40 protein-coding genes and 1 pseudogene are annotated in these 51,544 nt (G+C 48.4%); 34 read left to right on the forward strand and 7 right to left on the reverse strand.

Annotation, left to right across the window (positions count from 1 at the left end):
- The 12 genes from BUF15_RS22295 to BUF15_RS22350 form a co-directional block, all read left to right on the forward strand.
- Positions 1–219: transposase (locus tag BUF15_RS22295; RefSeq protein ID WP_200802455.1), on the forward strand; the 219-nt coding region annotated here is incomplete at its 5' end.
- A 218-nt stretch (positions 220–437) separates the two neighbouring features.
- The gene (locus BUF15_RS22300; RefSeq protein WP_073615934.1) at positions 438–731 is read left to right on the forward strand and encodes an antibiotic biosynthesis monooxygenase family protein; all 294 of its coding nucleotides are present in this window, start codon (positions 438–440) and stop codon (positions 729–731) included.
- A gap of 487 nt (positions 732–1,218) precedes the next feature.
- Positions 1,219–2,736, forward strand: coding sequence for a TIGR02285 family protein (locus BUF15_RS22305; RefSeq protein WP_073615937.1), 1,518 nt, complete (start codon positions 1,219–1,221; stop codon positions 2,734–2,736).
- Between the two features lie 25 nt (positions 2,737–2,761).
- On the forward strand, positions 2,762–5,026 hold the full coding sequence (locus BUF15_RS22310) for an ATP-binding protein (protein WP_073615939.1): 2,265 nt from the start codon (positions 2,762–2,764) through the stop codon (positions 5,024–5,026).
- A 471-nt stretch (positions 5,027–5,497) separates the two neighbouring features.
- Complete coding sequence (locus tag BUF15_RS22315) at positions 5,498–6,802, forward strand: thymidine phosphorylase (protein WP_073615941.1); 1,305 nt, start codon at positions 5,498–5,500, stop codon at positions 6,800–6,802.
- Positions 6,803–6,818: 16 nt separating this feature from the next.
- Complete coding sequence (gene deoC, locus BUF15_RS22320; RefSeq protein WP_073615943.1) at positions 6,819–7,490, forward strand: deoxyribose-phosphate aldolase; 672 nt, start codon at positions 6,819–6,821, stop codon at positions 7,488–7,490.
- Positions 7,487–8,698 (forward strand): phosphopentomutase, encoded by a 1,212-nt coding sequence (locus BUF15_RS22325; RefSeq protein WP_073615945.1) that lies wholly within the window; start codon positions 7,487–7,489, stop codon positions 8,696–8,698. The genes deoC and BUF15_RS22325 overlap by 4 nt, the downstream gene beginning before the upstream one ends.
- Entirely contained in the window at positions 8,695–9,702 is a 1,008-nt protein-coding gene (locus BUF15_RS22330) for a BMP family lipoprotein (RefSeq protein ID WP_073615947.1), read from the forward strand. The genes BUF15_RS22325 and BUF15_RS22330 overlap by 4 nt, the downstream gene beginning before the upstream one ends.
- 122 nt (positions 9,703–9,824) lie before the next feature.
- Positions 9,825–11,321: an ABC transporter ATP-binding protein gene (locus BUF15_RS22335; RefSeq protein WP_073616011.1), complete on the forward strand. Its 1,497-nt coding sequence runs from the start codon at positions 9,825–9,827 to the stop codon at positions 11,319–11,321.
- 3 nt (positions 11,322–11,324) lie between these two features.
- Positions 11,325–12,434, forward strand: a complete 1,110-nt coding sequence (locus BUF15_RS22340; protein WP_073615949.1) for an ABC transporter permease — start codon at positions 11,325–11,327, stop codon at positions 12,432–12,434.
- Positions 12,435–12,438: 4 nt separating this feature from the next.
- Positions 12,439–13,395, forward strand: coding sequence for an ABC transporter permease (locus BUF15_RS22345; protein ID WP_073615951.1), 957 nt, complete (start codon positions 12,439–12,441; stop codon positions 13,393–13,395).
- Positions 13,392–14,222 carry a purine-nucleoside phosphorylase gene (locus tag BUF15_RS22350; RefSeq protein WP_073615953.1) on the forward strand — a complete coding sequence of 277 codons (831 nt, stop codon included), beginning with the start codon at positions 13,392–13,394 and terminating at the stop codon, positions 14,220–14,222. The genes BUF15_RS22345 and BUF15_RS22350 overlap by 4 nt, the downstream gene beginning before the upstream one ends.
- Before the next feature lie 193 nt (positions 14,223–14,415).
- Here the strand turns inward: BUF15_RS22350 and BUF15_RS22355 are convergent, their stop codons facing one another.
- Positions 14,416–15,210, reverse strand: coding sequence for an IclR family transcriptional regulator (locus tag BUF15_RS22355; protein WP_073615955.1), 795 nt, complete (start codon positions 15,208–15,210; stop codon positions 14,416–14,418).
- A 667-nt stretch (positions 15,211–15,877) separates the two neighbouring features.
- Between BUF15_RS22355 and BUF15_RS22360 the strand changes: the two genes are divergently transcribed.
- The 4 genes from BUF15_RS22360 to BUF15_RS22375 all read left to right on the forward strand — a co-directional run bounded on the left by BUF15_RS22360 (position 15,878) and on the right by BUF15_RS22375 (position 20,514).
- The gene (locus tag BUF15_RS22360; protein WP_073615957.1) at positions 15,878–16,930 is read left to right on the forward strand and encodes a TRAP transporter substrate-binding protein; all 1,053 of its coding nucleotides are present in this window, start codon (positions 15,878–15,880) and stop codon (positions 16,928–16,930) included.
- A gap of 123 nt (positions 16,931–17,053) precedes the next feature.
- A complete protein-coding gene (locus BUF15_RS22365) occupies positions 17,054–17,458 on the forward strand; it encodes a TRAP transporter small permease (RefSeq protein ID WP_159441355.1) in 405 nt (134 codons plus the stop codon).
- A gap of 2 nt (positions 17,459–17,460) precedes the next feature.
- Positions 17,461–18,762, forward strand: a complete 1,302-nt coding sequence (locus tag BUF15_RS22370) for a TRAP transporter large permease (protein WP_073615961.1) — start codon at positions 17,461–17,463, stop codon at positions 18,760–18,762.
- Positions 18,763–18,849: 87 nt separating this feature from the next.
- Positions 18,850–20,514 carry an AMP-binding protein gene (locus tag BUF15_RS22375; RefSeq protein WP_073615963.1) on the forward strand — a complete coding sequence of 555 codons (1,665 nt, stop codon included), beginning with the start codon at positions 18,850–18,852 and terminating at the stop codon, positions 20,512–20,514.
- Positions 20,515–20,671: 157 nt separating this feature from the next.
- Here the strand turns inward: BUF15_RS22375 and nhaR are convergent, their stop codons facing one another.
- The gene (nhaR, locus tag BUF15_RS22380; protein WP_073615965.1) at positions 20,672–21,592 is read right to left on the reverse strand and encodes a transcriptional activator NhaR; all 921 of its coding nucleotides are present in this window, start codon (positions 21,590–21,592) and stop codon (positions 20,672–20,674) included.
- Between the two features lie 263 nt (positions 21,593–21,855).
- On the opposite strand from nhaR, the gene purE reads away from it, so the two are divergent.
- From purE to BUF15_RS22395, 3 genes are all read left to right on the forward strand, one after another.
- A complete protein-coding gene (purE, locus tag BUF15_RS22385; protein WP_073615967.1) occupies positions 21,856–22,398 on the forward strand; it encodes a 5-(carboxyamino)imidazole ribonucleotide mutase in 543 nt (180 codons plus the stop codon).
- A gap of 110 nt (positions 22,399–22,508) precedes the next feature.
- Positions 22,509–23,105, forward strand: coding sequence for a carbonic anhydrase (locus tag BUF15_RS22390; protein WP_073615977.1), 597 nt, complete (start codon positions 22,509–22,511; stop codon positions 23,103–23,105).
- A gap of 410 nt (positions 23,106–23,515) precedes the next feature.
- Positions 23,516–24,163, forward strand: coding sequence for a DapH/DapD/GlmU-related protein (locus BUF15_RS22395; protein ID WP_143170837.1), 648 nt, complete (start codon positions 23,516–23,518; stop codon positions 24,161–24,163).
- 337 nt (positions 24,164–24,500) lie between these two features.
- Here BUF15_RS22395 and BUF15_RS22400 read toward each other — a convergent pair whose 3' ends face one another.
- From BUF15_RS22400 to BUF15_RS22410, 3 genes are all read right to left on the reverse strand, one after another.
- Positions 24,501–25,346 (reverse strand): EamA family transporter, encoded by an 846-nt coding sequence (locus tag BUF15_RS22400; protein ID WP_073615981.1) that lies wholly within the window; start codon positions 25,344–25,346, stop codon positions 24,501–24,503.
- Between the two features lie 493 nt (positions 25,347–25,839).
- The gene (locus tag BUF15_RS22405; RefSeq protein WP_084554384.1) at positions 25,840–27,345 is read right to left on the reverse strand and encodes a Na+/H+ antiporter NhaC family protein; all 1,506 of its coding nucleotides are present in this window, start codon (positions 27,343–27,345) and stop codon (positions 25,840–25,842) included.
- Between the two features lie 153 nt (positions 27,346–27,498).
- Complete coding sequence (locus BUF15_RS22410; protein ID WP_073615983.1) at positions 27,499–28,899, reverse strand: transaminase; 1,401 nt, start codon at positions 28,897–28,899, stop codon at positions 27,499–27,501.
- 158 nt (positions 28,900–29,057) lie between these two features.
- Here BUF15_RS22410 and BUF15_RS22415 point away from each other — a divergent pair, with 158 nt between their 5' ends.
- The 3 genes from BUF15_RS22415 (at position 29,058) to BUF15_RS22425 (ending at position 31,849) form a co-directional block, all read left to right on the forward strand.
- Positions 29,058–29,684 carry a TetR/AcrR family transcriptional regulator gene (locus BUF15_RS22415; RefSeq protein ID WP_073615985.1) on the forward strand — a complete coding sequence of 209 codons (627 nt, stop codon included), beginning with the start codon at positions 29,058–29,060 and terminating at the stop codon, positions 29,682–29,684.
- A 495-nt stretch (positions 29,685–30,179) separates the two neighbouring features.
- Positions 30,180–31,301, forward strand: a complete 1,122-nt coding sequence (gene rsgA / locus BUF15_RS22420) for a ribosome small subunit-dependent GTPase A (protein ID WP_073615987.1) — start codon at positions 30,180–30,182, stop codon at positions 31,299–31,301.
- Positions 31,292–31,849 (forward strand): GNAT family N-acetyltransferase, encoded by a 558-nt coding sequence (locus BUF15_RS22425; protein ID WP_073615989.1) that lies wholly within the window; start codon positions 31,292–31,294, stop codon positions 31,847–31,849. The genes rsgA and BUF15_RS22425 overlap by 10 nt, the downstream gene beginning before the upstream one ends.
- A gap of 317 nt (positions 31,850–32,166) precedes the next feature.
- Here the strand turns inward: BUF15_RS22425 and BUF15_RS22430 are convergent, their stop codons facing one another.
- A complete protein-coding gene (locus BUF15_RS22430) occupies positions 32,167–33,168 on the reverse strand; it encodes a LacI family DNA-binding transcriptional regulator (RefSeq protein WP_073615991.1) in 1,002 nt (333 codons plus the stop codon).
- A 771-nt stretch (positions 33,169–33,939) separates the two neighbouring features.
- Between BUF15_RS22430 and BUF15_RS22435 the strand changes: the two genes are divergently transcribed.
- The 8 genes from BUF15_RS22435 to BUF15_RS22470 all read left to right on the forward strand — a co-directional run bounded on the left by BUF15_RS22435 (position 33,940) and on the right by BUF15_RS22470 (position 45,065).
- The gene (locus tag BUF15_RS22435) at positions 33,940–35,319 is read left to right on the forward strand and encodes a PTS mannitol transporter subunit IIBC (RefSeq protein WP_073615992.1); all 1,380 of its coding nucleotides are present in this window, start codon (positions 33,940–33,942) and stop codon (positions 35,317–35,319) included.
- Positions 35,320–35,458: 139 nt separating this feature from the next.
- A complete protein-coding gene (ptsP, locus tag BUF15_RS22440) occupies positions 35,459–38,089 on the forward strand; it encodes a phosphoenolpyruvate--protein phosphotransferase (RefSeq protein ID WP_084554388.1) in 2,631 nt (876 codons plus the stop codon).
- Positions 38,090–38,116: 27 nt separating this feature from the next.
- Positions 38,117–39,853, forward strand: a complete 1,737-nt coding sequence (locus tag BUF15_RS22445) for an alcohol dehydrogenase catalytic domain-containing protein (protein WP_073615994.1) — start codon at positions 38,117–38,119, stop codon at positions 39,851–39,853.
- A 3-nt stretch (positions 39,854–39,856) separates the two neighbouring features.
- Positions 39,857–40,786, forward strand: a complete 930-nt coding sequence (pfkB, locus tag BUF15_RS22450) for a 1-phosphofructokinase (protein ID WP_073615996.1) — start codon at positions 39,857–39,859, stop codon at positions 40,784–40,786.
- Between the two features lie 232 nt (positions 40,787–41,018).
- Entirely contained in the window at positions 41,019–41,999 is a 981-nt protein-coding gene (locus BUF15_RS22455; protein ID WP_073615998.1) for a class II fructose-bisphosphate aldolase, read from the forward strand.
- Between the two features lie 68 nt (positions 42,000–42,067).
- Positions 42,068–43,087: a type I glyceraldehyde-3-phosphate dehydrogenase gene (gene gap / locus BUF15_RS22460; RefSeq protein WP_073616000.1), complete on the forward strand. Its 1,020-nt coding sequence runs from the start codon at positions 42,068–42,070 to the stop codon at positions 43,085–43,087.
- Between the two features lie 130 nt (positions 43,088–43,217).
- On the forward strand, positions 43,218–44,513 hold the full coding sequence (gene eno / locus BUF15_RS22465; protein ID WP_073616002.1) for a phosphopyruvate hydratase: 1,296 nt from the start codon (positions 43,218–43,220) through the stop codon (positions 44,511–44,513).
- Positions 44,514–44,852: 339 nt separating this feature from the next.
- Positions 44,853–45,065: a hypothetical protein gene (locus BUF15_RS22470; protein ID WP_143170838.1), complete on the forward strand. Its 213-nt coding sequence runs from the start codon at positions 44,853–44,855 to the stop codon at positions 45,063–45,065.
- 92 nt (positions 45,066–45,157) lie between these two features.
- Here BUF15_RS22470 and BUF15_RS22475 read toward each other — a convergent pair whose 3' ends face one another.
- On the reverse strand, positions 45,158–46,726 hold the full coding sequence (locus BUF15_RS22475; protein WP_073616017.1) for an L-serine ammonia-lyase, iron-sulfur-dependent, subunit alpha: 1,569 nt from the start codon (positions 46,724–46,726) through the stop codon (positions 45,158–45,160).
- Positions 46,727–47,175: 449 nt separating this feature from the next.
- Between BUF15_RS22475 and BUF15_RS22480 the strand changes: the two genes are divergently transcribed.
- The 4 genes and pseudogenes from BUF15_RS22480 to BUF15_RS22495 form a co-directional block, all read left to right on the forward strand.
- Positions 47,176–47,877, forward strand: coding sequence for a FadR/GntR family transcriptional regulator (locus BUF15_RS22480; protein WP_073616006.1), 702 nt, complete (start codon positions 47,176–47,178; stop codon positions 47,875–47,877).
- A 126-nt stretch (positions 47,878–48,003) separates the two neighbouring features.
- The gene (locus BUF15_RS22485; protein WP_073616008.1) at positions 48,004–48,993 is read left to right on the forward strand and encodes an ornithine cyclodeaminase family protein; all 990 of its coding nucleotides are present in this window, start codon (positions 48,004–48,006) and stop codon (positions 48,991–48,993) included.
- A 596-nt stretch (positions 48,994–49,589) separates the two neighbouring features.
- Positions 49,590–51,032, forward strand: coding sequence for a sigma-54-dependent transcriptional regulator (locus BUF15_RS22490; RefSeq protein WP_073616010.1), 1,443 nt, complete (start codon positions 49,590–49,592; stop codon positions 51,030–51,032).
- A gap of 277 nt (positions 51,033–51,309) precedes the next feature.
- Positions 51,310–51,544, forward strand: a pseudogene (locus BUF15_RS22495) (IS256 family transposase); the annotation flags it as partial.

Genomic DNA, 51,544 nt, shown 5'->3' on the forward strand with positions numbered 1-51,544 from the left:
TATGCTGTGTCCCAGGTGGTTGGGTGTATGAAAGGAAAGAGCGCAATCCACATTGCACGAAACTACCTTGGGCAGAAGAAGAACTACAGTGGGATGCACTTTTGGGCACGGGGTTATTTTGTCTCAACTGTCGGCACCGACGAAGAGGTTGTTCGGGCATATATCCGGGAACAAGAAAAAGAAGACCATCGTGTCGAACAGCTATCGCTCTTTAAATAAGCGACCACCCAATGGTGGTCAGTAAATTTGTTTAACATACCGCTTTGAGCGGTCCAAAATCTAAAGCCACCGGCTTTGCCGGTGGATACTTACTCCCTCATTGATCCAACCATTTGGCATTTGCCTGATCCAGTGATACACTACTCATGTTTTCAGAGAAGTGCTTTTCGCCGAGCCAAGGAAACCAGTCCAGAAAACATCATCTCAGGGGGAATTTCATGTATGTCAAAGTAATCAGTCGCAGGGTATTCAGGGTTTCGCAGAAGGAGAAGCTGATTCCCTTGTTGAAAAATCTTCAGGAACTGGCTCAAAACAGCCGGGGGTTCATCTCGAGATCGACCTATTCAAGTCTCAACGATCCCGGAGAATATATCGTCATCAGCGAATGGAAGACTGCCGACGACTGGATAGAGTGGATGAGTAACAACGATGTCCAGAAAATCCAGTGGGAGATCGATTCGCTCATTGGCGAAAAGACATTTTTTGATGTGTACCGGCCGGAAGATTTTTAGGAAACAGATGCGGGATATAATTTTGGTTTTGTATCGCTCGTCAGGGTCGTCCAGTTTCAATTTTTCCAGAGCTATCTGAGTGCGATCCTCCAAGGTCTCCCCTGTTCCATACTCCGCATAGATCCAAAGGGGCGGCATTGACTCTCGCCCGGTACAGCAGAGATTTCTTCTTTTACAGGCCTGTAGCGTCAGCTCTCTGCGTGAGAGCATAACTAGACTCAAGATGTGTCTTGAGTATTCAAAAATTGCCACGTGCCTTGCCTTTGAGATAGTACGTGGCAGTAATTTGACGCCCATATTGAAGACCTAACACCTTTTGTGATGATTTTATTATCTTAAACGAAGAGCTCTGGATGGAATGCAGGCTCTATTAATTCAGTACTTTTTCCTGTACCCTTATAGGAGATTATTCGTCAGCTCTCGAACCCTGTGGGAACTGTAAAGCCCGTAGGCAGTGATATGGGACATTTTGTCAGAGGAAAAGCCGATGAATCGAAAAATACTCCTCGTGTTAGCTATGCTCGGCATTGTATGGCCCTGCATTACCCTGGCAAAGGATACAATTTATTGGCAGAAGGTTCACTGGCCCCCTTATCAGATCCTGCATGGAGAGGATGCCGGCAAGGGAAGGTTTGATGTCTATATCAACCTGTTCCAGGCGCAGCTTCCCCAGTATGAGCATCAAAATATCGAGATGAACTGGTCGCGGTTCTGGGAAGATATTAAAGCCGGGAAGCACGTGCTCAACAGCATGGCTATCAAAACCGATCAGCGAACCGAAATAGCCGTATTTTCACAAGTCATCTCATTTGCCCTCCCTCATCGCATCATCATGAAACGCTCAACCCTTGAACAGTTGGGTAACCCTGAGTCAGTTGCATTAGCAGATTTTATCAAAGACAAACGATTCCACGGCATCCTGGAGCCAACGCGCTCCTACTCTGCACAACTCGATGACATTCTGGATAAGGGCGGTGCTGATGCCAACTTTGACCGGAAAGCCCTGGCCATTGAAAATATTGTGAAAATGATCCTGGCCGGCCGTGTTGACTATACTATTGAATACCCAGTTGTTGTGGACTATCTGGTGAATACCCAGCAGCTGCAAGGTGAACAATCCCTTGGCAGCGTCCGCATCGCTGAATTGCCCCGGTACATTCCTGCATACATTGCCGCCCCGAAAACCCCATGGGGCTTTGCGGTGATTCACGATATCGACACAATGATTGATGGCTTGAAACGCACACCTCAATATCTGGAAATACAAAAGATGTACCATTCCGACCCAGGAGAACTGGACGAGATCCAGAAAATTTATGATGAGCTGATCCTCGGAGGACACAGGTCTGTAACACTTTCAGGAGAGGACGTCCCAATCCATTTAGCAGCAAGAGAGGTACTGCGAGAAGCGTACATGCGCATTGGCTATGACGTGCAATTTCAACATCTTCCAGCAAAAAGATCACTTGAATTCGCAAACCTTGGCAAGACAGACGGCGATATCGCCCGAATTAAGGGGACGGAAACGGTCTATCCAAACTTGATCGCCGTACCTTCCCCGGTAATACAGTTTGAAGGCATGGCGTATACAAAATCCGTAACGCGAAAAATCAGCAGCTGGAGCGATCTTAAAGGGTTGAAAATTGGTGTGATTCGAGGCGAACGCTATTCAACGATCGGCACAGAAGGCATGAATCCGTTTTTTGCTGAGAATATGCACCACATGTTCAAGCTCCTGGCAGACCGACGCATTGAAATAGCCGTGGCGGGACGGCGATCAGGACAAATGGTCATTCAGAAATATTTCCCAGACAGTGGCATTCATGCTGTCGGCCAGCCGTTGTATGCCAGACCGCTCTTCCATTTTGTCCATAAAAGAAACAAAGACCTGGCAGACAAGCTCGATGTCGTCCTTGCGGATATGGCCACGCAAGGGGAAATCGAGACCATTGTCGACCAGGCATTTCAGAAAATGTTGAGCGACGGACAGGATATGTTCGAATAATTTTCCTGGCCCCAAGGGGAGCCTCGTGCGTTTATTGCCCAAACCAAGAAGCATTCGACAGCGTTTTACCTACAACCTCGCCGCAGTGGTTGGGGGAACTTTTGTCATTTTATCCGTCATATTTATTGCTTACACTAGCAGGTCTCTTGAGAAAGATCTGCAATTGCAGCTCAATAGCCTGTCGCGGCTGGCGGTCAATGGGCTTTCCAGCGCCTTGTGGCAATATAACCATGAGTATATCGATGATTATCTCGACTCCCTGTTTCATTATGAAGGTGTCGTCTTTGCAAGTGTCTATGCAGAAAATCAATTGGTAAAGCAAAAGGCAAGAAGAGGTTTAGAAGAAAAGGGTTTCGATTATTTCACATCATCCAGCTCGTTTCTCACACAACAGGCGGATATTTTGTACCAGGGGCTTGTGATCGGAAAACTCCATCTTGCTCTATCCCGTGAAGGTGTTAAGCGTATTGTGATGCAAAGCAGTGGCATCGCTATTCTTGTCCTTTCCTTTATCATTTCAGGAATATTTGCCACCATGTTTGTTCTGTCCAGGAAGTATCTGTTTCAGCCCCTGGCACGCCTGGAGAGTTCGGCGCGATCAATCTCAATGGGGCGCCTCGACACGGAAATTGATACCAGCAGTGAAGATGAGATTGGAAATTTGGCACGTGTTCTTGACCGGATGATCAAGGAATTGACGACGACCATGGCGTCACGCGACGAGCTCGAAGCTGAAGTGATTGAGCGAAAGAAAATGGAAGGTTTGCTCAGAAACAGGGAGCAGCTCTTAAACGAGATGGGGAGAATTGCGAGGATCGGCGGCTGGGAGCATGATCTCATTGGGCGGCGCACTGTCTGGACAGAAGAAATATATCGCATCATGGAATTGGATGAAGACTCCACCTCTTCACCTAATGAGCATTTGGACTATTACCCGCCAAAAGACCGTGAGGTGCTTCAGCAGGCATACCAGCGAGCCATTGAAACCGGAGAACCGTTTGATCTTGAATTGCAATGCAACACAGCCAAGGAGCAACTTTTCTGGGCACGTATAATCGGGCATCCCGAGTTTCTGCATAATCGGTGCGTTCGAGTCAAAGGGACGTTTCAGGACATCACCGATCGAAAGCAACTCGAGATTACTCTTCGGCAAGCGCAAAAAATGGAATCGATCGGAACTCTTGCTGGCGGTATTGCCCACGATTTCAACAATATTCTTGCGGCTGTTCTGGGTTACGCAGAATTGATAAAGCTGGATTGCGAACCAGGGTCGCCTATGAAACAGCATATCGACAGGGTTGTCGAGGCAGGCCAAAGAGCTAAAGAGCTGGTCAAGCAGATTCTTGCCTTTAGCCGCCAGACAGAGACCGAGGAGAGTGTTCTGCAACCGGCTGTGATTATAAATGAAGCGGTGAAAATGCTTCGATCATCACTTCCCACTACAATTGACATTCAGTTTGATATCACCCCGGAGGTAGGGCAGGTTGTAGCTGATCCCACCAAGATTCATCAAATATTGACCAATCTCTGCACCAATGCCTTCCACGCCATGGAAGCAACAGGAGGGACGCTGACCATTTCGCTGAAAAACAAAGAGCTCTCCGTATCAGATATGATTGGTTATCCGCAGGTACATCCTGGGCATTTTGTCCAGATTTCAGTTAGTGATACAGGCATTGGTATTGCCCCGGAAATCATGGATAAAATTTTCGATCCGTATTTCACCACGAAAGAAGTTGGCAAAGGGACAGGATTGGGCCTGGCCATTACCCATGGAATAGTACAACGCGCGGGTGGGTTTATCTCCTGTAAAAGTATTCCCGGTGAGGGGACGACTTTTCATGTTTATCTGCCTATCCATGAAGATGAGCGCTTACCTGAGGCTGAAAAAGAATCTGCAGACCTCATCCAGGGCGGTCATGAACGTATATTTTTTATTGACGATGAGCAGGTCTTGGCTGAATTGGGAAAAAACATGCTGGAGAGGCTTGGCTATACGGTAACAATAGAGACAAGCAGCACTGATGCCTTGGAAACCATACGCAAGCAGCCTGATCAGTTCGACCTGATCATAACCGATCAGACTATGCCAGGTATGACCGGAAGTGATCTTGCACGTCGCATATTACAGATACGGCCTGCAATGCCCATAATCATCTGCACAGGTTTCAGCAGCCAGATCACAGAGGAAAAATCGAAAATGATAGGGATCAAAGGATTTGCGATGAAGCCGCTGGCGACAAAAGACATTGCCAGCCTCATCAGGAGAGTACTTGATGAGAAAAACTGATCTCAATTGCCCATAAAAATGGCATCTTTGATGTATTTCCCTCATGTTTGTTCATCTACGTTCCTTTCCAGGCGTAGAAACTCTTCTCGAAGATTTGGCCGGGAGTGTTGCAGATGTGATAGCCCATCTACCTGATTTAGGGCAGGAAATTTCAACAAAGTATAAAAAACCTCACTTCGCCTGGCTAACCATTTGGAATATATCGGACTAAACCATACGTGTATTAGGCGGCAGCATATGCGGTAGAGATACTGATATTTGTATAGTGCTGCTTCTTCAACGAATTGGTTTCGGATATTCATGTGATCCGGTATAAACGCAATTGATGCGTGAAAATATTGAAAATCATTAGATAACACGATAAATATGACAGGTAGAAACAGCATCAGCCAGGCGGAGATTCAGTTTCATTTCGGGAAAACGTAGAAGAGATGTTGTGTATCCCCGAAAGAAATATAAAAAAAGGGAAACATGCACTTCGTCGATCTTATTCTTAAAAAACGCAACGGTGGACGTCTATCGGAGGACGAGATACGTTTTTTTGTTTCCGGTTATGTCGAGGGGCGTATCCCTGATTATCAGGCGGCCGCTATGCTGATGGCCATCTGGTTTCAGAAAATGGACGAGCGGGAGACCGCGGATCTGACCTTTGCCATGCGGGACTCCGGAGATACGATTGATCTTTCGGCCATCGCGGGCACCATTGCTGACAAGCATTCCACCGGTGGTGTTGCCGATACCACAACACTGATAACTGCCCCTGTTGTCGCTGCCTGCGGTTTGAAGGTGGCGAAAATGTCCGGTCGGGGCCTCGGTCATACGGGGGGTACCCTCGACAAACTTGATTCGATTCCCGGTTTTTCCACTGAAATAGAGATGGACCGGTTTCGGCACATTGTCGCTGATTGCGGCCTGTCGATCATCGGCCAGACCAGCGCATTGGTCCCGGCTGACAAAATGCTCTACGCGCTTCGCGATACTACCGGCACGATTGACAATATTTCGCTTATCTCCGCTTCCATCATGAGTAAAAAACTGGCAAGCGGCAGCGACACAATTGTCCTTGATGTCAAGATGGGTAACGGCGCCTTTATGAAGACCAAAAATGACGCCGAATGTCTGGCGCGGGCCATGGTCTCTATCGGCAGGACGGCGGGAAAAAAAGTAGAGGCCTTGGTCAGCGATATGAATCAGCCGCTGGGCAATGCGGTGGGGAACAGCCTCGAAGTTGTGGAGGCGATCGAGGTCCTGAGCGGAAAATACCGGGGTGATCTGTGCGAGGTGTCACTTACCCTTGCGGCCCGCATGCTCCTGCTCTCGGATATGGCAGAAGATGAACAGGCGGCGAGGCAGATGGCAGAGGATGCCCTCGGCTCCGGGCGCGCCCTGGACACACTGGCCGCTATGATAACCGCGCAGGGAGGCGATGCGGGTGTCTGTGCCAATACGTCATTGCTTCCCCGCGCCGCCTCAATGGTATCTGTGACGTCTCCGAAATCAGGTTATATCCGTGAGATTGCTACAGGCGAGATTGGCATGGCGGCACTCTTGCTCGGAGCCGGGCGGGCCACCAAGGCGGATACCATCGATCTTACTGTCGGCATCTGGCTGAAAAAACGGCTCGGCGATTATGTCAATGAGGGCGAGGAACTCGCCATCTTTCATGTAAACGATACTACAAAGCTTGAAGAGGCACGAAGTCGCTTTATAGGCGCGCTGGTGCTGGGCGATAAACCACCGGTTAAAAGACCGCTTATCCATGCCGTCATATCCTGAATAATAAGGAGCAACCATGCAGGCAACACAACTCGCCGGCTATTTCGACCATACCCTACTCAAACCCGCCGTCAGCTCCGAAGAAGTGCAAAAGCTTTGCGAAGAGGCCATCGAATATGGGTTCTACAGTGTCTGCGTCAACCCGATTCACGTTCAACTTGTAAAGAGTATGCTGACGGCGACGCCGGTAAAGGTCTGTTCGGTGGTGGGCTTTCCGCTTGGGGCGAATACCAGTGAAATTAAGGCACAGGAGACCGCCAGGGCGGTGGCGGACGGCGCCGATGAAATTGACATGGTCATCAATGTCGGCGCCTTGAAAGAGGGGGGCTTCGGGCAGGTGGTACATGATATCGAAGGGGTTGTCGCCGCTGCCGGGGGGCGGGTTGTCAAAGTGATCATCGAGACCTGCCTCTTAACGGAAGAAGACAAGGTTACGGCTTGCAAGTTGGCGCAGGCGGCTGGTGCACATTTTGTCAAAACTTCCACCGGTTTCGCCGGAGGAGGTGCCACCGAGGAAGATGTGGCCCTGATCCGTAGAACGGTGGGGGAATCGATGCAGGTGAAGGCCTCGGGCGGGATCAAAACGCTTAATGATGCGAAAAGGATGATTGCTGCGGGAGCTGACCGGTTGGGGGCAAGTGCCGGGGTGTCCATTCTGAAGGAATTGCTGAGCGTCACAGGATCATGAGGGCGGTCCTGCTGGTCATAGACAGTTTCGGTATCGGTGCCCAGCCAGATGCCGCCGAATATGGCGACAGCGGGGCCAATACTGCCTTACATATTTGTGAAGCATCGCCCGAAGTGAATTGGCCCAATTTAAGAAAAATGGGGCTTGGAAATTGTGCCGGCCTGCTCGGACACATCCTGCCAGGCTGCGAGCCCGTTGAGCAGCCTAAAGCCAGTTTTGGGGCGTTGGCGGAAGCCTCAAGGGGCAAGGATACCATCACCGGACACTGGGAACTGGCGGGGGTGAAGCTGGATCCGCCTTTTCAGACCTTTCCTCTCAGCTATCCATCCTTTCCTGCCGAATTGCTCGACCGGCTGAGCTCCAGATGCGGCCATGCCATACTCGGTAACCGGGGCGGCTCGGGGACCACCATCATAGAGGAGCTGGGGCCCCGCCATCTGGCCGGTGAAGGTATTATCGTCTACACCTCGGCCGATTCCGTTTTGCAGATTGCTGCCCATGATGCTGTGGTACCTGTCGCTGAACTCCATGCCATTTGCGTAATTGCCAGAGAACTCGCCGATCCTTACCGGATCGGCAGGGTCATCGCCCGACCCTTTACCGGCCAACCAGGCAGTTTCACCCGCACGGCCGCAAGAAGGGACTTTTCCATGCAGCCGCCAACCAGAACTGTTTTAGAGCTGCTTTTTGACAATGGTGTTGAAACGGTCGCCATAGGCAAGATCGGAGACATCTTTTCGGAGCAGGGGATTCGCGTCAGTCATCATGATCGTGGCAATGTTGCCTGTCTTGACCGCCTGCAGTCAGTGCTTGCTGCTTCCTGTCAATGCGATCAGTTTATCTTCGTCAACCTGATCGATACCGATATGCTCTATGGTCACCGGCGGGATATCCGTGGCTATCACGATTCCGTTGCCTCGATTGATTCACGATTACCGGAGATCCTGAGTCTGTTGGCCGACGATGATCTTCTGCTGATCAGCGCCGATCATGGCTGCGACCCAGGATTTCCTGGAACGGATCATACCCGGGAGTATGTGCCGTTGCTGGCGTTTTGCCGCAAATTCAAACCAACCAATCTTGGTGTACGAAAAAGTTTAACCGATGTGGCCGAGAGTGTTGCCCGATTCTTCGGGCTTGCCTCTCCGGCAATGGGGACGTCGTTTGTAAAGTCCGATAATAATCAAGAACAAGGAGAGAGCTCATGAGGAAGACAATCGCGTTATGTGCGGCCGGTCTGTTGACGGTGATGGTCGGTTTTGCCGGCCCGGCGGTGGGCGAAGGGGTGTCTGTCGGAATGGTCACTGATGTCGGTGGGGTGAATGACCAGTCGTTCAACCAATCGGCATGGGAGGGACTGCAGCGAGCCGAGAAGGAACTTGGTGCCAAGATCGGTTATAAAGAGTCCAAACAGGACGCCGACTATGCACCAAACCTCGAGACCCTCACTGACGCGGGCTATGACCTCATCTGGGGTATTGGCTTTTTGATGGGTGATGCGGTCAAGTCGACTGCCCAGGTTAACCCGGATCAGAAGTATGCTATCGTCGATTTCTGTTATGGTGAAGAGACGCTGCCAAACATTGCCTGTGCTGTCTTCCAGGAAGAACAACCGTCGTTCCTTGTCGGCTATATCGCAGGGAAGATGACAAAAAGCAACAAAGTTGGTTTTGTCGGCGGTATTAAATTTCCGGTTATCGAGAAGTTTGAGTATGGCTATATGGCTGGCGTGAAGATGGCCAATCCCGATGTGGAAGTGCTCCGTCAGTATGCTGAATCCTTCACCGATGCCGCGAAAGGCAAGGCGATTACCACCAATATGCTCCAACAGGGTGCGGATATTGTCTTTCATGCGGCCGGCGGTGTCGGCGATGGCGTGATTGAAGCCGCCAAAGAGCGAAAGCAGTGGGCGATCGGTGTGGATAAGGATCAGAACTACCTTGCCCCCGACAACGTCCTGACCTCTGCCATGAAACGGGTGGACAACGCTCTGTTTAGTATGGCTGCGGATCTGCAGGAAGGTAAATTCGAGGGCGGTAAAGCCGTTGTCTACAACCTTTCCAACGAGGGCGTGGGCATCGCTCCAACTACGGGTAAACATGTTCCACCGGAGATTCTTGCCGAAGTGGACAGCTTGATCGCCAAAATCAAGGCGGGTGAGATTGTGGTTCCCGCCACAGAAGCAGACTACAACAGCTTTATGAAAAAATGATAGGCAGCTCAACTTGTCTTGCATAACTGCACTGACCATCGGCCTGTGATTGTGCGGGCCGATGGTTGCCTTACAAGAGGAATACATTGAACGCTATCGATTTTTCACATACGGCTGTTGAGATGACGACGATTACCAAGAAATTTGGTGATTTTGTCGCTAACGACGCCATCAATCTCAAGGTCCATCGGGGCGAAGTGCACGCGCTGTTGGGGGAGAACGGGGCGGGCAAGACTACCCTGATGAATATCCTTTATGGGATATTGCAGCCGACCTCCGGCACGATCAGGATAAATGGTCGGGAGCTTAAGGTAACCGACCCCAATGTTGCCATCCGCCATGGTATCGGCATGGTCCATCAACATTTTATGCTGGTGGAGACCTTTACCGTCACTGAAAACATTGTCCTTGGAAATGAGCCGACGCGCAGTTTCGGAGTGCTGGATATGGAGACGGCCGAACGCGAGGTGGCCGAATTGTCTGAACGGTATGGTCTTGCCGTCGATCCCAAAGCACTGATCCAGGATCTTTCAGTGGGCAGTCAGCAGCGAGTGGAAATATTGAAAACCCTTTATCGTGGGGCCGAGATCCTGATCCTCGATGAGCCGACGGCAGTATTGACACCGCTGGAGATTCAGGAGCTGGTTGGAATTATTCGTAACCTGACCGAGGCCGGAAAGTCGATAATTATCATCACACACAAGCTAGGCGAGATCAAGCAGGTAGCCGATTTCTGCACCATTATCCGGCGCGGCCTTCATGTTGATACGGTGGATGTGAACACCGTAAGCGAAGCGGAACTGGCGGCCAAGATGGTGGGGAGGGAGGTGAGTTTCAAGGTAGAGAAAAAGAAGCAGGTTCCAGGTGAAACGATTTTAGAAATTCAAGGGCTGTGCGTTGAAGGCGGCAGAGGCCTCCCGGCCGTTGACGGGCTCGATCTTAAGCTGCGTAAAGGCGAAATCCTCGGGATTGCCGGCGTGGACGGCAACGGGCAGAGTGAACTGATCGAGGCGCTGACAGGGCTTCGCAAGGTGAAAAGTGGTTCTATTATCATGCGGGGAAAAAACATTACCAATCTCTCACCCGGTAAAATCATCGAGGAACATAAAATTGCCCATATTCCGGAAGACCGTCAAAAGAGGGGGCTGGTCTTCGAGTTTGATATTGCCGAGAACCTGATCTTGCAAAGTTATGGTAAGCCGCCATTTTCCAAAAGGTTTTCGCTGTTATGGGACAATATTTACCAAAACGCTGAACGGTTGATTGAAAAATTTGATATCCGCCCGCAGCACCCGGCCACCCCAGCACGAGCGTTGTCGGGCGGTAACCAGCAGAAGATGATTATTGCCCGTGAGGTTTCCCACGAGCCGGAACTGTTGATCGCGGCTCAGCCGACACGCGGCCTTGATGTGGGGGCTATCGAGTATGTACACAGAGCTTTGGTGGCGGAGCGCGATAGAGGGAAAGCGGTACTCCTCATCTCCTTTGAACTCGATGAAGTACTAAATGTTTCCGATCGGATCGCGGTGATCTATGAGGGCAAAATTGTCGGGATTCTTGATGCCGAGGGTGTCGATGAAAACGAGGTGGGGCTACTGATGGCGGGAGGAACGGCTTAAATCATGATTTCAGGACGATTGAAAGCATTGTTTCTGCGTGGACCCATCGGATTGACGGTGGTCTCCATCATCTTGGGCTTTACGGTAGGGGGCATTGTCCTCGTGGTTGCGGGTTTCAACCCGTTTGAGGCGTACGGGGCTATCTTGAAGGGAACCTTTTCCAAACCCAAGTATATCGCTTACGTCATCATCTACGCTACGCCCCTGATCATGACCGGGTTGTCTGTAGCCTTTGCCATGAGGACCGGTCTCTTTAATATCGGGGCGGAAGGGCAGTTTATCGTAGGGGCGATGGTGGCGGCCATGGCTGGCTATGCGTTGCATTTGCCGATCTGGCTGCATGTGCCGCTTTGCCTGTTGCTGGCGATGATGGCCGCTGCTCTCTGGGGTGGCCTGGCAGGCTATATAAAAGCCAGATTTGGGGTACATGAGGTTATCTCGACTATCATGCTCAACTGGACAGCGTTCTATCTCTCTAACTGGTCGCTCACCTTGAGTGGTTTCGGTAAGCCGGGAACCGGCAAGTCCTTCACCATTCAGGAGACCGCGCGAATTGATCTGTTCAGCCAGTGGAAAATTTCCAAAGAGGGCATCCAGTTCATCCGCAGTCACGAGTATCTGGGCGATGTGCTGAAAGCGCCGGTGAATCTGGGAATCGTGGTGGCGATTGTACTGGCATTGCTGGTCTGGTACATCCTCAACAGAACCACACTGGGTTATGAGTTGCGCGCTGTGGGCTTTAACCCCCATGCCGCAGAATATGGCGGTATCAATGTCAAAAGAAGCATTGTCACCTCAATGTCCATTGCCGGAGGGTTGGCAGGCGCTGCCGGGGCCCTGCAGGTAATGGGGGTAAGCCACAAGATTGCCAAGCTGGCGGTTATGGAAGGCTATGGTTTTGATGGTATTGCGGTGGCACTTATCGGCAACAACAGTGGTCCCGGTTCGGTTCTGGCCGGTTTCCTGTTCGGCGGCCTGAAATATGGGGGCTCGAAGATTCAGGATGCGGTAGGGGCACCGACTGAGGTTATCAGTATCGTGGTGGGCACCATTATCCTGTTTATCGCGATGCCGAAGCTGATCCAGACACTGTTGAAATTCAAAAAGGGTTGACAGCATGGAGCTCATTATTCAGGATATCGGCTTTATCATCGGGACGACCCTGATGTACGCAACCCCTTTGATTTTCACAGCGCTTGGGGGCGTTATCACCGAACGGTCCGGTGTCGTGAACATCGGCCTGGAAGGGATGATGTTTTTTGGGGCCTTTGTCGGGGCGGCCGTCGCGTATTTTTCAGGGAGTCCCTGGCTTGGGCTGTTGTGTGCAGCGTTTGGGGGGACATTCTGGGGCCTGATCCATGCCATCGCCTGTGTTTCATTTCGCGCGGAACAGATTGTTTCCGGTATCGCTATCAATTTTCTCGGTGCTGGCAGTGCGCTTTTTATCAGTCGTCTGGTTTTTGATGGCGCAACCCAGACGTTGACGGTGGTAAATAAGATCCCACAGCCACTGGCTTTTCTTTTCGGGGAGGGGAAAATGTTTTCCTCCTCAGGTTTTATGGGGTTAGTGTTCAACCAGTTCGCTACCGTGTACCTCGCCTTTTTCATGGTGGCACTGGTCTGGTTTGTACTCTACAAAACCAGACTGGGAATGCGGGTGCGGGCCGTGGGTGAAAATCCCGAGGCTGCAAATACCCTTGGTATCGACGTTATAAAGATTCGCTATGGGGCGGTTATGATGTCCGGCTTTTTTGCTGGTATGGGTGGTGCTGCCATGTCTATTGCGGTGGTGTCGCGGTTCTCCAATACGCTTATTTCCGGTCATGGGTTTATTGCCCTTGCAGCGATGATCTTCGGAAAGTGGAAGCCGCAGGGGGCTCTGCTTGCCTGTCTTCTTTTTGGTGCGGCAAAAGGGTTCGAAATTTATCTCGGCGCAAAAGGTGTACCGGTCGCGGGAGATGTGCTTGCCATGCTGCCCTATGTTCTTACGTTGGTGATTCTGGTTAGTTTTGTGGGCAAAACCACGGCACCAGCGGCTATCGGTAAAATTTATGAGAAAGGCGATCACATATGAAGGTGGATCTGAACAGAATTATTGAAGCCGCTGAGTATATACAAAGCGCAATCAGCGGTATTCCAAAGTTCTGTGTGGTGCTTGGTTCCGGCCTGGGTGGTTTTGCCGATAATCTTGAGGAACGGGTGGAAATCCCTTTTTCTGAAATCCCCCATTTCCCTGAATCGACGGTGGAGGGACATAAGGGACGGCTGGTGGTGGGGATGATTGACAATATCTACATTATGGCCATGCAGGGACGCTTTCATTATTATGAAGGCTACTCAATGGCGGAGGTTGCTTTTCCAATCCGCTGCCTTTTGTATCTTAAGGTCGAAAATCTCATCGTTACGAATGCGGCGGGTAGTGTCGATCCCGCAATTACTCCTGGCGATATCATGGTGATTCGCGATCATATTAAGCTGCATGGTGATAGTCCCTTGCGCGGTGTCAATATCGATTCTTTTGGTCCACGGTTCAACGACATGTCCGATCCGTACCCTAAAAGAGTCAGGGAGCTGACGTGTGAATGTGGCAAGGAACTGGGGATTGAGCTGAAAGAGGGCGTCTATTTCTATATGCCGGGCCCGAGTTATGAGACGGCCGGCGAAATCAAGGCCATCAATATCCTTGGCGCCAATGCGGTGGGGATGTCGACGGTGCCGGAAGTGATCGTCGCGGTCCATGGCGGCATGCAGGTTCTTGGGCTTTCGTGTATCACCAACATGGGCACCGGGATGCGTAACCAGGTGGTCGACCATCAGGAGGTCATTGTGCGAGGCGAGGCTTCGGCGGCAAAGCTGATGGCTTTGCTGCGGCTGGTAATCACTCGTTGGCCGACTCTTTGAGCGCTGATCCAGTAGTGGCATCAAGATGGACGTGTGCCGATGTTTCCAGGCTATTATCACGTGTGAAATATCTCGAAAAGCTTCTCCAGCCCTTGGAGGCTTTTGGACGTGGTCAAGGAAGCGTGGCGTCCTTGGTCAAGACAATAGCGAGAAGCAATAAATGTAATTAAATCCAGACACCTATATCGTATTGCTAATCGGCTATGTAGCCTAAGTCTTGAGATATTGCCAAGGCTGCTTCCTTGACCTTTTCGAGCATTTCTTCCTTTACTCCCGGCCTATCCAACAACGACAGCATCATTGTGAACCCCAGTGCAGCTACCACTTTGTTTCGGTAGTCTTTAATCGGTGCTGAAATTCCACCTACGCCATCGAATGCATCTTCTCGCCCCACGTAATATCCTTTTTCCCGAATTTCGGAGAGTACTTTAAGAAAAGAGTCCTTGTCTGTGATGTTAACCTGAGTGTAGGGCCGTAATGGGTCTTTCTTGAGCAGATACTCCTGTTCTTCTCTCGGCAGGTACGCCATTAAAACCATACCTAGCATACCGAAGTGCAGCGGTCTTCTTCGACCAATTTCCGAGGAGACAACCAGAACACCTCCTTTGCCGTCACGTTTGTCAATGTATATCAAATTGTCACCGTGCCTCTCACCAAGAAGGATCGTATGGCCTAGATCATTACGCAACCGTGTGAGGTGAGGTGCGGCAATTTTCCGTAGGGATATTGATGAGAGAGCGACACCCCCTAGTTCGAGTAGTTTTGTTCCAAGTTGGTAGGTTCTGTTACGATCATCATATTTTATGTAGTGTCGACTCATCAGATGAGAAAGCAATCTAATCACTGTTGTTCTGTTCAATTCAGTTTGTTGCACAATCTCATTAAGCGTACGTTCTTTCTGGCTAAACGTAAAACATTCAAGGATATCGATTGCTCGATCCACAGATTGAACAAAATACGTAGGTTTAGTCAGGTCGTTATTTTTCATAGAAATATCCTGGTTTTGACAAAGGATTAGGCAATTTTTCGATTCATATAGAATATGAGTATTTTTCTAAAAAATTCAGACTATTGTTCGCATTTTTCCAAGCTGGGAGATTGTAGGGAAATTCAATTTCGAGCCATTTGAAAGACACAATACAACATCAATACGAAAAACGGTGGATCACCATCGAAGCCAGAACACGAACCCCGCGAAGAGAAAAAAGAAATTTGTGAATATTGGCGCAGTAGGAGTAATTGGGCCGCCAGTTTTGCTTACAAAGCTGCTCCTAAACTCGCAGAGGAAATCCTAATGCTCTTTCATGTGAATAGTCAAACTCTTCTTAAGCGCCACCGGTTTTTCGAATCAGATCAACATAATACTATTTTAAACATGTTGTCCACATTGTGTAGAGCAATATGTACTGATCATTAAGCTGTAATAAATATTATTTATTAAATAGTTGAGAATACTTTATTCTTTTGACTACGTTGCTGTTATTGCGAGTTTTTTTGGTTGACACTCATTGTAAACACTGATAGTGTTTGTTATATGAATAAACGTTCACAATGTGAACAATGCCAAAAGGAGGAGCAAAAAGGTTAATTGACGCTTTGAAGCCTCAGGAAAAGTAATGAGATAACCACTAAACATCGACCTGGAGAGGGGACCAATGAAACAACATCGTTCATTAATCGTCGTGATGGTAATATTCGTTTTTACAGCAATTATTACAATCGCACCGCACCCTACTTACGCGAAAGAGGTTCAATTAACTTACAGTGGTTTTTTTCCTCCAAACCATGTGCAGAGCAAGTTGGCCGAAGCCTGGTGTAAAGAAGTAGAAAAACAGACGGAAGGTAGAGTGAAAATAGCCTACTATCCAGGCCAGACCTTGACCAAAGCAACCCAGACCTATGATGGAGTGTTAACCGGTCTTTCCGATATCGGGTTTTCAATTCTCCAATATAGCCGTGGTAGATTTCCTTTAATGGATTTCATCAATCTGCCCATGGGCTATCCCAGCGGACCGGTCAACACCGCAATCATAAACGAAGTTTACGAAAAATTCGCTCCAGCTGAACTGGACGATGTCAAAGTCCTCTATCTTCACGCCCATGGACCTGGTGTCTTGCACACCAAGAAGCATCAGATACATGAAATGAAGGATTTTAAAGGTTTGAAGTTCCGCTCTCATGGTCCCACGGCAGATATGCTCAAAAACCTGGGAGGGACGCCCAGCGCACTTCCTATGCCGGAACTTTATCAGGCGTTGCAAAAAGGGGTCGTTCAGGGTGGGGTTTGGGATTTCTCTGCGAGCAGTGACTGGAAACTGGCTGAAGTTGTCGACTGTGACATAGTCTGTTCCACCATCTCTTATTCCCTTGGGTTCTTTGTAGTCATGAATAAGGACAAATGGGCAATGATCGATGATTCTGACCAGAAGATTATAGAAAAAATCAATGCTCAATGGTTGCCAAAGCATGGAAAAACGTGGGAAGAGGTCGACAGTCGCGCAATTCAGTACTCCCTCAGTCTAGGAAATACCATTATCGGCATCCCCCCCAAGGAAGCTGCCAAATGGAGGAAAGCCGTCCAACCTGTTATCGACAGTTACATCGAAGAAACCAAAAGCAAAGGATTGCCGGGTAAAGAGGTCATTAAATACGTAGAAAAACGTATTAAAGATGCCGAAAAAGGGAAATTTGAAAGCAAATACCTTTAAGGACACTTTCTGGTAATCCTAATGATTTGGATGCTCCTTCATGGAACCTGAGGTGAAATTATGAGGTATACGAAATGGTTTTCAGATGTACTAAAGAAAATAGCAGGGCTAAGTCTTCTCGGCATGATGCTGCTGACCTGCGCAGACGTCGTTGGCAGTTTTTTTGGCTATCCGATTCTTGGCGTTGAGGAAATGGTAGCTTTGTGGGCATCCATCCTCCTGGCATTTTCACTCCCTGCGGCACACATCGCAAAAACTCATGTGGGAGTGGATTTGCTTTACAGCAAATTCACCCGTCCCATGAAAAAGGTAAACGATATTTTCATCACCTCGGTCAGTTGTGCACTGTTTTTCCTGATTGGCTGGCAATGCTATCAATATGCGTTGGAATTGCGTGCAGCTGGGGAGGTTACGATGACTCTCCAGTTTCCAGCTTATCTGCTCATTTTTGGTGTGGCCTTTGCATTGTTTGTCAAATCGGTAGTGATCTTCTTTGAACTATTAACAGCACTGCAAATGGAGAAATAGAAATGTCAGAATCTATGCTCGTTGGCTTTATTGGGATTGGGCTTCTCCTGGTGTTGATGTTTACTCGCATGCCGGTGGCGTATGTGATGGCGCTTGTCGGGTTTCTGGGATTTGGTTATCTGTCTAACTTTCAGGCCAGCCTGACACTTTTGTCGCGGGATATTTACAGCGTGTTTTCATCCGATAGTTTGACGCTTATTCCAATGTTTGTTTTTATGGGATATATCGCCTTTTATGCGGGTACCAGCAGTCGCCTCTACGACGTTGCCAATAAGTTTTTAGGCCGGATAACCGGAGGTCTGGCAATGGCTACGGTAGGAGCCTGTTCAGCCTTTGGGGCCATTTGTGGATCAGCTACCGCAACGGCCGCAACTATGGGCACCATCGCCATGCCGGAGATGAAGCGGTACAATTACGGCCCTATGTTGTCCACCGGTGCAGTAGCCGCCGGGGGCAGCCTGGGCAGTTTAATGCCACCCAGTGTTGTGTTGATTGTCTACGGTATTGCCACCCAGCAATCCATCGGAAAACTCTTCATTGCTGCAATAATACCTGCGATTATTATTACGATATTCTTTCTCTTTGCCATCATTATTTATTGTCGATTTTATCCCGCTCAAGGTCCACCGGGCGAACGCTTTTCCTTCAAGGAAATGCTGGGATCTCTTTTTGAACTCTGGGAGACCATGCTTGTTTTCCTGTGTGTTATGGGGGGGATGTTCTTTGGTGTCTTTACGCCAACAAAAGCAGGTGCTGTCGGGTCCTTCAGTATCCTGGTCATCGTCCTTATACAAAAAAAATTGAGTTGGGAGGATTTGTGGCATGCGATCAATGAAACCTTAACTATTTCCTGTATGGTATTGATGCTCATCGCCGGCGCGACCCTTTTTGGCCATTTTCTTGCTTTAAGCCGTATTCCGCTTGAGTTTGCAGGATTAGTTGAAGGGTTGAATCTACCTCCCTGGGCTATAATGGCCATGATCTGCCTGGTTTACCTGATTGGAGGATGTTTTATCGATTCCCTGGCGTTGATTATGCTCACTATACCAGTATTTTATCCCATTGTGATAAATCTTGGATACGATCCCATATGGTTTGGAATCATCATAGTTCTGATTTCCCAGATGGGAATTATAACGCCCCCAGTGGGTGTCAATGTATATGTAGTCAGCGCTATCTCTGGAGTGAGATTGACAACTGTTTTCAAAGGAGTGATGCCCTTTTTAATCGCACTGATAATCGGAACAGGGCTTTTCATCACCTGGCCGGAAATCGTCACTTTTTTGCCTGGATTTATCAACTGACCCGACTACACCGGAAATCGGGATAAGTATTTCATAAGGTGCTTTATTTAAAGATAATTACGAAGGCCCTTCCCCAGGAGGATATACATGACGCAGCTATTGGAAGGAACGATACCATACAGAGAAGAAGACGTTAAAAAATATATAGATAAAGGATGGTGGCGTGGGATAACTCTTGGTGATCTCCTGGACCGAGCGGCGGATATGCATCCGGATAAGGAGGCATTTGTAGACAGGACCAATCGCTACACCTACGGTCAAGCGCGAGAAAAAGCCAATAAGTTGGCCCTTGGCCTGATACGGCTGGGAGTACAACCTTTAGAACGCGTTCTCATACAACTTCCCAATTGGAATGAATTTGTGTTCGCATATTTTGCCTGTCAGAAAATTGGTGCCATTGCGGTTCTTCTCATTGACAGGTATCGGCCGTATGAGATTGACCGTTTGATTGATATTACCGGTGCCACTGCCTGGATTGTTCCAAAAAACACGCACAAAATCAATTTTGTTCCAATCATTAACGATGTCCTGCAGGATCATCCGGAGGTTAAAAATGTGATTACAGTTCGTGGACAAGTCGACCAACCTGGATTTTCCTGTATGGAAAACCTGATTGATGACAGCCAGTTGACTCCAGAGAACTTAGAGCTGCTAGCCGCCTGTAACCCAGATCCCATGCAAGTGGCCCATATGGGGCCGACAGGTGGAACAACTGGAGCACCCAAGATTGTGCCTCGAATACATAACAGCCTGGTATGCGGGGTTGAATCGTGTTCGATGTCGTGGGGACAGCATTGTGAGGATATCAATCTTATTGCAGGACCGATTGGCCACGACCTCTCTTTCACCAAAGGGTTTCTTGGTGCAGTTATCACCCAAGGTAAAGTGATCTTCCAAAGCGAGCTAGATAATGAGTCCATTTGCAAGTGCATTGAACAAGAAAAAGTAACGTCTATAATATGGGTACCGACCTTGGCCAAACGACTGGTCCAATATGCTGATCTCAACAGCTACAACCTGAGTTCTCTGCGCAAGATGCACAGTGCCGGGGGAGCCAGTCATCCGGATCTGGTAAAAGAGGTCATCGACAGGTTAGATATGAAATTCTTCAACGGATATGGCGGCACCGAGGGTATGACCTGTATTACCCGCAACATTGACGATTATCAAACAATCTGCTGTACCGTGGGACGGCCAACATTCCCTCACGACCATTACAAAGTGGTTGATGCCAACGGCAAAGAACTAACAACCGGGCAACAGGGCGAACTTCTTGTCAAAGGTCCAAGTGTCTTCTCTGGTTATTTCTCCAATCCTGAAGAAAATGCGTTGGTATTTGACAATGAGGGATATTTTAAAACCGGAGACCTCGCGACAATTAATGAAAAGGGCTACATCTCACTCACCGGCCGCATCAAAGAGATGATTAACCGTGGCGGGGAAAGCATAAGCTCTTCTGAAATTGAAAAACTTATAAACCGCCATCCCAAGGTTGCTGTTTGTGCAGTCATTCCAATGCCTGACCCTTTGATGGGTGAAAGGGCGTGTGCCTATGTTGAACCAAAAGACGAGGCTGTCTTAACCTTTGAAGAAATCATTGCATTTTTGAAAGATCAGAAAGCATCTGTATTGCAGCTCCCGGAACGAATTGAGTTTGTCAACAAGATGCCAGTCACAGCCACAGAAAAACTCAATAAAAAAGCACTGCGAGCTGATATTGAGAAGAAGCTTTCAGAAGAGGCAGTCGCATAAACTGGTCTTGCATCACAAGTAAATACGTACACCGCGTTATTGAAAAGAGAATATGGATAAGCCTGCCATTAACAGGCGAGGACAGTTCCTTGGCCGTTAATGGCGACAGGCGATACACGTAATAGATCCTATTGAGAGGTTTGACCTGCCAATATCATCATGTTCTTTTACGCTTGATATTAGAAAATAGTTTCAGGTGTGCAGCTTCCGAAATAGCTGCCACTGCGGGATGTTTGATAATTCGCTCTACAGAAATAGCATAAAATTTTTCTTTGATATCAACCGTCCTGCCAATTACCTTGACCTGGTATTGTCTAACCACCTCCTTCTCGATAACTGTCGGGGTAATAAAAATCCCTTCACCTGCTTGACCAAAAACCTTCAGTAGGGCACTGTCGTCAAACTCCCCTACAATTAGAGGTTGAATATTCATCTTGTCTAGCCATCGGTCAAGCATCCCTCTCAAGGAGCTCATGGCCATGGGAAATAGCATCGGTGCATTGTTGAGAGAATATGGAAATTTTCCATGAAGTTGCTCTGCCAGATGTTGCGCAGCTAAAAATGAAACCCCGCATTCCCCCAAGAGATGATTATATGCCTTAATGCTCAACGCTGATCTTAAGGGAGTGTCTGTCAGAACGACATCAAGGTCATGCATTGCCAGGTCTGTTAAAAGATTTTCGTTTTTCCCTTCATGGCAGATCAACCGGACTTTTTCCGGCAAGTTGTTTATTGGTGCCAGTAGCTTTTGGGCAATAATCTTTGGCATCGCATCAACGATCCCAACTCTTAGGGACCATGACCCAACGACCGGGAGTCCTTTCAACGAATCAAGCATTTCTCGGCCCAATGGAAAAATCTCATCTGCATATCTCAAAACAAGCAGTCCTGCATCTGTAGGTACCAGGTTCCGCCCCACTTTTTTTGTCAATTTGACATCAAGGCTTTCTTCTAGTTTTGACAGCTGCGCACTAATTGTGGACTGAGCAAGGCGAAGTTTTTCACAGGCCGCAGTTATGCTACCCTCTCGCATAACAGTCCAGTAGTAAAACAAATGATGATAATTAAGCCATTCCATAAGGACCTCAATGGTTCGAAATTTACGAATTATTATACCATATTTATCTATTTGACCATTAATTATGTAGGATTTAATTTGCTTTCAAATCACTTGGGCGAGATCTTGCCGTTCGATATCTTCACCAAGTGGCGATGGCACTGTTCGCGTAAAGAAATTGCAACCTGTAATCAGATAGATAGTAATCTTCTTCGACTACACGTTTAACTGGCTGTACTTAACAACAATCATCTTGTCGAATTTATCATAAGAGACCATAAACTATGAAAGAAAAGCCAATTGTTGGAATCCTTTTGGGTAGCGGATCGGACTTGCCTGTAATGAAAAAAGCAGCTGAAGTCTTAAAAGAGATGGAGGTTCCATTCGAAATGGATATCAGCTCCGCTCACCGTCTTCCTGATAAGACAGCGGAATATGCGAGAAAAGCGAGAGGACGCGGTATTGAAGTAATTATAGCTGGTGCCGGCATGGCTGCCCATCTCGCAGGCGTTATCGCTGCCCATACAACCTTGCCTGTAATCGGTGTTCCATTAGCATCCGGAGCTTTGAATGGTGAGGACGCGCTCTACTCAACGGTGCAGATGCCGCCAGGCATCCCCGTCGCGACAGTAGCTGTTGACGGTGCCAAAAACAGCGCCTATCTGGCATGTTCCATTCTCTCTATTAAGTATCCGGAATTAGCCGATAGGTTAGAGGTTTTCAGGGAGAATACGCGGAGATCACTCAATGACCAGTCCGAGCAGCTGACTCGGGAGTTGTTGGCATCTAACCTCATATCAAAACAGGAATATTCTTCAAAATCATAGTGCAGTCAGAGGCACTGCAATCTGCCCACACAGGATTGTAGCCTGTTGAAGCTGATAGAAACACATCTCAAGTTTAGACCGTTTATTATATATTCAAACCGAGGACGAAAATGACAAAAGGACAATCAAGACGGCCCACTGCAGAAGAGGTTCTCCAGATCCTCAAAGATGGTAACAAGCGTTTTATTTCTGGCAAGCTTGAACATCCAAACCATTGTGAAGAAAGTCGCCAGAGTCTGGCCGCAGGCCAACAGCCGATAGCAACTGTTCTAACCTGTGCCGACTCCCGTGTTCCCCCCGTCGACATCTTTGACCAGGGCTTGGGAGATCTTTTCGTCGTAAGGGTCGCAGGCAATGTAATCGGTGATCACTCCCTTGGATCAATAGAGTATGCGGTTAAGCACTTGCATACTCCTGTCGTCGTTGTCATGGGCCATTCGAGTTGTGGGGCAATCAGCGCAGTTGCGAGCGGCACAGCCCTTGAAGGTCACATCGCCACACTCGGTCCAGCTATCCAGACTGCTATAAAAAATATAAAAGAGGTCGAAGGAAACCTGGTTAATAACGCATCCAAGGAGCTGGCCAGGCAGATTTCAGTAAAAATATCCCAATCAGAACCAATTGTTGCAGATTTGGTGCAAAACGAAACTGTGAAAGTCGTCCCCGCCTATTACGATCTTATGACCGGAGAAGTGGAATTTCTCTAAGAATTAAGATCAGATATGACAGTCATGAATATGGCATACGACAGACTATCCGCTATGTAGCGAGATTACTTTATAACGCCGGCATCAGAATGACGCCGGCGAAGAAGGACTGACACCTCTGGAAGCCTTTACTGGTCGACATGTTGCACTTATTGCCTGACTCCAGCGTTACTTCCTCTCCAGGCCAGGGTTGAAAATAAGTGGACTTCTTTACTCGTTAGGCCGTATTACGAAAGAATATCAGGGAAAAATCCCCCAGAAACAACAGGGGCCAAAGGCAGGCGCTACTTCCAATGGGGTTTGAAGGGATATAACCTAAATGAAAGGCATACCCTCTCGTCATTGTGTTTTTTTATTCTTTTTCAAACGAAAATACTCAACTAATAGGTTAACATAACGATTGATCATACGTGGAATTTGAAAATATCTATGATGAGAGAGAATATCTTAAAGGAGAAAGCACGATGTTAAGCATATGCAAAAATATCCGGCCTAATCTAGTAGGAGATTTCCCTGAAATTCACCCAACAGCTCTTATTGATCCATCCGCCCAGATCATAGGAAACGTGAAAGTTGGGAAAAATGTTTTTATAGCGCCACTCGCTGTTGTCCGTTCAGACGAGCCGGGCCCTGACGGCAAAGTGAGCCCTATCGTTCTAGAGGATGAATGCAATATTCAGGACGGGGTAATCATACACAGCCATGGTGGAGATGAGGTTCTTATTGGAGCGAGAACAACCGTTGCCCATGGAGTGGCCATTCACGGGCCTTGTGTGATCAAGGAAGGCTGTTTTATTGCCATGCGTAGCACCCTGTACAGCACCAGTTTAGAGGTAGGAGTTTGGGTGGGAATGAACGCAACGATCATGAAAGTCAATCTCGACGCCTATACCTATGTCCCTGCTGGAGCTATTATCCGATCGAATCGTGATGTCTGGGATTTACGACTTGTATCGGATAAAGAGAGGGCATATATGGAAAATGTCCTTTCGGCAACGAATCGATTACGAGAGGATTACAGGAGGATGCTTTTCGCATCGGCTAACGAAACTGACTGATGTAAATCAGATGAGGAATTTCTCTTTTAACATTAAAATCGGAGCAATGATCTTTTTCGATTGATCAAATGATTACTGCAACTTCAATTTGAGCTTTGCGCTGATCAATTTGGAGGTGGTTTGACTATATGAGACAGGTAACGTAAAGGGTTTGCAGCCGGAAATTCATGCAGCCAAGATCAGAGCCATCAAGGTGGAAATAAGGGTGATTGCATAGGATGTGAAAAGTCCACAACTGTGGATAAGCTGTTGATCACAGTAAAGGACCCGATAGAAGGCGCAGGCATGACAGAACAGGTATTGGCCTGTAATGTCAGCTAGCAACGATTTTCATTTTTCAGATAGTCAATAATACGATTGCACCAAGCGCAGCCACAATCCCTGTAAACTGAACGCGAGATATTCGCTCTTTGAGCAGCAGCCAAGCCATAAAGACTGTTGCTCCCGGATAAAGAGAGCTGAGAACAGCGGCCACATCGACTCGTCCGGCTTGTCCGGCCACGATATAGGTTCCGTTGCCAACAACATCGAGGAAAGCATTTAGAGCTATTATCATCCACGGCAGCGTTGCTGTCGGTCGTGCTTGTGTCTTAAGCAGCGTAAAAAGGAGAAGTAGCAGAGTGGCAACACCTCCGATTCGTACTGCTACCATTGGCCACAACATTGCATGATTGCTGCCGGTATGCATCAATATCAGGAATATCCCTAAACACGATCCAGAGAGTAGCGGCAGCTTGAGCTCAGAAAATCTGATCCGCTCACTCGGCGATGTATTGTGTTCTTGAGATACCATCCAGACAGCAGCTAGTGCCAGCAAGAGGCCCAGCATAATAGTAAGATTTGGCATTCCCTGAGTCAGGACACCGAACAGCACCGGCAGGGCAGCTGCCGTAATTGCGGAGACCGGCGCCGCCAGACTCAGGCGTCCAAGCGTCATTGACAGGTAAAGTAGTAGGATACCAACGGCATCAAAAGCCCCGGCCAGCATGCACCATAACCACCCGGATGAGGTCATTGGAGCATCACTGAAACCTATAGCAAGCGGGAGAATAAGCAGTAGGCCAAAGCAGAAAGTGCCTAGTGTCATCGTATAGGCACCGACATGACGGCTCTTTGAGCCTCCGATAAAATCACAAATTCCCCAACAGATTGCCGTCGATATACCGAAAACTACTGTTACCATCCTTCTCTCCTTTTGCCTTAGATATATGGGGCTCACGTTTGTAACTTCGAACCTGCACGGTTGTCATCCAAGGCGCTACCTGAGGGGCCATCAACAACTCAGCCAATATCTTGAAGAATAATACGATGCCGATATCTATTTCTTACACGAGTAAATCATTAAACATAATAAATTCATGCACATCCTGGGGTGCTATTTAAGCCACAGCTCAAAAATTCCAAAAAGATCACCAGAAGCTGGACAATTGGGTTTGTGCGACGGGAGATAATGCCACCTATTCATCGCTTAAGAAATGATAAAACGAGACACAACCCAATTTGACCGGCATCTGACTAACAAAAAAGGGTTTACAGCATTTAACTGTAAACCCTTTTCTTGCGTATGGCCCTTTGACGAGATCGAAGGGCCATACGCAAGAGGTACGTCCCGCTTGAGAGCGGGACGTACCTGAACAGGGGGGGCGGTAACCCCTTCCCGGTAGGTTTCTAAAAGATCATGCCAGCCCCAAAACACCAATAGCAATAAATATTAGCAATGAGATTGCAGCGCCCAAAAATCCAAAAGTCATTTGCGTGACGGCATGGCGATAGTTGTCACACCCTGCTGCTGCGGAGCTGAGGATGGTCGCATCGGAATAGAAACAGATATGGCTACCGAAAACACCGGCTGAGCAAACTGCGCCGACCGCCACAACCGGGTTGGCACCAATGGATATCGCAAGGGGGATGGCGATGGGTATGGCGATAGCATACATTCCCCAGCTGAGCCCCATGATAAACTCGGTAATGCCCAATACGACAAATAATACTGCCGGAAGCATAGTCGGAGTCATGAAGGTCTTGGCCGTCTCGATAACATAGGTCAAAAAACCTATCTTCTCATTAACATTTGCAAAAGTGAGGGCCAGGATTACCATGAGTAGTGGGAACAGCATATGCTTGATTCCCACTACACAACAGTCAAAAAATTCCTCGGGGGTCATCGTGCCCTGGAAAATGTAAAGTACGAAGGTAAAGCCTACCGCGGTAAGTACACCCATCTGCATATCGATATCAAAGTAGATGGTGGAAGCAATGAGGACAATGATGGGGAGAAAAAAATTCAGAATTCTTGGTTTTGCCGTTATTTCAGTTTGCTGCCCCCCTTTGATGTCAATCTTTGCCGATCCTGGAGGGGCAAGTTCGCCTGTTTCCTGTGCTCGCTTCTCCGCAGCTTTCATTGGGCCGAAGACCGGAATAATCCCGAGAATCACCAGGGGGACGATGATGGCGGCTACCCAGCCGTAGATGTTGTAGGGTATGGTCTGGATGAACATCTTCATACCTTCCCCTTCCGGCACGGCTTTGGCCTGTTCCAGGAGGCTGGCGATATATACCGCCCAGGTGGAGATAGGAATAAGCACGCATACTGGTGCTGCGGTTGAGTCGACAATGTAGGCCAGTTTTTCCCGGGACACCTTGTGCTTGTCGGTTATAGGCGCCATGCAAGATCCAACTGTGAGGCAGTTGAGGTAGTCGTCAATAAAAATCACTACACCGAGAATCCACGTCCACAGCAATGTGCTTTTTCTTGTTTTAGCACGTTTGGCAACCCACGCACCAAATGCCTGAGCACCTCCAGCTTTTTCAATGAGTGCGATGATGCTACCCATGAGCCCACATACGATGAATAGCCACTGAGTATCACCGTCGGTCAGTACTTCGGTCAACGTCTCATTTAACGGAGTGAAAAAAGCGGTCTTGTCAGCCATTATAAAGGCCAGGAGCGCAGCCAGTGTCAGACCTTCAAGAATACGTTTGGTGTAAAAAATGAACGCAAGCAGAAACAAAGACGGCAGCGCCGAAAAAGCACCTAATGCTGTTTCATCGTCGGGAACGAAATAACCGACGAGTAGGAACAGACAGAAAAGACCAAAATATTCAGTTATTACTCGCTGTAAAGCCGGCTTGCCTTCCAGGCTGTTGCTAATGGAGGGACCAGCAGAAATAATAGTGCTCATGGGTATTCTCCGTGCATTTGTTTGATAGAATCAGTGTAAGTTTATCCTCGCTTGAGTAGTTGATTTTCCTCGGCGCTCCATTGGTTTAAGCTTTACCATGTTTGCCATGGCAGGATGTCATGTCATCCTGCATCCTGCCAAGGCGCATCAATGTCAGTTGTTCCTTGCAGTCTCGACAAGCTCTCGCAGACATTCTTGCCAAGTCTGGATCAGCAGATCGATGTCCTCTGCCGTGGCAACCGGAGGAACCAACATCATGTTGTGAAACGGCGTGATCAGTATCCCGCGATTGACCAAGTATTGATGAGTGTAGTAGATGAGTTGCCAGTCAAAATGATTTTTCGCTTCCGTGCCGTTCCTGGGAAGTTGAGGCATAAATTGCAATTCACAACGGGCCCCGCTGCGGGTGACGCTCCAAGGGATACTGTACTTTTTCAAAGCAGCCTCGATCCCGTCTGAAAGTCGCTCCTGACCTGCAAACATTCGCGCAAAGGCATCTTCGGTAGCCACGTGCTGCAGCGTCGCTCGCATGGCGGCTATGGCAAAGGCATTTGCAGAAAGCGTTCCGCCGACACCCATCGGATCTGACACTCCTTTGCGACCAAAAGATCTGTTTATTTTTTCACCGACCTCACGGGTAAAACCGTATGCCGCTACCGGTATGCCGCCGGCAATCGACTTGCCGATTGTAAGGAAATCAGGTTTCAGTCCATATGCCGCCGTATAACCTCCAGGCCCATTGGAAAATGTATGGGTTTCATCAATGATGAGGTATACCCCGTAGCGGGTACACAGTTCGCGAAGAGCCTCAAGATAACCACTTGCTGGCAGTACCATGCCACAGTTGGTCATTACCGGTTCGGCCAGGACGCAGGCGACATCACCAGCAGCCAATTCACGATCCAGTGCTTCAATATCATTGAATTCGACAACTCGAGTCAGTGCATCCTTGGGAATACCAGGGTTCGAATCGTAACTCGACCGTAATTCCAACTTGCCATCGGGGCCAATATGCGGGAGTGTCTCGTCCAGGCTGCCATGATAGCATTCGTTCATGCAAAGGACCTTTGGACGACCGGTCAAGACACGACACATGCGGATGACATAGCGGTTCGCCTCTGTAGCGGTCATTGCCACCTGCCAGAGCGGCAGCCCAAACCGTTTGCCTAATTCTTGACCTACCCATAGTGCATCCTCGGTAGGCATCATGGTGGTTATTCCTTGGCGGGATTGCTTCTCAACCGCCTTTGCAGTGGCTTCAGGTGAATGCCCGAACATTGCACCGGTATCACCAAGGCAGAAATCGACATACTGGTTGCCGTCAATGTCTGTAATCCTGTTCCCAGTTGCACAGTGGACAAAAATTGGATGCGAGGTTCCCCAATCCCCCATCCATGGCATCGGAACGCCATTTAGCAGCATACCTTGCGCGTTCTGGAAGGTTTCTTTCGATTTCTTCGTTCGCTGATGAAAGAACTCTTTTTCTCTCACCATCAATCTCTCAAGCTGGTCATCAGTGACGATTCGAAATGGTGTCTTTTTGTCGGTAATCATGTGCAAAACTCCTTTACTGATTTGACAACTCTTACGCTGACTGAACGTATGTTCAGTGTAATGGTTTTGACTGTACGGTCATTCAGTAGTATTGTCAATAGACAAGTTATCTCACTATTTTCTCCAGTAACTCAAACTCATCAGAAATGACTTTTATAATGTATGCTGAACCATTGACACGCCATGAACAAAAGCAGCAGACGCGACAGAAGCTGTTGGACGCGACAATTGAAATTATTGCCAATGAGGGATTCGAAGGTGTAACCTTGGCCAAGGTTGCCGAAAGAACAGGCCTATCAAGAGGGATATGTAATTTCCATTTTCGCACAAAAGATCAGCTCCTGATAGAGGCCTTTCAGGTTCTCTATCAGGAGTATGAACAGGCATGGAAGTCAGCTATTGGTGATGAGTCTCTTGCACCGGAGCTGCGGCTGAAAAATCTTATTATTACATTATTGACGCCACCGATCGCCGATAAAGAGAAGATAGCTGTTTGGCTTGCATTCTGGGGCGTGACCCCACATCGCAGGACGTATATCAATATATGCACTGCCGGAGATTGCCTTTACGAGGAAGCGATCGAAAGTATCCTGATCCTTCTTTCCGGAGGAAAAGAAGAGGTCAATGGTATGAGTCTCAGAACCATAGCTGTGTCCCTGACAGCAATGATTGATGGATCGTGCCTTCAGTATCTTATTGCTTCGGGGCGTTTTTCTCCCGATGACGCCATTAAGGCCTGCTTTTCATTTTTAGGTGTTTTTTTTCCTCAATTTCGAATGGATTAATCGATCAAAAAAGATGGGAGGGGTGGATACAGTATTTTGACAAGAAAGAGAGGGGGCATACTATGGCAATATTTAACACAACAATTGCAACTCATATTCACCCTCTTTCTGACCATCGCTATTTCAGAATCTTCCTGTTGACAAACTAGCCGTTTCTGTGTACACGTTTTCTCGTAATTCAATTCATTTAGGAGGTTTTATGTTCACCAATTCAATTGATCTTGTGCTGTACGTTACCGGGAAAACCGCAGCGTAACCAGACAGACGATTGATACCACATCGGCAGCGGTACATTCGGATATCATTCCGGAGCAATGCCAGCTGTTCTTCCTTTTTGGTTCCGTCGAACCTCTGCAGTATTGTTGTGTCCTTTTTTCCGGTAACTGTTTTCGGTATTTATTTTCACGCCTGAAGAGCTTTCGGCTTCGGTATTTCCATATGCCGTATATTCGACCTGCTCTCGGCTGCGTTAATAACACAACAGGGGAAATAACAATGCAAAACACACATAACCACAATATTTTACGTGAAAAAAACTTCTCGTCCGGACTGGCAAAGCTGGGATGGTCGCCATTCTTTCAAGACCAATACGAAAATTCAGCTGCCGATTCCGTCCCTGCAAGGGTAGTCGGGGTACACAGGCACGTTTTTTCAGTAATGCAAGGAGAAGAAGTATTCCACGTTTCGCTGGCCGGTCGGCTGTATAACCAGGCAACCAGGATATATCCGGTTGTTGGCGACTGGGTGCTTGTGAACGAGCAGGTTATTACCAGCATTTTTACACGAAATAATCTTTTGTCCAGAAAGACAGCAGGAGGCAGATCTGGCCGGAATGCTGAAGTAAATGAAGAACAGGGAATAGCAGCCAACCTTGATTTTGCCTTTATCGTCTGCGGCCTTGATAGGGATTACAACCCTGCGAGGATCGAACGATACCTCACGCTTACCTATCATTGCGGTATTGAGCCGATCATTTTGCTCAGCAAATCAGACCTGCAGCAAAATCCAGAGCAATTTGTCTGCGAGGTGGAGGCCATCGCTCCTGGCGTACCGGTTTACCCCCTTTCACTATATGACACTGAGGCGGTTCTGCGTGTTGCGACACTGCTCTATCCACATCGGACGGCTGCTCTAATCGGTTCATCGGGTGCTGGCAAATCCACCCTGATCAATCAACTTGCCGGGAAAAACATCAGACACACCCAGGCGGTCGGGGAAAGGGTCGGCAAAGGCCGGCATACAACAACAAGCCGTGACCTGTTTCTTCTGCCCGGGGGCGGAATGGTAATTGATAATCCGGGCATCAGGGAAATTGGCTTATCTCGGCAAGTAGCTGAAAGCATGAGCGCATTTCCTGATATTGAGGCGTTGGCCGGACAATGCAGATTCAGCAATTGTACGCACACCTGCGAGCCTGGATGTCGGGTGCTTGAAGCGATAGCCTCAGGAGAAATATCGTCCAGACGGTTAAACAATTATATCAAGCTGAACAATGAGCTTGACTACACCCGCGAGCGTCAAAACAAAAGCGCTGACAGAGTTGAAAAAGAACGGTGGCAGCATATTTCAAAAAAGGTGAAAGATTTGAAAAACAGGAGAAATCAACAATGGAAATAATGTTTGCAAAACCAACACACAATCAAGACCTGCAGCATCTGCACCAGCAGGCTTTCGGTAGAGCTAACAGTAAGGAGAAGGGGGTAGTTATAGGTGAGCTTGTAAAAAGTTTGCTGGCAGATCCAACCGCCGCACCGCGCCACTCAATGATCGCTGTTCTGCAGGACATCGTGGTAGGACATGTGTTGTTTACCAGGGTGCATATTGAAGGGGTTGCAAGCAATATCGCAGCTCAAATCCTTGCACCTCTTGCCGTGCATCCAGATTACCAGGCGAAGGGTATTGGTGGAAAATTGATTATGGTTGGTCTGGATGAGCTTCGAAAATCAAAAACACAACTCGTTTTTGTCTTGGGACATCCCGGCTATTACCCTCGCTACGGCTTTACTCCGGCTGGCGTTTGTGGGTTTGAAGCTCCCTACCCAATTCCAGTGGAACATGCATCAGCCTGGATGGTGCAGGAACTCGTGCCTGGTATTATCGGCACCATAAAAGGAAAAATCCGATGCGCCAAAACATTGCACCATCCTGAACACTGGCGGGAATAGGGGAGTGGGCAAACTGCTCAGGGATTACACCTGAGCAGTTTACCGTAAAGGATAGAATGGCTACGGTGAGCATTGGCTATATTAAATTGCCACAACTATTAATTGATGAACATTATTCTGGTTTATTCCATTTAACGAATGCTTCCCTGCTGTATTGATAATGGGCATAAGCGAAGAAGGCCGTTCTCTTTAGTGCCATATCTTCGATGTGGCACTACTTAACAAAGGAAAAGCGCAACTGGTTGAATATCTTTTGGAAGAGAAAATGGGAGGCTCGATTGGTACTCGCGTTTTTTCAACCCACCTTGCTAATATTATCAATGTTTTTTGCAGCCGCAAGATTGACGAATGATCAGTTTTGTATTGAGGACCACTTCGCGATTGGAGCGTGCAGGGTCTTGAATTCTTTTAATGAGCATCTCGGCGGCAGTGTGACCAATTTCATACGTGGGTTGCTCAATTACTGTGAGTGCTGGTTCTACTAGTTTGGCCCAGGTTGTATCGTCGAAGCTTGCGAGCGCTATGTCATCTGGAATTGCCATCTGGCTCTCACGTATGGCAAGAAGTACACCAGATGCCAGTAGGCTGTTACTGGTAACGATGGCGTTTGGCCGCTCCTTTGCCTGCAGCAGTTTCATGGCTGTATTGAACCCGTCTTCCTCTCTGGCATTTGTATATTTAATGAAGTCATTTATGGGGGGTATGTTGTGATCCTTTAATGCTCGCATGAAGCCTTCACGCCGATCATGTCCGGTGGTGCTTCCGATTCCAAAAATTCCTGCTATCCGTTTGTAGCCATGCCCTAGAAGGTGGCTAGTGATAGTATATGCTGACTTCACATTATCAATGACAACATTGTCAACATCCAACTTACTCACATGCCTGTCAATAATGACCATGGGCATTTCCAGGAATGAACTATCTGTCAGATTTTCTATAGCTTGCCGGGTGGGGGAGAAAATGACACCTGCAACATTTTCATCACGAAGAAGATTCAGACAAATCTTCTCTTTTTCTGGATTTTCGTCAGTATTGCAGAGCAACACGCTATATCCCTGTTCTTGTGCAACATCTTCGACGGCCCTACTGACACTCTGGAAAAACGGGTTTTCGATATCAGAAATTATCAACGCGATAATTTTCGAACTATTTGATCGAAGATTTTGAGCGGCACGGTTGGGTCGATAACCAAGTGATTGAACTACTTCCATCACACGTTTGTGAACTTCTGCCCGCACCCGGGGTTTATTTGACAAGACCCTGGAAACCGTAGCTGTCGAAACGCCAGCTGCCTCAGCAACGTCTTTGATATTAACCATTTAAATCGCATTCTCCTTGTTGGATGATTAGCAATACCTTTATATCTGTAAACGTTTACTCTTTTCTTGTCAAACCGTTTCCAGCCTAGCAATTGAGAATTGCGTTGAGGATTTATCCTTCTACCCTTTTCTTGAGGGCGTCCTCTTTGAGCATGCGTACATTGTGAAGGTGCCAAGCACGCAAACTGTGAAAAAGTGAAATCGAATTTGCTCCTATTACGACAAAAAGAATGTCACGTCAAATGATTGATTAATGAGAGTCCATGGCGTGCTGGCGGTGCGCAGTGTGCCTACGGTCTCTGGGGTGTACTATTTACTCCGACTATGTATAATGAAAACGTTTACCATTGCTTTGCAGGTGGATTGCAGATGTGTAGGCATTGTAGAAAAAGATTGGTATGTTTTTTAACTGCCTATCAGTGCGTTCAAAACATTGATTTTAAAAGGCAACGAAAGAAAAGCGTCAAGGCCTTAAAGTCTGGCAAGAAAAAAAGCGTTGACAGCTATACATGTAAACGTTTACATTTTATTTAAGTTTAGACTTTCTTGAGTTTTTACATGAAGGGGCCAGTCTCAATTACCCTATTGGGCGAATGGCGCTTGGCCAGTTAGCACTAACCTATCTATTGTGAGGAGAAAACCAAAATGAAAGAGAACATTCAACGGCTAGGTGGTTTCGTAGCTGGCGCGATTACCCCGAACATTGGTGCTCTTATCGCCTAAGGTTTGATTATGCATTATTTAATAACCATGTAACTTGGAGGTCTATTTATGTCCGCTAAAGCTGTGAAAGTAGGTGTTCAGTCCTTTGGAAGGTTTTTGAGCGGTATGGTTATGCCAAACATTGGCGCATTTATCGCTTGGGGATTGATCACTGCGTTGTTTATACCCACCGGTTGGTTACCTAGTGAGAAATTAGCATCACTGGTTGGCCCTATGATCACCTATTTACTTCCACTCTTAATTGGTTATACCGGTGGCAAGATGGTAGGTGGTGACCGTGGTGCTGTAGCAGGAGCCGTTACAACAATGGGGGTTATTGTCGGTAGTGGAATCCCGATGTTCATGGGTGCTATGATTGTTGGCCCATTGGGAGGTTTGGCAATAAAGAAATTTGACGAGCAGGTTCACGGTAAGATCAAACCTGGATTTGAAATGCTGGTCAATAATTTCTCTCTCGGCATTATTGCCATGGTGGTCGCCTTGGTTGCCTATGTTGTAATTGGGCCGCTCGTTTCTGTAATCACAAAGTCCCTGGGGGCTGGCGTAGCTTGGATTGTCAATATGCATCTCTTGCCTCTCGTATCAATCCTTGTTGAGCCTGCAAAAATTCTGTTTTTAAATAATGCCATAAACCATGGTGTTTTCACACCATTGGGGGCAGAGCAGGCTGCTAGCGTCGGAGCTTCCATTTATTATCTGATTGAAACCAATCCAGGTCCTGGCATGGGCATTCTCTTAGCATATATGGTCGCGGGTAAAGGAACAGCGCAGAAGTCAGCCTATGGTGCATCGATCATTCATTTCTTTGGTGGTATTCATGAAATCTATTTTCCTTACATTCTCATGAAGCCGAGATTGATCATTGCCGTGATCGCCGGTGGCATGGTTGGTGTTGGTTTTAACATGGTCACCGGTAATGCCCTGGTTGGCCCGCCATCACCTGGTTCTGTGTTTGCCTTGACCCTGATGTCTACAAAGGGAATGGGTATTGTTTTAACCTTGAGTTCTATTGCGGTTTCCGCCGTTGCTTCTTTTGCAATTGGAGCAGTAATCATTCGCAGAGACGCCTCGGAAACTGATGACCTGGAAGCAGCAACTGCCGCTGTTGCCGCAAATAAGGCCCAGGCAAAAGGACAGGCGATCCCCGTCGCGGCAGGAAGTATCCGATCAATTGTTGTGGCTTGTGATGCTGGCATGGGATCTTCAGCTATGGGAGCAACAGTATTGCGCGGCAAAATTAAAAATGCCGGCTTGCATATTACTGTCACCAACGCAGCTATTAATGATCTGAAGGATGCGGATATCGTCATTACTCAAAATGAATTGACTGATCGCGCTCGGTCTATATTGCCGCAAGCACAGCATTTCAGCATCGATAATTTCATGGATGCAAGCTTCTATGACGAGCTGGTCGCCAAACTGGCATAAATGAATGGTTGGGAATACGGGAACCCTGAAAATCACTTCACTTTTCAAGGTTCCCGTGTGGCGCTTAACAATACGGAGGTAGTAAGGCGGTACGCGGATGATCTGTTAAAAGACCAATGTACCTTTAAAGGAGATAGATATGTCTTTTTTTAAAAAATTGCTCGGTGGGCAAAAGAAATCAGAACTCACCGACAAGCCAGAAGTGTCTGAAAAAATAGTTCAGGCGCCCGTGCCGCGAGATCAGGAAACTGCCGAGGAAGATACTCTGATGGTGAGTCCTGAGCAGATTGTATTAAATGCCAATGTAACGACAAAGGACGATGTGCTTGAGCTGATCTCTCAAAACTTGTCCTCCTTGGGCCTCGTCAGGGGAAACTATTTGGATGCACTCAGAGGGCGTGAAGATAAAGTCAGTACCTATCTGATTAATGGTGTCGCAATCCCGCACGGTGTAAACGAAGCAAAAGAGCAGGTCATTAAGAGCGGTGTTTTTATCGTACAGGCACCTACAGGTGTCACCTGGAATGACAAGGGCGACGTGGCCCGCTTGATTGTCGGGATCTCGGCAAAAGGCAAGGATCATTTGAGCTTGTTGCAGCGTTTGACGGAAGTCGTCATGGATGAAGCTTTGGCCGAGCAACTGGCTACCACAACAGATAAAGCCGATATTTTAAATGCGCTGAATGGGGCAGAGCAGAAGGTATCTGCACAGTTGGAAGATTATGCAGTTATCGCTGAGGCAAAGGTTGTTGATACCCAAGGGATGCACGCCCGCCCAGCCAGCCTGATTTCAGAGCGCGCCGCAAAGTTTTCAGAAACGGATATACGTATTCGAAACGATCAGAAGACGGCAACGGCTAAATCTATGGCATCACTTTTGTCCATGGGCGCAAGTCTTGGCGATGTTTTGATAATTTCCGCTCAAGGGCCCGAGGCGGAACAGGCCGTCCAAATTCTGTCTGAAATGATTAACCAGGGGCTCGACAATGAAGAAGGGCAGGACAATGCATCGTATAAACCTCTAGCCGTACTCTCTGCCCTCACCGATGTTCAGTGTCGTGAAACGATACGTGGGTCCGCTGCATCACCTGGTATCACCATGGCCCCTGCGTTCCGATTGAAAGCGGGCCAGATAAAATATGAGGAGAATGCACAAGACCCTAAAGAGGAGGCAAAACTTTTCAGCACTGCTCTGGCCAAGGCTGCCCAACAACTGGATGAACTGAAAGCCAACCTGCAAAGCAGGGCTCCAAACGAAGCCGCCATTTTACATGCTCAAAAGCAATTGTTGCAGGATGAGCTCGTCTTAACCGACTGTGAAAAGTTCATTGTAAACGGTAAGACCGCTGCCTGGTCTTTTCATCAAGCCATTGAAAAGCAGGTCGAGTCATTACGAACAGTTGAAAACGAGCGGCTGAAAGCCAGGATTGCAGATCTCATCGATGTGCGTGATCGGGTATTGGCCCTGATGGTGCCCGCTGTGTCAGCAGTTGATTATCCACAAACAGATTTCATTTTAATGGCAAAAGAGCTCACGCCTTCACAGACCGCCGGATTGCAAGGCCTGGAAGTTCGCGGCATCTGTACAGAGCTTGGCGGCCCCAATAGTCATATGGCAATCCTTGCTCGAGCTCTTGGCATTCCAGCGGTTGTTGGGTTAGGCGAAGGAAGCCTGAAGAACATTGAGAATGGCGAATTGATTATAGTCGATCCGCAAGCCTCGTCCATTTACGTTGATCCTGATGATGCAACGCAGAAACAGGGGAGGGAATGGATAGCACAGTGGGAACAGATACGTAAGGCAGAAGGTGCGCAAAAATATAAGGCAGCCGAAACACTGGATGGTCACCACGTCGATGTTGTCTGTAATATCGCCAAGCCGGAAGACGCCAAACTTGTCTTGGAAAATGGTGGCGAAGGTGTGGGTTTGTTACGAACAGAGTTCCTTTTTGAATCTTCAGCTGCGGAGCCAACGGTTGAAGAGCAATGCGAGAGTTTAAAAGCCATTGTCGAAGAACTTGGCAGTCGTCAGTTGATCGTTCGTACTGCGGATATTGGTGGAGACAAACCCGTGTCCTGGATGCATATCCCCCAAGAAGAAAACCCTTTTCTGGGAATGCGGGGGATCCGCCTCTCGTTTAAATATGAAGATATGTTCAGGCGTCAACTGGAAGCCATTTATCAGACAGCGATCTGGCAGAAAGAGACAAGCGGATCAACCGGGTTGCACATTATGTTTCCGATGATCGGTAGGATGTCGGAGTGGAGCAAAGCTCGAGATATCACTGAGAGTGTTCGTTTACAGTTAAACGCTCCCAAGTTGCCGCTGGGCATTATGATCGAGGTGCCATCTGCGGTGATGATTGCCGAGCATTTAGCGAAAGAAGTGGATTTTTTCTCGATCGGTTCAAATGACTTAACGCAGTACACCTTAGCCATAGATCGCGGCCATCCTGATCTGTGCTGTGAAGCTGACAGTTACCATCCTGCACTGGTGAGAATGATCGAGATGACGGTAAAAGCTGCACGGGCCCATGGAAAATGGGTTGGTGTATGCGGCAATGCGGCTGCTAGCCCTAATCTCGCTACCCTGCTGGTCGGGCTGGGAGTAAGTGAACTGTCTGTCAGTCCAGCCAATGTGGCTGCAGTGAAAAATATTATCCGTGCAGTGAACTATAGCAAATTACAGGAAAAAGCGAATAAAGCATTAGAGCTGGAAAGTTCAGAAGCTATTATGGCGCTGTATAAGATTAATGACGATCTGCTGTAGCGTCTTTAACATTTTCAGGAGGCAGTCGTGACATCACAATATAAGAAATACCATTCACCAGAGATTACAGTGCCGGAAAAAGGATTAGTCTGGAATATGTATGGTGCAGGTGACGAGAATATAGGAAAAGACGGAAAACCGGAGCAATTGCCGATACCAAAACCTGGTGCCAACCAGATGCTGGTACGTATTGACTCGGTAGGACTATGTTTTTCTGATGTAAAGCTGATCAAGATGGGTGGAAGTCACCCTAAGTTGTATAATCGTGATCTGTCAAAAGAGCCGGGTAGACTTGGCCACGAAGCGTCCTTGACTGTCGTTGAAGTTGGTGAAGAATTACAAGACCGATATTACCCAGGTCAACGGCTTGCAGTACAGCCCGACATCTATCAAGACGGCAAAAGCACCGCCTACGGCTACACCATCCCCGGTGGCCTTATTCAGTATCACCTGATTGGGCCCGAGATGCTTGAGACCGATGAAGGCGAGTGTTTATTGCCGGTCGACGATTCCATGGGATATGCGGAAGCCTCACTCCTGGAGCCCTGGGGCTGTGTGCTTGCCGCGTACACCCAGCGCAGGCGGCTCGATCCTAAAAATGGCGGTGTCATGTGGATCGTTGGTAGGCGTGGAGACAATGCTGAGTACCTATTCTCAAGAGGTCTCGATGCCCCGGCGGTCATTATCCTCTCCGATGTTCCTGAAGCTGTTTCTGCTATTGTCGAAAAAGCGAAAGCAAAAATCATCGTTCGTAATGGTGTCACCCCTGACCAGTTTGAAGAGTTGGCCAAGGAGTTTACTGATGGATTGGGTTTTGATGATATCGTTATTCTTGCGCAGACATCTGCGGATCTGGTCGGAAAAATTGCAAAATACAGCGCCCGTCGGGGAACCATAAACATGGTCGGAAAGGCTCCGCTGGATGGACTGGTCGATACTGATGTCGGCCGTCTTCACTACGATTATATCGCCTTTATCGGCAACCAGGGTCCGGATATCGCTGCTTCCTATGGGGGAGAGCGTAACCGTTGCGAGCTGTTTCCAAAAGGAACAACTGTCTTCGTCGGTGCCGGCGGCCCCATGGGACAGATGCATGTACAGCGTGCTCTCGAACTGCCGGACGGACCCACTACGGTCATCGCCACCGAGGTGAGTGATCAGCGGCTTGCTTCCATCCAGGAACGTTTTGCATCTCTGGCTGAAAAGAAGGGTCGAAAACTGTTTACTTTCAATCCACAAACCAGCGAGAAATCACTTCATGATTTTGTCATGGAACTGACAGGCGGAAAAGGTGCTGAAGATGTGGTAGTGAGTGTACCCATTGCAGGTGTCATGGCCGAAGGCGACACCCTCATGAACGAAAACGGAATGCTAGTCTTTTTTGCAGGCGTTCCCAACGGTACCATGGCCCCAATGAACCTGAATAACGTCTATATGAATAACGCCCAATATACAGGCACCTCTGGGCTTACTCTGGACGATCAGCGTCAGGTACTGAGCCAGGCGTCAAAGGGATCGCTCTCTCCAGGACGTAGTGTCGGTGCAATTGGTGGTATGAATGCGGCGAAAGAAGGCATTAAGGCAGTCATTGATGGGAAATACGCTGGCAAGATTGTTATTTTCCCACAGCTTGAGGATTTACCACTCTTAGGCCTGGATGAACTTGAGAAGAGTTTGCCCGAAGTTGCTGAAAAACTCGAACCCGGCAACATGTGGACTGTTGAAGCGGAAGAAGCGCTTTTTGAAAAATACTGGAAGGAGTGAAAGATGATATTCACTGTTACACTCAATCCAGCAGTTGACCGGGAAATGACCGTTGATGCTATTTCCTTCGATACTGTCCTTCGAGCCACGGATTGGCAGGTAGACTGCGGCGGGAAGGGATTTAATGTTGCCCGCATGCTGAAGTCACTTGGTATTTCGAGTGTGGCTCTGGGTTTTGCAGCTGGAAAAAGTGGGGAGATGCTCAATGACAAGCTCCGATCCCTTGATATTGAGACTGATTTCATCTGGGTTAAGGGGGAGACACGCACCAATGTGTCCATTGTAAGTAGTGAAAATGGGCAGTATGTGAAGGTCAATGAGCCTGGACCGTCCATCAGTGACACTGATCTTGCGCAACTGGCCCAAAAGATAGGTGACCGGGCCCAGGCCGGGGATTGGTGGGTACTTGCCGGCAGTCTGCCTCCTGGGGTTCCACCTACCTACTATTCGAAGCTGATTACCATTATTCAGGCGGCTGGGGCAAAGGTATTCCTGGACACAAGCGGCGAGGCTTTGCGTCAGAACTGTGCAGCTAGACCTCTGCTGGTCAAACCAAATGACGAGGAAGCCCATGAGCTGACCGGGCTTCCTGTCAGCACGAAAGCGGAGATTGCATCCGTCGGTACGGCAATTTCTTCCATGGGTCCTGTGAGTGTGATTATCTCGCTCGGTAAAGAGGGTGCTGTTCTGGTGAATGATGGTAAAGCGTGGATGGCCGTCAGTCCGGAAATCGTAGCAGCCAATCCTATCGGCGCGGGCGATTCAATGGTCGCCGGAGTTGTCTGGGGGCTCAGTCAGGGCGACAGCATGCAGGACGCCCTCTGCAAAGGAATTGCCTGTGGCGCTGCAACAGCCAGCCAGAAAGGTACATCGGTTGGCTCTCTCGAACAGGTCAAGCAGTTACTGGCAGAGGTGCAACTGGAAGAAATATAGCTGGTTCATGGAGTTTGTTTTCTTACCAAACCTGATTGGCTCTGAGCTAGATTATCCAGTTTGCGAGTGGTTGTATGGTGCCTTAGATCACCTGTTCTCTTGATGTCATCGGCAGCAAATAGATTTTTAGCGCCAGAAAAAATGTAAGGCACTCTGTTACTGATTGATTTTATCCCCACCATGAACACTGTCTGTTACAAGGCAGCCCAGGCACATACTACGGAGATTTTTGATGACTGCTTCTATTATATATGAGAAACTTGGGTTAGTGAACACCAGGGAGATGTTTCAAAAGGCAATGGAAGGCAGATATGCTGTTCCAGCATATAATTTCAATAATATGGAGCAGCTACAGGCTATCCTGATCGGTTGCGTGCAATCTGCTTCTCCTGTTATTTTACAAGTCTCCGGTAGTGCCAGGGAATACGCTGATGCCGTGATGATGCCCTACATGGTGGAAGGCGCGGTCGCCATGGCCCGGAATATGGGCAGCAATATTCCCATTGCGCTCCATCTGGACCATGGTAACACTTTTGAGTTAGCCAAGGAGTGTATAGACAGTGGTTTCTCCTCGGTTATGATTGACGGTTCACACCATTCCTTTGAGGATAATATCCGGCTCACCGCAGAAGTTGTGGAGTACGCCCATAAAAAAGGCGTGACCGTTGAAGGGGAATTGGGGGTATTGGCAGGTGTCGAGGATGAGGTATCTTCTGCTGTGAGTCATTATACCCAGCCAGAAGAGGTGGAAGAATTTGTCTCGAAAACAGGTGCAGACAGTCTGGCGATCTCCATTGGGACCTCCCACGGCGCTCATAAATTCAAGTTGAAGCCGGGCGAGGAACCACCGAGCTTGCGTTTTGATATATTAGAGGAAATCGAAAAACGTCTTCCTGGGTATCCTATCGTCCTGCACGGTGCATCATCGGTATCGCCTGAGCACGTCGCCATGATCAATCAATTTGGCGGTAATCTGGAAAGTGCAGTGGGGATCCCTGCAGTGCAACTGCGGCGGGCCGCACAATCAGCGGTGTGTAAAATAAACATCGACAGCGATGGACGTCTTGCCATGACCGCCATAATCCGAAAAATATTCAGTGAGAAGCCGTCCGAATTCGATCCACGAAAGTATCTTGGTCCGGCACGAACTGAACTTATCGAACTGATAAAAGCAAAAAATGAAGATGTACTCGGCAGTGCCGGAAAGGCCTGATTAGACAGGCAACGTTTGGCAGGGACGTCGATTCATCTCATCTAACAAATATAACGGGAGAAAAGAGTATGCTTAAAATTGCTATCAATGGTTTCGGAAGAATAGGAAGGCTTTCATTTCGAAAAATTGTTGGAGATGATCGTTTTGAAGTTGTAGCAATTAACGATTTAACAGATCCAAAGATGCTTGCTCATCTTCTGAAATATGACAGTGTCCAGGGGCGTTTTGCAGGACATACTGTCGAAAGTGATGAGGATTCGCTTATCATTGACGGTAAGAAAATCAGGGTCTACAAAGACCCGGAACCGAAGAATCTTCCCTGGGGCAAACTTGGAGTGGACATCGTTTTAGAATGTACCGGATTTTTCTGCTCGAAAGCCAAAAGCCAGGCGCATATTGATGCCGGTGCAAAGAGGGTTCTTATTTCAGCCCCTGCAGGCAATGACCTGCCAACTATTGTGTATGGCGTAAATCATCACACGCTGAAAAGTGATGATCTCATTGTCTCCGGTGCCTCCTGTACAACCAATTGCCTTGCGCCCATGGCGAAGGCCTTGAATGATTATCGTGAGTTGCGGACAGGATTCATGACCACAATTCATGCATATACGGGCGACCAGAATATTATTGATGGACCGCATCGTAAAGGTGATTTTCGGCGTGCAAGAGCTGGCGCAATTAACATTGTCCCTAATTCAACCGGTGCTGCGAAAGCGATCGGTCTTGTCATTCCTGAACTTGCCGGCAAGTTGATCGGGTCAGCACAGCGCGTTCCGGTTCCTTCTGGTTCCATCACTATTCTTGATGCTACGTTAAAAGATGAAACCGACTCTGTAACTGTTGAGGGACTCAATGAAGCCATGAAAAAGGCATCCGATGAATCCTTTGGCTATTCTGACGAGGAATTGGTGTCAAGCGATACGATTGGTATGAGCTATGGTTCACTTTTCGATAGCACTCAAACTCTTGCCCAACGTTGTGGGACAAATATTTACGAGGTGAGGGTTGTCGCCTGGTATGACAATGAAATGAGTTATGTCTGTCAATTAATCAGAACGTTAAACCACTTGGGAAGTCTAATGAGGTAAGCGCACTTTCTCAAGTTGTTAAAAGATCCCCCGGTTTACGCCGGGGGATCTTTTACGTCTCAACTCCAGCAAAAGCTGACTTACGCACATGCCGGAAATTAGATATTTTCTCAAAAGGAGGGCACTCATCATGTCAAATATCAGTAAGATAATAGGCCGAGAAGTAATGGATTCACGGGGTAACCCCACTGTTGAAGCGGACGTCTACCTTGAATCTGGAGCCTGGGGCAGGGCTTGTGCTCCATCAGGTGCCTCCACTGGCTCCCGGGAAGCACTAGAATTGAGGGATGGCGATAAGAATCGATATATGGGTAAAGGTGTTTTAAAGGCTGTTTCGGCAGTAAATGATGTCATTCAACCGAGCCTGCTTGGGCACAGCGCCTATGATCAAAAAAGGGTCGATCAGATAATGATTGATCTTGATGGAACAGACAACAAGGACAAACTCGGTGCCAATGCCATCCTGGCGGTCTCGTTAGCCAATGCGAAAGCTGCTGCCATGGATAAAAAGATTCCTCTCTATCAGCATATTTCCGAACTGAACGGAACCCCGGGTATCTATCTCATGCCGGTCCCAATGATGAACATCATCAATGGGGGAGAACATGCGGATAACAATGTTGATATCCAGGAGTTCATGATCCAGCCCGTTGGTGCGAATAATTTCCGGGAGGCCCTGCGGATGGGTGCGGAAGTGTTCCATAACCTGAAAAAGGTACTGAGCGGCAGAGGCTTGAGCACTGCAGTGGGCGACGAAGGTGGCTTTGCACCCAACCTCTCCTCAAACGAGGAGGCGCTGGCAGTTATTGTTCAAGCTGTAGAGGCCGCAGGTTATCAAATGGATAAGGATATCACCCTGGCCCTCGACTGCGCCGCGTCTGAATTCTATACAGATGGAAATTACAACCTGAAAGGTGAGGGGAAAATCTTTAATTCTGAACAATTCGGAGACTATCTCGCTGAACTCAGTGAGAAATATCCGATTATTTCCATTGAAGATGGCCTTGACGAAAGTGACTGGACCGGATGGTCGAGCCTGACCAAAAAGATCGGTGAGCGCCTTCAGCTCGTTGGCGACGATCTCTTTGTGACGAATACGAAGATTTTGAAGAAGGGGATCGACACGGGTGTGGCGAACTCAATTCTCATTAAATTTAACCAGATCGGTTCATTAACAGAGACTCTTGATGCGATCCGCATGGCCAAGGAGGCAGGCTATACCGCGGTGATCTCCCATAGAAGTGGCGAGACGGAAGATGCAACTATTGCAGATCTTGCCGTGGGAACAGCCGCAGGGCAGATCAAAACTGGCTCCCTGTGTCGTTCCGACAGGGTTGCAAAATATAATCAGTTGCTGCGTATAGAAGAAGAGTTGGCTGGCAAGGTGAGTTACCCGGGGCGTAAAGCAATAAAGGGTCAAGAATGATTGAATGGGGTTTATCACCTTTGACGTTGCAAGCAGTAACGGGGCTCGTTTCAGGTCTCTGTTGCTAAGTGATTATGTAGTTCCAAACCCTTCTTGAATTGGCCAAATCCAAAGTGGGTACCGAATTTTCATCTCGGGTACCCACTATGAATTGTAAGCTTTTTTGCAAGGTGGTGGCCACCCTCCAGGTTGCTCCGATGAAATATGCGAGGGCAATGCAGGCGAATGGCCATGGTGCATAAGGCTATATAATAACTATCGAAAAGCATCTCCAAGATAACAAAAGAAAAAAATTATTATATGTGAGGAAGAGTTGGTTATTGCGACCCGAAGAAAGTGTTGCCTGTTCTCCTTGAAGACTTGAAAAGTCTTGAATACAGGGGATATGACACCGCTGGTATTGTCTATCTGGAGAACGGCAAACTGGTAAAATACAGGTCGCAGGGGAAGCTCACAAATCTTGAGAATCTCATCGGTGATGAGATACCTGCATCTTCTCATATTGGTCTCTGTCTTTCGAGGAGTCTTGCATTGGAGATACTCGACCATTGAAAACCGATAGTGTTTTTTGCTGTCAGCTGCAGGTACGATACGCTCAGCAGGCCAAACCCTGCAGAAAGGCCGGGTCTGGCAAACCAGCGGCCTTATTCCGGCTCAGAAAGGCAGGCATTGCTCGCCAATGCCTGCTCAATCCTTTTCGAGGTAGGGGTCAGTGACAACCCGCCGCGCGCCGTGCAGCGCAACTCATGCGGTAAGGCGCGGCCGACGTTGTCCATTGCCGCCACCGTCTCGTCAAAGGGGATCACCTGGTCGAATCCGGCCAGGGCCAGGTTGGCACAAGAGACACCGTTGCTTGCTGCGAGGATGTTCTTGCCTAAGCAGGGAACCTCCACCCGGCCAGCAACCGGATCGCAGACCATGCCGAAAACATTCTGCAGGGCCATGGACGCGGCGCCCATGGCGGTCAACGCAGTACCGCCCAGCATCGTGACCATTGCCGCCGCCGTCATGCCGGAGCTTACTCCGCATTCCGCTTGGCAGCCGCAGATCTCGGCGGAGAACGTCGAGCGTGTGGCGATCAGGGCGCCGATAAGTCCAGCAGCCAGCAGTCCCCTCGCCTTTTCTTCCTGGGAAAGTTGCAGCTCGTCAGCCACGCCAAGTACCGTTCCGGGCAGGCCACCGCACGATCCGGCAGTTGGCGCGGCGATGATGACACCCATGGCACTTTTCGCCTCCATGAGCGCAGTGACATACGGAATGACCCGATCAAGCACTCCGAGGCCCAGCAGCTTTTTTTCCTCATGCGCCCTCTGATATTTGCCCGACTGATACCCCAGAATTCTGTCGCCGTATTCCGTGCCCGCCAGGCCGGTCTTCACAGAATTCTCAAGGATCTCGACAATCTCCAGCATTCTGGCGAGAACCTCGCTTTCCGCAATATTGCCCCGTGCCGCCTCATAGCGGAGGGCCAGATCCGCAAGGCTTTTGTCACCGCCGGCAACGCGCATCATCTCCTCGGCGCTGGAGAATGGGACTGACATCTCCGGCGCAGTGAGAATGGGCAGAACCGGGAGGAGGATTCTGATGTGGTCGACACCATATTCAGCTTCAATTTGGTGAAGGAGGTCGGTTTGAAACGGGAGAGGTCTGGTTGCAAAAATCAGCGATTGCCCAGTGGTGTTTCCGCATGTCACCTTACAGCCGATTCCTTCCAGCATCTCCCGGATACCTTCCCGGCCAGCACCTGTCCATACCGCCAGACCATAGTTGTCACCAAAAAACGAGATCGGCAGGTCATCGATTCTTGTGACCTCGATCATGCCGCCCCCCGTGGAAATGGCCACCAAGCTGTGTTGTTCCCTACCATTTTTCAATGCCAGGTTGTAGGTGTTCGGGTGCTGGTCACCCAAGTTGTCCATAATATAGGCAACCTTCAGGCCAGCGTTCTGAAGCTCCCTTTTGTAGTCGATCAGCCGTTCGTCTGCGGCATCGAAACCAAGGAGTCCCCCGCACAGTCCCATGTCAGAGCCCTGAGAAATATAAGTGGTTGGGAGCGAGCCGCTCAGGTCGAAGGAGGTCACGACCTCGGTGAGTCCTCCGCCCATCACGTCCCGGGCGATCCTGCCGATGCGAACCGCTGCAGCACTATGCGAGCTTGATGGGCCGCGCATGACCGGCCCAATGACGTCATTGAATATGCTGGGTATGTTCATCCCGTTGTTCTCCAGGAAACTGTGAAAATTACGACGCACAGGTGCTGCCATTTTCTCCTGTGCCGGAGTAGCTGGGTCGGTCTTTTGCCGAGTGCTCAGCTACTGTTACCATGGGGGGGGGGCAATGGCAATGGATGATTTGTCTGATGTATTTCGCCAATATTAGCATGGATAAATCACTGGCCAAATTGATAATCACGCCCTTTGTTATATGTTCGTATTTCCTTTTATAATTGACATGCAACAATGGGGGAGCAGCGCCCAGGTCAGAAAACCACAGCTTCACAAAGGTATAAACATCTGATGTATGTGTTTGACAACGAAACATCGACCCTGTAGGCTCTGGACGGGCGTATCATCTGGCAGGAAAATATGTCAGACGGGGGATGAGGCACCACCACACAGGTAACATTAACGAGGCAAAATGCTCTCTTTGGGTGCAAAAATCTATGAAGATACTTCAGATTGAGGCAACGTCAGCATCGGACGGTGTGGTGAAGCAGATTCTGGCTAACATCGAGTGTGGCGAACTGCGGCCGGGTGACAGACTACCGACCCAGGAACAGCTAGGAGAGATGCTCGGGGTAGGGCGCTCCTCGATCAGGGAAGCGACCAATGCCCTGGCCATCATGGGCTATCTAGAGATCATCCAGGGGCGAGGTACCTTTATCAAGAGCATGACTCCGGCAAAGGATGAATCGGAAGTTGCTGCACATCTGTTTGGCGTTGCCCCCAGCCTGCTTAACCTGCTTGAGATGAGAGAACTGCTGGAATGTTATGCCATTGAAAAGGCAGCGGATAGAGCAAGTGAAGAACGGTTGGAAGAACTGAAACAGGCGATGGATGACCTCGAGGCCTGCCGGGAGAAGGTCAGTGATTTTCTGTCCGCGGACCTGGCGCTCCACCTGGCTATTGCCATGGCTGCCGAGATGCCGGAGCTTGCTGAGATCATCAGGCATATTCACGTTGCGGTAAACAACAGACTCCCAGTGGCGTTTACCACCTCCACGGAGCAGAATATTCATAAGGCCATTGATACCGCACAGAAAATCTGCCTTTATATCGTTATGGGTGAAGCCGGTCAGGCAAAGCGCTGCCTGCGCAATCATCTGGCAATCAGTAGAGCAGTAATCGAGAATTTTAAAGAGTAACTGTCTTCCAGGGCAATTACCCGGAAGGGACCAAACAGCAACGTTGCAGTCCTTGCGTGCGCCAACAGGAGTGTCGGACCGGAACGAATGTACCTGAGTATCGAAGAACATAGAAAGGAGCCAAGCATGAGTGAGTATACGGTGAAAATTATCAGCGCCAGGGATATTGCCTGCTGTGTGGAGATGCCAGAGGCCATTGCCGCGATGAAGCAGGCGTTTTTGGCGGTAAGCACAGGCGAGGCGGTCATGCCGCTTCGGACCAGTATGCTGATCGAGGAACATGGTGGCTCAGCGCTGTTCATGCCGGCCTATCTTTCCAGGCTTTCCCGGGTTAGCCTCAAGACCGTGATGACTTACAAGAACAATCCGGCTCGAGGCCTGCCTGCCATTCACGGACTGGTCCAGCTTTATGACGGCGAGACGGGAAAGCCGCTTTCGATACTGGATGGCGAGCATCTTACCGCCCTGCGCACGGGCGCGGCCAGCGGGGTGGCGACGGATCAGATGGCAGCCCCTGATGCGCAACAGGCTGCCATTATCGGAGCTGGAGTCCAGGGGCGATGCCAGCTCGAATCGATCTGTGCAGTCAGGGATATCAAGCGGGCATATGTGCTCGATCGCTCCAGCCAGGCCATGGAGGATTTTGCTAAGGAAATGGGAAAGCGACTATCTCTTGACGTTCAACCGGCAGGGATCGACGTCCTGCCGGAGGTCGATATTATCTGCACAGCCACGCCATCCCGACAACCGCTCTTTCGCCATGAGATGCTCAAACCCGGGGTGCATATCAACGCCATCGGCGCATATCGACCCGACATGTGCGAAATACCGCCTGAGACTGTGCAAGGAGCGAGAGTATTTGTGGATCAGTATGAGGCCTGTCGCAATGAAGCAGGAGATCTCATCCAGCCGCTCGCGGCCGGGCTGATCAGTGAAGATCACATACGCCAGGAGCTTGGCACATTGTTAATGGGAGATGGAAAAAACAACAATCATCTGCATCGGGAAATAACGCTATTCAAATCGGTGGGGCTGGCTGTCCAGGATCTGGTTATAGCTTCGCTCATATACGAAAAGGCAACCACAATGCAAATCGGCACTGATGTCACGCTCTGATCAGGATTGCAAATGGGAAAAATTGAGGTCGGACCCTGCTGCGCATTAATGTAAGCTGATTCAACGAAAAGGGCCTTGCTAACATCGAAGGCAGCCGGTCCGCATGATGAATCCTCCATCTTTATTATCTTAGATGAATTCAAGATTGCACCATTAGCACGTAACTGCATCTCTTCAACACGACACAATCTCTTAAAAATTGTACCCAATACGAGAGAGCATGTTGAACGTATCAATACTTAAACGTATCTATAAAAGGTAAATGATACTGAAGTAACCTGGTGGATCAAAACACTTCATGGCTAGGCATGCCTCAATGGGTGGGGGCGGTTCCTCGCCCATTGAGAGCATCAGTAGATCTATGAAGGATGCCCCGAACCAAAGGAGATCCTCTCTCCTTCAGCATCTAGCTTTGTCTATAATCGGCCAAATTCTTGACAAAAAAACGTATATTGAAGAGAATCTGCATAAGGTATAACCCGCCGTCACTTCATCACACTGGTTTTAACAAAACTAAAGGAAATCGTTATGGGCAGTAGTGAACGATGATAGATCCATGACTAAAGCAGATTGTTTCATAAGAGAGACCTTACATTATGGCAAATGTGGTAATCATCGATGACGATTCAACGTTTCAGAGTCTTCTTTTAGAACACTGCGGTCTTTTAGGGCATGAAGCCAGTTTAGCCGGGAGCCTTGAAGAAGGAAAAAAGTTGCTAAGCAATCATCAAGCTGACCTGGTTTTCCTTGATGTCCGTCTTCCAGACGGCAACGGACTCGAGTTGCTCCCCTATATTCACGAACTTCCTTCTTCCCCTGAGGTCATCATCATTACCGGAATGGGCGACGCCAACGGTGCAGAAATGGCGATTAAAAACGGGGCATGGGATTATCTGCAAAAGCCGCTTTCGAGGCAGGAGATTATCCTTCATGTAAAAAGAGCGCTTGAATATCATGAAAAAAAGATACAGCGCTCATCTCATGTCAATCTCAAACGTGATGAGATTGTAGGCAAGAGTAAAGCACTTCGCTTCTGTCTTGATCAGGTTGCTCAATGTGCAGAAACCGATAGTGGAGTGCTGATTACCGGTGAGACAGGGACCGGTAAAGAGTTGTTTGCCAGGGCAATCCACCTCAACAGTTCACGGTCCAAGCGGCCTTTCATTGTAGTTGATTGTGCGAGTTTGCCTGAGAATCTCGTGGAAAGTATACTTTTTGGTCATGTCAAGGGAGCCTTTACTGGTGCCAACAGCGATCGGAGGGGGTTGGTTGAGCAGGCAGATGGCGGCACTCTTTTCATTGATGAAGTTGGTGAATTACCGATTGAGATCCAGAAAAGTTTTCTCCGGCTTCTACAGGAACGGGTCTATCGACCGTTAGGAAAAGACAGAGAGCATACAAGTGATTTTAGACTTGTTGCTGCTACTAACCGGGATCTTGAGGCAATGGTCCGACAGGGCACATTTCGTAGTGATCTGTTTTTCCGGCTGAATACTTTCAACATCCATTTACCTCCTCTTCGGGAGAGGGGGACGGATCTTGAGAAACTTACCATGAACTTCGTTTTTTCGATCTGCCGTCGTAATCGGTTGCCCATTAAAGGCGTTGCTCCGGAAACACTTGAGGCCCTGGAGGCATATTCCTGGCCGGGAAACATCAGGGAGTTGGAAAATACTTTGGACAAAGCAATAATTTCCGATCCTATGGCCCCGGTATTATATCCCATACATCTTCCACCGGAGATTCGTTTGTGCGGTATCCGCTCAAAAGTTTCCCTAAAGCATGAGCAGTTTCCGGAAGAACCATCTCACCATTTACCTGCCCCGACTACATATTCCCTGACGCTGCCGTTTTTTAAAGAATATCGTCGCCTGCAACTGAGCAGAATAGAAAAGCAATATCTGCAGAGGTTGCTAGCAGAAACCGAGGGCGATGGCGAATTAGCATGCAGATTGTCAGGACTAAGCCGATCTCGGTTGTATGGTTTATTGAAAATCCATTCTCTCTTTATGAAAGAGTTTTCCAGTCCTAAAAAATAGGACAACTTCCATACCGTATCCTACCCTTTAGTACTTTCGCTATTTTTTTTCCAATGTTGTTCGTCGTGTGATTTGTGTAATGCTCTGAATATATTTGACATATTCTAATTGTTACACTCTGGCACACATCTGGCAATGTCCTGATTTCAGTAGTCTCCAAAAGGGGAAATAAAGAGTTATGCTCAAAAGTGGTGTTTGAGGGAGAATTTAAAAAGAAATGACGTATCCTGTTGGAATCAGTTCGCCAAAACAGAATTCCAACAAAAAAGGATACGTCATGATCAACAGTAAAGTTATCACACTGAAAAAGCCAGGAGAGTTTGTCGAAGACCCGCTGACCGAACTGTTACGTACCGGCGCCCGACAACTCATTGCTGATGCGGTTGAGGCTGAATTGCAGGACCTGCTCCAGTATTACGCAGAGCTGAGAAATGAGAAAGGGCACATGCAGGTTGTGCGCAATGGCTATTTGCCTGAAAGAGAAATTCTCACAGGTCTTGGGCCGGTCAAGG

Source organism: Desulfopila aestuarii DSM 18488, assembly GCF_900143695.1.
In the GTDB taxonomy this organism is placed as follows: Bacteria; Desulfobacterota; Desulfobulbia; order Desulfobulbales; family Desulfocapsaceae; genus Desulfopila; species Desulfopila aestuarii.

What these genes read in the sequence shown, in the direction of transcription:
- BUF15_RS22300 (WP_073615934.1), top strand. Translation starts at nt 438, where the DNA reads ATGTATGTCAAAGTAATCAGTCGCAGGGTATTCAGGGTTTCGCAGAAG.
- BUF15_RS22305 (WP_073615937.1), top strand. Translation starts at nt 1,219, where the DNA reads ATGAATCGAAAAATACTCCTCGTGTTAGCTATGCTCGGCATTGTATGG.
- BUF15_RS22315 (WP_073615941.1), top strand. Translation starts at nt 5,498, where the DNA reads ATGCACTTCGTCGATCTTATTCTTAAAAAACGCAACGGTGGACGTCTA.
- deoC (WP_073615943.1), top strand. Translation starts at nt 6,819, where the DNA reads ATGCAGGCAACACAACTCGCCGGCTATTTCGACCATACCCTACTCAAA.
- BUF15_RS22325 (WP_073615945.1), top strand. Translation starts at nt 7,487, where the DNA reads ATGAGGGCGGTCCTGCTGGTCATAGACAGTTTCGGTATCGGTGCCCAG.
- BUF15_RS22330 (WP_073615947.1), top strand. Translation starts at nt 8,695, where the DNA reads ATGAGGAAGACAATCGCGTTATGTGCGGCCGGTCTGTTGACGGTGATG.
- BUF15_RS22335 (WP_073616011.1), top strand. Translation starts at nt 9,825, where the DNA reads ATGACGACGATTACCAAGAAATTTGGTGATTTTGTCGCTAACGACGCC.
- BUF15_RS22340 (WP_073615949.1), top strand. Translation starts at nt 11,325, where the DNA reads ATGATTTCAGGACGATTGAAAGCATTGTTTCTGCGTGGACCCATCGGA.
- BUF15_RS22345 (WP_073615951.1), top strand. Translation starts at nt 12,439, where the DNA reads ATGGAGCTCATTATTCAGGATATCGGCTTTATCATCGGGACGACCCTG.
- BUF15_RS22350 (WP_073615953.1), top strand. Translation starts at nt 13,392, where the DNA reads ATGAAGGTGGATCTGAACAGAATTATTGAAGCCGCTGAGTATATACAA.
- BUF15_RS22355 (WP_073615955.1), bottom strand. Translation starts at nt 15,210, where the DNA reads ATGAAAAATAACGACCTGACTAAACCTACGTATTTTGTTCAATCTGTG.
- BUF15_RS22360 (WP_073615957.1), top strand. Translation starts at nt 15,878, where the DNA reads ATGAAACAACATCGTTCATTAATCGTCGTGATGGTAATATTCGTTTTT.
- BUF15_RS22365 (WP_159441355.1), top strand. Translation starts at nt 17,054, where the DNA reads ATGATGCTGCTGACCTGCGCAGACGTCGTTGGCAGTTTTTTTGGCTAT.
- BUF15_RS22370 (WP_073615961.1), top strand. Translation starts at nt 17,461, where the DNA reads ATGTCAGAATCTATGCTCGTTGGCTTTATTGGGATTGGGCTTCTCCTG.
- BUF15_RS22375 (WP_073615963.1), top strand. Translation starts at nt 18,850, where the DNA reads ATGACGCAGCTATTGGAAGGAACGATACCATACAGAGAAGAAGACGTT.
- nhaR (WP_073615965.1), bottom strand. Translation starts at nt 21,592, where the DNA reads ATGGAATGGCTTAATTATCATCATTTGTTTTACTACTGGACTGTTATG.
- purE (WP_073615967.1), top strand. Translation starts at nt 21,856, where the DNA reads ATGAAAGAAAAGCCAATTGTTGGAATCCTTTTGGGTAGCGGATCGGAC.
- BUF15_RS22390 (WP_073615977.1), top strand. Translation starts at nt 22,509, where the DNA reads ATGACAAAAGGACAATCAAGACGGCCCACTGCAGAAGAGGTTCTCCAG.
- BUF15_RS22400 (WP_073615981.1), bottom strand. Translation starts at nt 25,346, where the DNA reads ATGGTAACAGTAGTTTTCGGTATATCGACGGCAATCTGTTGGGGAATT.
- BUF15_RS22405 (WP_084554384.1), bottom strand. Translation starts at nt 27,345, where the DNA reads ATGAGCACTATTATTTCTGCTGGTCCCTCCATTAGCAACAGCCTGGAA.
- BUF15_RS22410 (WP_073615983.1), bottom strand. Translation starts at nt 28,899, where the DNA reads ATGATTACCGACAAAAAGACACCATTTCGAATCGTCACTGATGACCAG.
- BUF15_RS22415 (WP_073615985.1), top strand. Translation starts at nt 29,058, where the DNA reads ATGTATGCTGAACCATTGACACGCCATGAACAAAAGCAGCAGACGCGA.
- rsgA (WP_073615987.1), top strand. Translation starts at nt 30,180, where the DNA reads ATGCAAAACACACATAACCACAATATTTTACGTGAAAAAAACTTCTCG.
- BUF15_RS22425 (WP_073615989.1), top strand. Translation starts at nt 31,292, where the DNA reads ATGGAAATAATGTTTGCAAAACCAACACACAATCAAGACCTGCAGCAT.
- BUF15_RS22430 (WP_073615991.1), bottom strand. Translation starts at nt 33,168, where the DNA reads ATGGTTAATATCAAAGACGTTGCTGAGGCAGCTGGCGTTTCGACAGCT.
- BUF15_RS22435 (WP_073615992.1), top strand. Translation starts at nt 33,940, where the DNA reads ATGTCCGCTAAAGCTGTGAAAGTAGGTGTTCAGTCCTTTGGAAGGTTT.
- ptsP (WP_084554388.1), top strand. Translation starts at nt 35,459, where the DNA reads ATGTCTTTTTTTAAAAAATTGCTCGGTGGGCAAAAGAAATCAGAACTC.
- pfkB (WP_073615996.1), top strand. Translation starts at nt 39,857, where the DNA reads ATGATATTCACTGTTACACTCAATCCAGCAGTTGACCGGGAAATGACC.
- BUF15_RS22455 (WP_073615998.1), top strand. Translation starts at nt 41,019, where the DNA reads ATGACTGCTTCTATTATATATGAGAAACTTGGGTTAGTGAACACCAGG.
- gap (WP_073616000.1), top strand. Translation starts at nt 42,068, where the DNA reads ATGCTTAAAATTGCTATCAATGGTTTCGGAAGAATAGGAAGGCTTTCA.
- eno (WP_073616002.1), top strand. Translation starts at nt 43,218, where the DNA reads ATGTCAAATATCAGTAAGATAATAGGCCGAGAAGTAATGGATTCACGG.
- BUF15_RS22475 (WP_073616017.1), bottom strand. Translation starts at nt 46,726, where the DNA reads ATGAACATACCCAGCATATTCAATGACGTCATTGGGCCGGTCATGCGC.
- BUF15_RS22480 (WP_073616006.1), top strand. Translation starts at nt 47,176, where the DNA reads ATGAAGATACTTCAGATTGAGGCAACGTCAGCATCGGACGGTGTGGTG.
- BUF15_RS22485 (WP_073616008.1), top strand. Translation starts at nt 48,004, where the DNA reads ATGAGTGAGTATACGGTGAAAATTATCAGCGCCAGGGATATTGCCTGC.
- BUF15_RS22490 (WP_073616010.1), top strand. Translation starts at nt 49,590, where the DNA reads ATGGCAAATGTGGTAATCATCGATGACGATTCAACGTTTCAGAGTCTT.